General features: G+C 65.6%; 51 protein-coding genes and 1 tRNA gene (2 of these 52 cut by a window edge). 41 read left to right on the top strand and 11 right to left on the bottom strand.

Annotation, left to right across the window (positions count from 1 at the left end; all coding sequences use genetic code 11):
* The 10 genes from AC07XB_RS10845 to AC07XB_RS10800 form a co-directional block, all read left to right on the top strand.
* Positions 1 to 90: the end of an antibiotic biosynthesis monooxygenase family protein gene (locus AC07XB_RS10845; RefSeq protein WP_174423318.1), read on the top strand. The gene continues 228 nt to the left of window position 1, outside the view; the window shows 90 of its 318 coding nt (coding positions 229–318); its start codon lies beyond the left edge, outside the window; it ends in the stop codon at positions 88 to 90.
* Positions 87 to 701, top strand: a complete 615-nt coding sequence (gene recR, locus AC07XB_RS10840) for a recombination mediator RecR (RefSeq protein WP_492372447.1) — start codon at positions 87 to 89, stop codon at positions 699 to 701. The genes AC07XB_RS10845 and recR overlap by 4 nt, the downstream gene beginning before the upstream one ends.
* Before the next feature lie 52 nt (positions 702 to 753).
* Positions 754 to 1,659, top strand: a complete 906-nt coding sequence (locus AC07XB_RS10835) for a LysR family transcriptional regulator (protein ID WP_492372446.1) — start codon at positions 754 to 756, stop codon at positions 1,657 to 1,659.
* Positions 1,660 to 1,864: 205 nt separating this feature from the next.
* On the top strand, positions 1,865 to 3,061 hold the full coding sequence (locus tag AC07XB_RS10830) for a CaiB/BaiF CoA transferase family protein (protein WP_492809164.1): 1,197 nt from the start codon (positions 1,865 to 1,867) through the stop codon (positions 3,059 to 3,061).
* Positions 3,058 to 4,026, top strand: coding sequence for a hydroxymethylglutaryl-CoA lyase (locus AC07XB_RS10825; protein WP_492372444.1), 969 nt, complete (start codon positions 3,058 to 3,060; stop codon positions 4,024 to 4,026). Before AC07XB_RS10830 ends, AC07XB_RS10825 begins: the two co-directional genes overlap by 4 nt.
* A gap of 146 nt (positions 4,027 to 4,172) precedes the next feature.
* A complete protein-coding gene (locus AC07XB_RS10820; protein WP_492832968.1) occupies positions 4,173 to 5,210 on the top strand; it encodes a Bug family tripartite tricarboxylate transporter substrate binding protein in 1,038 nt (345 codons plus the stop codon).
* A 232-nt stretch (positions 5,211 to 5,442) separates the two neighbouring features.
* A complete protein-coding gene (locus tag AC07XB_RS10815) occupies positions 5,443 to 6,489 on the top strand; it encodes an ABC transporter substrate-binding protein (RefSeq protein WP_150993111.1) in 1,047 nt (348 codons plus the stop codon).
* Between the two features lie 198 nt (positions 6,490 to 6,687).
* Complete coding sequence (locus tag AC07XB_RS10810; protein WP_492372443.1) at positions 6,688 to 7,500, top strand: ABC transporter ATP-binding protein; 813 nt, start codon at positions 6,688 to 6,690, stop codon at positions 7,498 to 7,500.
* 63 nt (positions 7,501 to 7,563) lie between these two features.
* Positions 7,564 to 8,355: an ABC transporter permease gene (locus tag AC07XB_RS10805; protein WP_492372442.1), complete on the top strand. Its 792-nt coding sequence runs from the start codon at positions 7,564 to 7,566 to the stop codon at positions 8,353 to 8,355.
* 208 nt (positions 8,356 to 8,563) lie between these two features.
* On the top strand, positions 8,564 to 9,268 hold the full coding sequence (locus tag AC07XB_RS10800; protein WP_492372441.1) for a hypothetical protein: 705 nt from the start codon (positions 8,564 to 8,566) through the stop codon (positions 9,266 to 9,268).
* A gap of 112 nt (positions 9,269 to 9,380) precedes the next feature.
* Here AC07XB_RS10800 and AC07XB_RS10795 read toward each other — a convergent pair whose 3' ends face one another.
* Together AC07XB_RS10795 and AC07XB_RS10790 are read right to left on the bottom strand one after the other, a co-directional pair.
* Positions 9,381 to 10,820 carry a sensor histidine kinase gene (locus AC07XB_RS10795; protein WP_492372440.1) on the bottom strand — a complete coding sequence of 480 codons (1,440 nt, stop codon included), beginning with the start codon at positions 10,818 to 10,820 and terminating at the stop codon, positions 9,381 to 9,383.
* Positions 10,817 to 11,515 carry a response regulator gene (locus AC07XB_RS10790; protein ID WP_492809167.1) on the bottom strand — a complete coding sequence of 233 codons (699 nt, stop codon included), beginning with the start codon at positions 11,513 to 11,515 and terminating at the stop codon, positions 10,817 to 10,819. The genes AC07XB_RS10795 and AC07XB_RS10790 overlap by 4 nt, the downstream gene beginning before the upstream one ends.
* 262 nt (positions 11,516 to 11,777) lie before the next feature.
* Here AC07XB_RS10790 and AC07XB_RS10785 point away from each other — a divergent pair, with 262 nt between their 5' ends.
* Positions 11,778 to 12,836, top strand: a complete 1,059-nt coding sequence (locus AC07XB_RS10785) for a porin (protein WP_492832965.1) — start codon at positions 11,778 to 11,780, stop codon at positions 12,834 to 12,836.
* Between the two features lie 108 nt (positions 12,837 to 12,944).
* Here AC07XB_RS10785 and AC07XB_RS10780 read toward each other — a convergent pair whose 3' ends face one another.
* Positions 12,945 to 13,919, bottom strand: coding sequence for an NADPH:quinone oxidoreductase family protein (locus AC07XB_RS10780; protein ID WP_150993125.1), 975 nt, complete (start codon positions 13,917 to 13,919; stop codon positions 12,945 to 12,947).
* A gap of 233 nt (positions 13,920 to 14,152) precedes the next feature.
* Here AC07XB_RS10780 and surE point away from each other — a divergent pair, with 233 nt between their 5' ends.
* Genes surE through AC07XB_RS10755 form a run of 5 tightly spaced genes read left to right on the top strand, consistent with a single transcriptional unit; the run spans position 14,153 to position 18,723 of the window.
* Positions 14,153 to 14,905 (top strand): 5'/3'-nucleotidase SurE, encoded by a 753-nt coding sequence (gene surE, locus AC07XB_RS10775; RefSeq protein WP_492372437.1) that lies wholly within the window; start codon positions 14,153 to 14,155, stop codon positions 14,903 to 14,905.
* A gap of 28 nt (positions 14,906 to 14,933) precedes the next feature.
* Positions 14,934 to 15,830, top strand: coding sequence for a protein-L-isoaspartate(D-aspartate) O-methyltransferase (locus tag AC07XB_RS10770; protein ID WP_043347478.1), 897 nt, complete (start codon positions 14,934 to 14,936; stop codon positions 15,828 to 15,830).
* A gap of 8 nt (positions 15,831 to 15,838) precedes the next feature.
* Positions 15,839 to 16,693, top strand: coding sequence for a peptidoglycan DD-metalloendopeptidase family protein (locus tag AC07XB_RS10765; RefSeq protein WP_492372436.1), 855 nt, complete (start codon positions 15,839 to 15,841; stop codon positions 16,691 to 16,693).
* A 6-nt stretch (positions 16,694 to 16,699) separates the two neighbouring features.
* Positions 16,700 to 17,878 (top strand): RNA polymerase sigma factor RpoS, encoded by a 1,179-nt coding sequence (gene rpoS / locus AC07XB_RS10760; RefSeq protein WP_492372435.1) that lies wholly within the window; start codon positions 16,700 to 16,702, stop codon positions 17,876 to 17,878.
* Entirely contained in the window at positions 17,875 to 18,723 is an 849-nt protein-coding gene (locus tag AC07XB_RS10755) for a 3'-5' exonuclease (RefSeq protein ID WP_174423309.1), read from the top strand. The genes rpoS and AC07XB_RS10755 overlap by 4 nt, the downstream gene beginning before the upstream one ends.
* Positions 18,724 to 18,744: 21 nt before the next feature.
* Here AC07XB_RS10755 and AC07XB_RS10750 read toward each other — a convergent pair whose 3' ends face one another.
* Positions 18,745 to 19,614, bottom strand: a complete 870-nt coding sequence (locus AC07XB_RS10750; protein WP_492832522.1) for an endonuclease/exonuclease/phosphatase family protein — start codon at positions 19,612 to 19,614, stop codon at positions 18,745 to 18,747.
* A gap of 299 nt (positions 19,615 to 19,913) precedes the next feature.
* On the opposite strand from AC07XB_RS10750, the gene rlmD reads away from it, so the two are divergent.
* The gene (gene rlmD, locus AC07XB_RS10745; protein ID WP_492372452.1) at positions 19,914 to 21,248 is read left to right on the top strand and encodes a 23S rRNA (uracil(1939)-C(5))-methyltransferase RlmD; all 1,335 of its coding nucleotides are present in this window, start codon (positions 19,914 to 19,916) and stop codon (positions 21,246 to 21,248) included.
* Between the two features lie 104 nt (positions 21,249 to 21,352).
* Here the strand turns inward: rlmD and AC07XB_RS10740 are convergent, their stop codons facing one another.
* Complete coding sequence (locus AC07XB_RS10740) at positions 21,353 to 22,054, bottom strand: Bax inhibitor-1/YccA family protein (RefSeq protein ID WP_006157746.1); 702 nt, start codon at positions 22,052 to 22,054, stop codon at positions 21,353 to 21,355.
* A 339-nt stretch (positions 22,055 to 22,393) separates the two neighbouring features.
* Between AC07XB_RS10740 and ndk the strand changes: the two genes are divergently transcribed.
* The 16 genes from ndk (at position 22,394) to AC07XB_RS10660 (ending at position 40,145) form a co-directional block, all read left to right on the top strand.
* Positions 22,394 to 22,819, top strand: a complete 426-nt coding sequence (gene ndk, locus AC07XB_RS10735) for a nucleoside-diphosphate kinase (protein WP_492372433.1) — start codon at positions 22,394 to 22,396, stop codon at positions 22,817 to 22,819.
* Between the two features lie 53 nt (positions 22,820 to 22,872).
* Positions 22,873 to 24,027, top strand: a complete 1,155-nt coding sequence (gene rlmN / locus AC07XB_RS10730) for a dual-specificity RNA methyltransferase RlmN (protein ID WP_006157748.1) — start codon at positions 22,873 to 22,875, stop codon at positions 24,025 to 24,027.
* Positions 24,024 to 24,803: a type IV pilus biogenesis/stability protein PilW gene (gene pilW, locus AC07XB_RS10725; RefSeq protein ID WP_492372432.1), complete on the top strand. Its 780-nt coding sequence runs from the start codon at positions 24,024 to 24,026 to the stop codon at positions 24,801 to 24,803. Before rlmN ends, pilW begins: the two co-directional genes overlap by 4 nt.
* Complete coding sequence (locus tag AC07XB_RS10720; RefSeq protein ID WP_492372431.1) at positions 24,796 to 25,800, top strand: RodZ domain-containing protein; 1,005 nt, start codon at positions 24,796 to 24,798, stop codon at positions 25,798 to 25,800. Before pilW ends, AC07XB_RS10720 begins: the two co-directional genes overlap by 8 nt.
* A 50-nt stretch (positions 25,801 to 25,850) precedes the next feature.
* Positions 25,851 to 27,143, top strand: a complete 1,293-nt coding sequence (ispG, locus tag AC07XB_RS10715) for a flavodoxin-dependent (E)-4-hydroxy-3-methylbut-2-enyl-diphosphate synthase (protein ID WP_492372430.1) — start codon at positions 25,851 to 25,853, stop codon at positions 27,141 to 27,143.
* Between the two features lie 147 nt (positions 27,144 to 27,290).
* Positions 27,291 to 28,571, top strand: a complete 1,281-nt coding sequence (gene hisS, locus AC07XB_RS10710) for a histidine--tRNA ligase (protein WP_492372451.1) — start codon at positions 27,291 to 27,293, stop codon at positions 28,569 to 28,571.
* A gap of 85 nt (positions 28,572 to 28,656) precedes the next feature.
* Complete coding sequence (locus AC07XB_RS10705) at positions 28,657 to 29,289, top strand: YfgM family protein (RefSeq protein WP_441640348.1); 633 nt, start codon at positions 28,657 to 28,659, stop codon at positions 29,287 to 29,289.
* A 104-nt stretch (positions 29,290 to 29,393) separates the two neighbouring features.
* Positions 29,394 to 30,581, top strand: coding sequence for an outer membrane protein assembly factor BamB (bamB, locus tag AC07XB_RS10700; protein WP_492372429.1), 1,188 nt, complete (start codon positions 29,394 to 29,396; stop codon positions 30,579 to 30,581).
* Positions 30,582 to 30,806: 225 nt separating this feature from the next.
* The gene (gene der, locus AC07XB_RS10695) at positions 30,807 to 32,150 is read left to right on the top strand and encodes a ribosome biogenesis GTPase Der (protein ID WP_043347450.1); all 1,344 of its coding nucleotides are present in this window, start codon (positions 30,807 to 30,809) and stop codon (positions 32,148 to 32,150) included.
* Between the two features lie 207 nt (positions 32,151 to 32,357).
* Positions 32,358 to 32,597, top strand: coding sequence for an RNA chaperone Hfq (hfq, locus tag AC07XB_RS10690; RefSeq protein ID WP_006157757.1), 240 nt, complete (start codon positions 32,358 to 32,360; stop codon positions 32,595 to 32,597).
* A 297-nt stretch (positions 32,598 to 32,894) separates the two neighbouring features.
* The gene (gene hflX / locus AC07XB_RS10685) at positions 32,895 to 34,142 is read left to right on the top strand and encodes a GTPase HflX (protein WP_492809171.1); all 1,248 of its coding nucleotides are present in this window, start codon (positions 32,895 to 32,897) and stop codon (positions 34,140 to 34,142) included.
* A 104-nt stretch (positions 34,143 to 34,246) separates the two neighbouring features.
* Entirely contained in the window at positions 34,247 to 35,659 is a 1,413-nt protein-coding gene (gene hflK / locus AC07XB_RS10680; RefSeq protein ID WP_492832524.1) for an FtsH protease activity modulator HflK, read from the top strand.
* Between the two features lie 11 nt (positions 35,660 to 35,670).
* Complete coding sequence (gene hflC / locus AC07XB_RS10675; RefSeq protein ID WP_492372426.1) at positions 35,671 to 36,579, top strand: protease modulator HflC; 909 nt, start codon at positions 35,671 to 35,673, stop codon at positions 36,577 to 36,579.
* Between the two features lie 234 nt (positions 36,580 to 36,813).
* Complete coding sequence (locus tag AC07XB_RS10670; RefSeq protein WP_492372425.1) at positions 36,814 to 37,977, top strand: ATP phosphoribosyltransferase regulatory subunit; 1,164 nt, start codon at positions 36,814 to 36,816, stop codon at positions 37,975 to 37,977.
* A 114-nt stretch (positions 37,978 to 38,091) separates the two neighbouring features.
* Positions 38,092 to 39,432 carry an adenylosuccinate synthase gene (locus AC07XB_RS10665; RefSeq protein WP_174423299.1) on the top strand — a complete coding sequence of 447 codons (1,341 nt, stop codon included), beginning with the start codon at positions 38,092 to 38,094 and terminating at the stop codon, positions 39,430 to 39,432.
* A 152-nt stretch (positions 39,433 to 39,584) separates the two neighbouring features.
* The gene (locus AC07XB_RS10660) at positions 39,585 to 40,145 is read left to right on the top strand and encodes a phosphoribosyltransferase (RefSeq protein ID WP_043347431.1); all 561 of its coding nucleotides are present in this window, start codon (positions 39,585 to 39,587) and stop codon (positions 40,143 to 40,145) included.
* Positions 40,146 to 40,395: 250 nt separating this feature from the next.
* Here AC07XB_RS10660 and AC07XB_RS10655 read toward each other — a convergent pair whose 3' ends face one another.
* From AC07XB_RS10655 to AC07XB_RS10645, 3 genes are all read right to left on the bottom strand, one after another.
* The gene (locus AC07XB_RS10655; RefSeq protein ID WP_492832526.1) at positions 40,396 to 41,007 is read right to left on the bottom strand and encodes an NAD(P)-dependent oxidoreductase; all 612 of its coding nucleotides are present in this window, start codon (positions 41,005 to 41,007) and stop codon (positions 40,396 to 40,398) included.
* Between the two features lie 70 nt (positions 41,008 to 41,077).
* Positions 41,078 to 41,512, bottom strand: a complete 435-nt coding sequence (locus tag AC07XB_RS10650; RefSeq protein WP_043347423.1) for an Rrf2 family transcriptional regulator — start codon at positions 41,510 to 41,512, stop codon at positions 41,078 to 41,080.
* A gap of 466 nt (positions 41,513 to 41,978) precedes the next feature.
* Positions 41,979 to 42,065, bottom strand: a tRNA-Leu gene (locus AC07XB_RS10645).
* A 69-nt stretch (positions 42,066 to 42,134) separates the two neighbouring features.
* On the opposite strand from AC07XB_RS10645, the gene rnr reads away from it, so the two are divergent.
* The 3 genes from rnr to AC07XB_RS10630 all read left to right on the top strand — a co-directional run bounded on the left by rnr (position 42,135) and on the right by AC07XB_RS10630 (position 46,334).
* On the top strand, positions 42,135 to 44,726 hold the full coding sequence (rnr, locus tag AC07XB_RS10640) for a ribonuclease R (RefSeq protein WP_174423294.1): 2,592 nt from the start codon (positions 42,135 to 42,137) through the stop codon (positions 44,724 to 44,726).
* A gap of 88 nt (positions 44,727 to 44,814) precedes the next feature.
* The gene (rlmB, locus tag AC07XB_RS10635; RefSeq protein ID WP_492832528.1) at positions 44,815 to 45,558 is read left to right on the top strand and encodes a 23S rRNA (guanosine(2251)-2'-O)-methyltransferase RlmB; all 744 of its coding nucleotides are present in this window, start codon (positions 44,815 to 44,817) and stop codon (positions 45,556 to 45,558) included.
* 20 nt (positions 45,559 to 45,578) lie between these two features.
* Complete coding sequence (locus AC07XB_RS10630) at positions 45,579 to 46,334, top strand: SIR2 family NAD-dependent protein deacylase (RefSeq protein WP_492832530.1); 756 nt, start codon at positions 45,579 to 45,581, stop codon at positions 46,332 to 46,334.
* 61 nt (positions 46,335 to 46,395) lie between these two features.
* Here the strand turns inward: AC07XB_RS10630 and tal are convergent, their stop codons facing one another.
* Complete coding sequence (gene tal / locus AC07XB_RS10625) at positions 46,396 to 47,334, bottom strand: transaldolase (RefSeq protein WP_492372422.1); 939 nt, start codon at positions 47,332 to 47,334, stop codon at positions 46,396 to 46,398.
* Positions 47,335 to 47,508: 174 nt separating this feature from the next.
* On the opposite strand from tal, the gene rpiA reads away from it, so the two are divergent.
* Positions 47,509 to 48,195: a ribose-5-phosphate isomerase RpiA gene (rpiA, locus tag AC07XB_RS10620; RefSeq protein ID WP_492372421.1), complete on the top strand. Its 687-nt coding sequence runs from the start codon at positions 47,509 to 47,511 to the stop codon at positions 48,193 to 48,195.
* 100 nt (positions 48,196 to 48,295) lie between these two features.
* On the opposite strand, the gene AC07XB_RS10615 is transcribed toward rpiA, so the two are convergent.
* Entirely contained in the window at positions 48,296 to 48,571 is a 276-nt protein-coding gene (locus tag AC07XB_RS10615) for an oxidative damage protection protein (RefSeq protein WP_006157784.1), read from the bottom strand.
* A gap of 109 nt (positions 48,572 to 48,680) precedes the next feature.
* Positions 48,681 to 50,117, bottom strand: coding sequence for an amino-acid N-acetyltransferase (argA, locus tag AC07XB_RS10610; RefSeq protein ID WP_492832532.1), 1,437 nt, complete (start codon positions 50,115 to 50,117; stop codon positions 48,681 to 48,683).
* Positions 50,118 to 50,140: 23 nt separating this feature from the next.
* On the opposite strand from argA, the gene hrpA reads away from it, so the two are divergent.
* From hrpA to AC07XB_RS10590, 4 genes are all read left to right on the top strand, one after another.
* Entirely contained in the window at positions 50,141 to 54,253 is a 4,113-nt protein-coding gene (gene hrpA / locus AC07XB_RS10605) for an ATP-dependent RNA helicase HrpA (protein ID WP_493688065.1), read from the top strand.
* A 197-nt stretch (positions 54,254 to 54,450) separates the two neighbouring features.
* The gene (locus tag AC07XB_RS10600) at positions 54,451 to 55,377 is read left to right on the top strand and encodes a YVTN family beta-propeller repeat protein (RefSeq protein WP_492372450.1); all 927 of its coding nucleotides are present in this window, start codon (positions 54,451 to 54,453) and stop codon (positions 55,375 to 55,377) included.
* Positions 55,378 to 55,475: 98 nt separating this feature from the next.
* A complete protein-coding gene (locus tag AC07XB_RS10595) occupies positions 55,476 to 56,357 on the top strand; it encodes a polysaccharide deacetylase family protein (RefSeq protein ID WP_492831406.1) in 882 nt (293 codons plus the stop codon).
* Positions 56,357 to 56,841, top strand: the 5' portion of a protein-coding gene (locus tag AC07XB_RS10590; protein ID WP_492372417.1) for a sterol desaturase family protein. Its footprint extends 490 nt past the window's final position; 485 of the gene's 975 nt are visible here — the first part of the coding sequence; the start codon lies at positions 56,357 to 56,359; its stop codon lies beyond the right edge, outside the window. The genes AC07XB_RS10595 and AC07XB_RS10590 overlap by 1 nt, the downstream gene beginning before the upstream one ends.

Below are 56,841 nucleotides of genomic sequence, written 5' to 3'. Positions count from 1 at the left end.
GCCTTGCTGCATCATTTCTATGAGCCGTTTCCCACCGTGCTGCATCACTTGCCGGTGGTGAGCATGGCGGCGTCCGGGGGGGCGGCATGAAGGGCGCCCCCCCGACGTCGCTGCAGGCGCTGATCGAGGCGTTGCGGGTCTTGCCGGGCGTGGGGCCGAAGTCGGCCCAGCGCATGGCTTACCACCTGCTGCAGCACGACCGCGAAGGTGCCCGCAAGCTGGGCGACGCCTTGCGCGGCGCGGCCGACGGCATCAAGCATTGCTCGCGCTGCAATACCTTCACCGAGCAGGAAATCTGCGCGACCTGCCTGGACCAGCGGCGCGACGCCTCGCTGCTGTGCGTGGTGGAGACGCCGTCCGACCAGATCATGATCGAGCAGACGCTGACCTATCGCGGCCAGTATTTTGTGCTGATGGGCCGGCTCTCTCCGCTCGACGGCATCGGCCCGCGCGAAATCCACCTGGACCGGTTGCTGGCGCGCGCCACCGACCCCGCCATGGGCGGCCCGGTGACGGAGGTGATCGTCGCCACCAATTTCACGAGCGAAGGCGAGGCCACGGCGCACTATGTTGGGGAGATGCTGAAGGCGCGCGGCCTCAAGGTGTCGCGCCTGGCGCGCGGCGTGCCGGTGGGCGGCGAACTCGAATACGTCGATGCCGGCACCATTGCCCGCGCGGTGATGGACCGGCGCGCGGTGTAGCCGTGCCCGGTCGTATTGCCATGCCTGGGACCGTGCGCGGGGCCACAACCGCATGAATCTCGCCCGTTTCGACCTTGTCACGCTTGGCCTGTTCGTGGCCGTGGCCCGCCAGGGCAGCATTTCCGCCGGCGCGCGCCAGTCTCACTTGGCGGTGGCGGCGGCCAGCAAGCGCATTTCCGACCTGGAGGCCGCCGTTGGCGCGCCGCTGTTCTTTCGCCACGCGGCCGGGGTGCAGCTGACCGAGGCCGGGCAGGCCTGCTTCCACCATGCGCTGACCATCCTGCAGGACGTGGAGCGCATGGCCGGCGTGATGTCGGACTACGCCAGCGGCGTGCGTGGCCAGGTGCGCGTGTGCGCCAATACCTCGGCCATCACGCAGTTCCTGCCCGACGACCTGGCGACCTTCATGGCGCTGCATCCCACCATCCGCATCGAGCTCGAAGAGCAGAACAGCAGCGAGATCGTGGCCGCGCTGGTGGAAAACCGCGCGGACGTGGGCATCTTTGCCGACCGCACGCCCAGCGCGGGCCTGGTCACGGTGGAGTACCGGCAGGACGAACTGGTGCTGGTCACGCCGCCGGGCCATCCGCTGTCGGAGCGCGGGCCCGTGCGCTATGCGGACACGCTGGAATACGACTTCGTCAGTTTGCCGCAGGTCACCTCGCTGGCGGCTCGCCTGCTGGAGGAAAGCAGCCGGCTGGACCGGCCTTTCCGCCTGCGCATCCAGGTGCGCAGCTTCGACGCCATGTGCCGCATGGTGATGGCGGGGCTGGGCGTGGGCGTGCTGCCGCGCATCGCGGCCGAGCCGCACGTGCAGTCGATGGGGTTGTCGCTGGTGGGGCTGCAGGATGCGTGGGCACGCCGCACGCTGCTGATCGGCATGCGTGACCCTGCGGCGCTGACGGTGTCGGCGCGGCTGCTCATTACCCATCTCTGCGGCGACCGCGCGCCGTTCTGACGCCCTTGGGCTTCAACGTGGCTCGTTCGGGGCTTTCGCGTTCCGAGAAGGCCCGCTTCTCCGAATGCCGATTCCGCCAGCCGCCCGGCTGGGGCACACTGCGTCGAAACAAGGCGTGCTGCCAGCCGCACCGGCCGCACTAGCCGCGGCGCTTCCCATCGGCACACGCCCGCTGTAACCCACACCGCACGGAGACACCCCCACCATGGCGCGACAGATCCTTGAAGGCATTCGGGTCCTCGAACTCGGGCAACTGATTGCCGGCCCCTTCGCCGCCAAGACCCTCGCCGATTTCGGCGCTCACGTGGTCAAGGTGGAGCCGCCCGGACAGGGCGACCCGCTGCGCAAATGGCGCATGCTTTACGAGGACACCTCTGTCTGGTGGGAAGCGCAATCGCGCAACAAGCAATCCATCTGCATTGACCTGCGCATTCCGGAAGGGCAGGCCGTGGTGCGCAAGCTGGCCGCCGAGGCCGACGTGCTGATCGAGAACTTCCGCCCGGGCACCATGGAAAAATGGGGCCTGGGCTATGAAGCGCTGCGCGCGGAAAACCCCGGCCTGATCATGGTGCGCGTGTCCGGCTACGGCCAGACCGGCCCGAAGAAGGACGAGCCGGGCTTTGCCGCGGTGGCCGAGGCCATGGGCGGCCTGCGCTACCTCACGGGCGAGCCGGGCCGTGCGCCGGTGCGCGCCGGTCTGTCGCTAGGCGACACCATTGCCGGGCTGCATGGCGCGCTCGGCGTGCTGCTGGCGCTGTACGAACGCGATGCGCGCGGCGGTGAAGGGCAGGTGATCGACGTGGCGCTGTACGAGTCGCTGTTCAACCTGAGCGAAAGCCTGCTGCCGGAGTATTCGGCGTTTGGTGCCGTGCGCCAGCCGGCTGGCGGCGCCTTGCCCGGCATCGCGCCGTCCAACGCCTATCCCTGCGCCAGTGGCGAGTACGTGCTGGTGGCCGCCAACGGAGACGCCATTTTCAAGCGCCTGATGCACGCGATCGGCCGCGCCGACCTGGGCGACGACCCGGCGCTCGCGCGCAACGACGGGCGCGTGAAACGCGTCGACGAGATCGATGCCGCCATCACGGCGTGGACCCGCACGCAAAGCGTGGAAGACGCGCTGGTGGTGCTCAAGCAGGCCGAAGTGCCATCCGGGCGCATCTACACCGTCAAGGACATCTCGGAAGACCCGCACTACCGTGCGCGCGGCGTGATCGAGAGCGTGACCGCGGCCAGCGGCCTGACCGTCGAAGTGCCGGGCATCATGCCCAAGCTTTCGGCCAGCCCGGGCGCCATCCACGACCGTGCGCCCACGTTGGGCGAACACACCGACAGCGTGCTGGAGGCGGCCGGCTTCGACGCTGCCACCATCGCTGACATGCGCGCACGCGGGGTGGTGGCATGAGCGCGTCATCCATGCTGCGCGGCCCGGCCCGCATCGAGATCAACGAAGTCGCACCGCGCGACGGCCTGCAGATCGAGCCGGCCGTGGTGCCCACCGATGCCAAGGTCGCCTTCCTCGACGCCTTGTCCGCCTGTGGCTTTGCCCGCATCGAAGCCACGTCATTTACCTCGGCCAAGGCCATCCCCGCTTTGGCCGATGCCGAGGCGGTCATGCACCGCATGCAGCGCGGCGCGGACGTGCGCTACACCGCGCTGGTGCCGAACCTGCGCGGCCTGGAGCGCGCGTTGTCGTGCCGGCCCGATGAGCTCAACCTGGTGATGTCGGCCAGCGAGACGCATAACCGCGCCAACCTGCGCATGACGCGCGCCCAGTCGCAAGCGCAGTTGCTGGCAATGATCGAGGCGGCTAACGCGGCGGTTGTGCCGGTCAATGTTTCGCTGTCCACCGTGTTCGGCTGCCCCTTCGAGGGCGAGGTCGATGCCGATGCCGTGATGGCGCTGGCCGAGTCCTTCGCCCATGCCGGCGCGGCAGGTATCACGCTGTGCGACACCACCGGCATGGCGTATCCCACGCAGGTGGCCGCGCTGTGCGAGCGTTTCCAGCGAAGCCTGCCGCAGGCGGGCCTCACCATTCACCTGCATAACACCCGCGGGATGGGCCTGGCCAACGCGCTGGCCGCCTGGCAGACGGGCGTGACCCGCTTCGACGCCGCTGCCGGCGGTCTCGGTGGTTGCCCCTTTGCGCCCGGCGCCAGCGGCAACGTCAGCACCGAAGAGCTGGTGCATATGTTCGATGCCATGGGCGTGGACACCGGCGTGGACCTGGCGCGCCTGCTCGACGTGGTGGCTGGCTTGCCCGCGCTGGTCCAGCGTGACACCGCCAGCCAGTTGCTGCGCGCGGGCACGCGCCTGCGCACGCACCAGCCGCCGGCCTGGCTGGCCGAGCATTTCGCCGGGCAGGGCTGATGCTAGGGCTGACACCAGGGCTGATGCTAGGGCTGACAGCGGGCCCGCCGCAAGAATCCCGAAGGACGGGTGCGCACCGCACGGCGAGGGCCGGCGGGCGCTGAACAGAAAACCAAGATCAACAAGCACCAAGCAGGAGACACTTCATGCCTCGCAATCCGGCATCTGCCATCGCACGTCCCCAATCTTCCCTGTGCGCATCCGGCGCGCGCCGCAAGACGCTCGCCGCCGCCGTGGCGCTGGCTGCCGCCGGCCTGGCCGGCACGGCCGCATGGGCGCAGGACGGCGCCTACCCGACGCGCCCGGTCACGCTGGTGGTGTCCGCCGCTGCCGGCGGCACGACCGACCTGGCCGCGCGCATGATCTCCGAGCCCCTGTCCAAGGCCCTGGGCCAGCCGGTGGTCGTGGACAACCGCCCCGGTGGCTCGGGCGGCATTGCCGCGCAGACGGTGGCGCGCGCCAAGCCGGATGGCTACACCCTGATGGTGCAGTACTCGGGCTACCAGGTCATCTCGCCGCTGCTGATGAAGAACGCGTGGGACCCTGTGAAGGATTTCTCCCCGGTCGCCAACATCCTCTCGGCCCCGCAAGTACTGGTGGTGCGCCCGAGTTTGCCGGTGAAGACGCTCAAGGAGCTGGTGGCCTATGCCAAGGCCAACCCCAACAAGCTCAACTACGCCTCGTCGGGCAACGGCTCCCTGCAGCATGTTTCCACCGAGCTGCTGAACCAGATGGCCGGCATCCAGATCACCCATGTCCCGTACAAAGGCACCGGCCCGGCCATGACCGACCTGCTGGGCGGCTCGGTGGATCTCACCATCACCACGCCGCCGCCCCTGATGGGGCATATCGCGGGCGGCAAGCTGCGAGCGCTGGTGGTCACCAGCAAGCAGCGCCTGCCCAGCCTGAAGGATGTGCCCTCCGCGCCGGAAGCCGGCTACCCCGATCTCGATGTGTCGTCCTGGTTCGCCATGTACGCGCCGGCCGGCACACCCAAGCCGATTATCGACAAGCTCGCCGGCGAGATCGAGCGCATCATGCAGACCGAGGCCTTCCGTAAGAAGGCGGAAGAGCTCGGCGCCGAGGCGAAGTTCATGGGCCCGCAGCAACTCGCGACCTATCAGCGCAACGAGCTGGTCCGCTGGGCCAAGGTCATCAAGGCGGCCGATATCCACGCGGAATGATGCCTGTGCCCTGGGGCCGGTAGTAAGCCGGCCGAAAGGCGCACCCTGTATCTTCGATGCCCACACGCTGGTGCGGATGCCGGCGTGGCATAGGTGTTGATCCCGATGCGGCCCTTTGCGGCATCGGCTAGCATCGCAACTTGCCGCTACGCGGCACGACGCAAGCCGTAGCACAAGCGGCATGCATCAGCGCGAGAGCTGCAGTTGACGGGTAATCAGGTAGGAGAGAGAAATGTATAACAAGAAATTCTGGAAGCAGGCGCTGCTCGCGCTGGCGCTGTTCCTTGCGGGCTGGTTCACCTTTGGCGGCTACGCCCAGGCACAGGGCAAGCCCGAGAAGACCAAGGTCACCATCGCCGTGGGCGGCAAGAACCTGTTCTACTACCTGCCGCTGACCATTGCCGAGCGCCTCGGCTACTTCAAGGATGAAGGGCTCGACGTCGAGATCGTCGACTTCGCCGGCGGTGCCAAGGCGCTGCAGGCCGTGGTGGGCGGCAGCGCCGATGTGGTTTCCGGCGCCTACGAGCACACTATCAACCTGCAGGCCAAGGGCCAGCAGTACCAGGAATTCGTGCTGCAGGGCCGCGCCCCGCAGATCGTGCTGGTGGTCTCCAACAAGACCATGCCCAACTTCAAGTCGGTGGCCGACCTCAAGGGCAAGAAGATCGGCGTGACCGCGCCGGGATCCTCCACCAACATGATGGCCAACTTCGTGCTGGCAAAGGCGGGCCTGAAGGCATCGGACGTCTCCTTCATCGGTGTCGGCGCCAGCGCTGGCGCGGTGGCGGCCATGCGCTCCGGCCAGATCGACGCGATGGCCAACCTCGATCCGGTGGTGTCGATGCTGACCCAGAAGAATGAAGTGCACATCGCCTCTGACACCCGCACGCTCAAGGACACCCAGGCTGTCTTCGGCGGCAATATGCCGTCGGGTTGCCTGTACGCGTCCACCGCCTTTATCCAGCAGAACCCGAACACCACGCAGGCCATGACCAACGCCATGGTGCGCGCGCTCAAGTGGCTGCAGAAGGCTGGCCCGTCGGACATCGTCAAGACCGTGCCGGAAAGCTACCTGCTGGGCGACCGCGCGCTGTACCTGTCCGCCTGGGAAAAGGTCAAGGAAGCCATCTCGCCGGACGGCACCATGCCGGCCGACGGTCCCAAGACCGCGCTCAACACGCTGCAACAGTTCGACCCGGACCTGAAGGGCAAGACCATCAAGCTGGAAAACACCTTCACCAACACCTTCGTGCAGAAGGCGAACGCCAAGTACAAGTAAGGCATCGCCTGCGCCCTGGGTGCCGGCGGCCCGCTGCGTGCAGCGGGCCTTTGCATTGGCGCTTGCCGATGTCATCCATGGCGTCCGGTGCGCCGTCCTGAACCTGCTTTCCACGTCATTACTATCGCGCGGAGCCGCGGTGCCTGCATCGATCGCACCCGTTGCGTCATTCAGCACCGTATCCGCCAAGAGCCTGCCATGAGCACTCCCGCACTTTCCCTCGACAACGTCACCTGCACCTTCGTCTCCCGCGACGATCGCAGCCAGCGCTATACCGCCGTCAAGGAGACCACCCTGGACATCCAGCCCGGCGAGTTCGTCTCCGTGGTGGGGCCGACCGGCTGCGGCAAGTCCACCTTGCTGAATGTGGGGGCCGGCTTGCTGCAGCCCTCGATCGGCGAGGTACGGGTGTTCGGCGAGCCGCTGCGCGGCATCAACACCCGCGCTGGCTACATGTTCCAGGCCGAAGCCCTGATGCCGTGGCGCAGCGCGCTCGACAACGTCATTGCCGGGCTTGAGTTCCGCGGCATGGCGCGTGCCGAAGCGCAGCAGGAGGGCGAGGCCTGGCTGCGCCGCGTCGGCCTGGGCGGGTTTGGCGACCGCTATCCGCACCAGCTCTCCGGCGGCATGCGCAAGCGCGTGAGCCTGGCCCAGACGCTGATACTGGATCCGGACATCATCCTGATGGACGAGCCGTTCTCCGCGCTCGACATCCAGACCCGCCAGCTGATGGAAAACGAGGTGCTGGATTTGTGGGCGGCCAAGCGCAAGGCAGTGCTGTTCATCACCCACGATCTTGACGAGGCCATCGCCATGAGCGATCGCGTGGTGGTGCTGTCGGCAGGTCCCGGCACGCACCCGATCGGCGAGTTCGCCATCGACCTGCCGCGCCCGCGCGACGTGGCCGAGATCCGCAACCATCCTCGCTTCATCGAGCTGCACGCGGCCATCTGGGACGTGCTGCGCGAGGAAGTCCTCAAGGGCTATGCGCAGCAGCGCAAGGTGGCCTGAGATGGCCCGGCGCGCTTCGTTCCCATTCAATCCGGTCTGATTTCAATTCGAGTTTCGATTCCCATGGCTTTCCGTCCCGACTCCAAGGGCATGCTGCGATTCTGGCAGTTGCTCGTCCTCGTTGTGATCCTCGGCGCCTGGCATGCCGCCACGCGCTCGCAGCAGGTTGCCTTCTTCTTCGGTGAGCCGCTGATGGTGGCCCAGCGCATCTGGAACTGGTTCGTCGTCGAGCGCGACATCTACGTCCACCTCGGCGTGACCCTGATCGAAACGCTGCTGGCCTTCGGCATCGGCACGGCCGCGGGCCTCGGCGTTGGCCTGTGGCTGGCGCTCAGCCCGCTCACCTCGGCCATCCTCGATCCCTATATCAAGGCGATGAACTCGATGCCGCGCGTGATCCTGGCGCCGATCTTCGCCGTCTGGTTTGGCCTGGGCATCTGGTCAAAGGTGGCGCTGGCGGTGACGCTGGTGTTCTTCATCGTGTTCTTCAACGTCTACCAGGGCGTCAAGGAAGTCAGCCCCGTGGTGCTGTCCAATGTGCGCATGCTGGGCGCGAACCGCAAGCAGCTGCTGCGCCATGTCTACCTGCCGAGCGCGACCAGCTGGGTATTTTCCTCGTTGCATACGTCAGTTGGCCTGGCCTTCGTGGGCGCGGTGGTGGGCGAGTACCTGGGCTCGGCGCGCGGCGTTGGCTACCTGATCCTGCAGGCCGAGGGCACCTTCGACATCAACACCGTGTTTGCGGGCATCGTGGTGCTGACCGCGGCGGCGCTGATGCTGGATACGCTGGTCGGCAGCGTGGAGAAGCGGCTGATGAAGTGGCAGCCCAAGAGCGGAGAGACCGAGCGGCTGTAAGCCAGCCGTGGGGCTGGCGCCCGGGCGATAGCGAGAGTGAGCCGGGACGTGGTGGAAGTTGGCTTTAATTTATTGTTTTACAATAAAAATTGTTTGTAAAACAATCATTTCCGCATAGAATCACGACTTGCTCACCGTCACCGGAGTCGCTATGCATCCTCCTGTTTCCTCACGCATCGTCCGTGTCAGCTGGTGCTAAGCCAGCGTGATGCCCAATGCTGACCGCGGCGCGAACGCCATGCGCCGCCGCCAGTGGCCGATCGTGGTGGCGCTGGTGCTGGTGGCGCATGGGCTCGTGCTGGGTCCGGTGCCCTGGCCGGCACGGCAGGCCTCGCTCTCGTTGCCTTGGCCGGGCGAGCGGGACCCGCGGGCCATGCAGTGGGTGGCAGTGTTGCCGTTCACCGGGTTGCCAACGCCGGCCGCTACCGTCAAGCCCGTTGCATCCTCTCCCAAGCCGCAGACCTTGCCTGCGCCTCGGCCTGAGCGCGCGTGCGCAGGGCAGCCCGGCCGGGAGCCAGTCGCAACGATGGCTTTGCCGCCCGGGGCGGGCGTACCTTTCAACAGTTCGAGCGCGGCCAGCGTGCCCATGCTGCCGCTGGCACCAATGCGCTCCGCAGATCCGGCATCTGCCACTGGCGTTGCGCGGGACAATATCGCCCGCAGTCGTCAGCGGGGCGAGGCCGTCTTCGAGCGCGCCGCCTCTGACGCGGTGGCCTCGCCTGCGCAGCGGCTTGCCGCGGGCATGGCAGGGGCCGCGCAGGGCGAAGCCCTTGTCGAGTCGCAGGTGGGCACGAGTCGTACCGCGCGCGTGCGCGGCGCTGCAGGGACTTACTGCTTGCGCATGAAGGATCCAAGCCTGAAGGTCGATCCGTTTCGGCAGGAGCTGGCGCTGCCGTCCAATTGCCCGCCTTAGAGGCCATTTCCAAAAGGATGCTGGCGTCGTTGCACGGCTTTGGCCGATCCACTTGACTGTCTGCGGCCGCCCGCCTAGCCAGAACCGCTTCGCTTCATTTTGAAACCGCCGCTTAGTGGTCCCGCCAGCTTTGGCGCGACGCGAGCCCGGCCCCGGCGCCTGCCACCGCGGTCACCGCGAAGCGCACGCTGACGGTCAGGCCGCCGCCCGGGGTTTCCTCAAGCGCCACCGTGGCGCCATGGGCGCGCGCGATCTGGCGCACGATCGGCAGGCCCAGGCCGCTGCCATCCTGCCCCGGGGTGGATTCGCCGCGATAGAAGCGCTGGAATACCTTGTCGCGCTCGTCGGCAGCAACGCCCGGGCCGTTATCCACCACTTGCAACAACGGCTGGTTCTCCGGACCCGCCACGCGGACCGTCACCTGCGCGCCGGGGCCGGCATAGCGGATCGCGTTGTCCACGAGGTTGCCGGCCAACTCCTGCAGCAGTTCCGCTTGCCCCAAGACTTGCACCGGCGCATCGGCTTCGAAGCCCAGGTCGACCTGGCCGGCCCGCGACACCGGTGCCCATTCGAGGGCGACGTCCCTGGCCAGCGTATCGAGGCGCAAGGGCAGCAACGCCGGCGCGTAGCCACTGTCCGGTTCCAGGCGCGATAGCGAAAGCAGTTGCTGCACGCCCTTGGCGGCGTGGCGCACGGTATCGTGCAGCGGCCGCAGATGGCGAAGGATGCGTTCGCCATCGCGCTCGCGCAGCGCCAGTTCTGACTGCGCCTGCATGATGGCCAGCGGGGTCTTCAACTGGTGGGCGGCATCGGCAAAGAAGCGCTTGCGCGCCAGCAACATGCGGTGCAGGCGCGCGACGTACTGGTTGATCGCCTCGACCAGGGGCTTCATTTCTGCGGGCAGGTCTTTTTGCTCCAGCGGCGCCAGGTCGTCGGCGCCACGTTCGGCCACCGTGGCGCTGAGCCGGTGCAGCGGCCGCAGGCCGCGCCGCACGCCGAACCACACGATGCCCAGCGCCAGCGTGACCAGTACCATTTCCTGTTGCAGCGAGCCGGCCAGGATCTCGTGCGCCAGCGACTGGCGCGGCTCGATGGTCTCGCCGACCAGCACCCAGACCAGCCGCGCTTGCCCCGACGGCATGTCGCGCACCGGCAGCGGCTGCGCCGCCATGCGCACCGGCTCGCCGCGGAAAACGGCGTCGTAGAAGACGGTCTTGTAGAGCGGCTGCTTTGGCGTGGCCGGCATCGGCAGGTCGTCGTAGCCGGTCAGCGTGGCGCCGTGCTCGTCGCGAATCACGTAGTAGATCCGGCTGCCGGCCTCGGACTCGAAGATCTCCAGCGCCAGGTAAGGCACGTCGATGGCGAAGCGGCCCTCATGCAGGCGGATGCCTTCGCGCATCGATTTGAGCGAGGCTTCCAGCGTGCGGTCGAACGCCACGTGGGCGGCGTCCATCGCACGGTGATAGGTCATCCATGCGTCCATTGCCAGCAGGGCCAGCAACGGCAGCAGCAGCCAGAGTGACAGTTGCAGGCGCAGGCTCGGGACTCTCATCGGGCAGCCGGCGTGGCCATGTTCGCTTGTGCGCAGGCATCGAGCAGGTAGCCCAGCCCGCGCAGGGTCACGATGGCCACGCCGCTGCCTTCGAGCTTCTTGCGCAGGCGGTGCACGTAGATTTCGATGGCGTCCGGGTTGACCGATTCGTCGATGCCGAAAATCTTCTCCGACATGGCTTCCTTGTTGACGGCGCGTCCGTCGCGCAGCATCAGCACCTCGAGCACGGCGCGCTCTCGCCGGGTCAGCGCCAGGGGCTCGCCGCCCAGCACGAAGGCTCGGCTGATGCCGTCATAGCACAGCGGGCCGCATTGCAGTTGCGTGCTCTCGTGACCAAAGCTGCGGCGTATCAGCGCGCGCGCGCGCGCCTCCAGCTCCGACAGGTCGAACGGCTTGGACAGGTAGTCGTCCGCACCAAGATTGAGCCCCTTCACACGGTCCTCGACTGAGCCGTGCGCGGTCAGGATCAGCACGGGCATGGCATTGCGCCGTTGCCGCAGGCGCCGCAGCACCTCCAGGCCATCGAGCTTGGGCAAGCCCAGGTCGAGGATGACCAGCGCGTAGTCCTGAGTCGAGAGCAGGTGATCTGCCGCGCGGCCATCGTGCATGCAGTCCACGGCGAAGCCCGCCTGGCTGAGCGCCTCGACCAGGGCATTCGCCAGCATCACATTGTCTTCAACGAGCAGGATTCGCATTCTCTTGGCGGGCAGGGCGCCCGGGTGAAATCGGTAAAAGCGGGGGAGGGCCGCGAAGGCGGGCCGCGCTGAGAAATACAGGTATCCGGCCCGACTTTGAAGCTAGGGAAACTCCCAACCCCGAACGCCGGCGCGGCGATGAAATCCGTCGAATTTCGAAAGCGAACTGAAAGTGCGCCTGCCATACCATGCGTGCCATCCCGGGGGCCTGCCCGGACATCACCACAACAATCGCAAGTCACAAATCACAAGAGGAGACAGCATGAAGCTGAAATCGATCGCGCTGGCAGCAGTCGGCATGAGCCTGGCCGGTGGCGCAGCGGCGCAATCCAGCGTGACCCTGTACGGCATCATGGATGCCGGCATCGAATACGCCAGCCATGCCGGCCCGAATGGTTCGGTGGTCAAGATGACTTCGGGTGGCAAGAACACGTCGCGCTGGGGCATGCGCGGCAGCGAGGACCTTGGCGGTGGGCTCAAGGCACTGTTCCAGCTGGAGAGCGGCATCGCCATCGATACAGGCCGGCTGGATTCCGATGGCACGCTGTTCGATCGGCGCGCCATTGTTGGCTTGTCCAGCAAGTACGGCCAAGTGGTGCTGGGCCGCACATTCACCACCACCTATGATTTCATGCTGCCGTTCGACCCGATGGGCTACGCGCCGAATTATTCGTGGGCGACCTCGGCGACCGCTACCGGCGAGCGCAAGGATGGCTTGTTCTCGCGCGCGTCCAACGCGATCCGCTACGACGGCACTTTTGGTGGCGTGAAGCTGGGCGCCACGGTGGCACTGGGCGAAGTGGCCGGCAGCTTCAAGAGCTCGTCCAAGTACGATCTCGGCGTGGGCTACAGTGCGGGCGGCTTTGCCGCGGCCGCCACCTGGGACCGCCAGAACGGCGCAGGCACCAGCACCACGCCGGCCGATGTCACGGACTACATTCAGGGCATCCACGCTGGCGCCAGCTATGACTTCGGCGACCTGAAGCTTTACGCGGGCTACCGCAACTACAAGCGGACCTTCACCACGGCAGCCGCGTCTCATCGCAGCGATATGTATTGGGGCGGCGCGTCGTATGACTTCACGCCGGCGTTCACGTTGTATGGCGCGGTCTACAAGCAGAATATCAAGGGCGGCAGCGATGCCGATCCGATCCTGTTCTCGGTGCGCGCCCAGTACGCGCTGTCCAAGCGCACCACGGCTTACCTGTCGGGCGGCTATGCCAAGGCGCGCAACGGGCAGAATGTGAGCTTGTCCAAGGACTTCATCGGCTATGCAAACAACCAGGTGGGGGTGACCGCCGGCTTGCAGCATCGCTTCTGATGCGCGCAGTGATGGCTGCGTGAAACGCCGCCGAGCAAGAAAAAAGTGCCTGGTGCTACGGCACCAGGCGCTTTTTTTGCTCTTGCACGGCGCCAGAGGCGCGCAACGTCAGGGCACGATGACGATCTTGCCGGTGACCTTGCGGGCTTCCATGTCTTTCAGGGCTTGCGGCGCCTGCTCCAGCGCATAGCGCGCGGAGATATGCGGGCGGATCTTGCCTTCCTTCATCCAGCCCAGCATCTGCGCCATGTTGGCTTGATTGGCCTTGGGCTCGCGCCGCGCAAAGTCACCCCAGAACACGCCCACCAGCGAGGCGCCCTTGAGCAGCGCCAGGTTCAGCGGGAGCTTGGGGATTTCGCCATTGGCGAAGCCCACCACCAGGTAGCGGCCGCGCCAGCCGATCGAGCGGAACGCCGGCTCGGCGTAGATGCCGCCCACCGGGTCATAGATCACGTCGGGGCCGCGGCCATCGGTCAGCGCCTTCACGCGTTCGCGCAGGTCTTCGGTGCTGTAGTTGATCAGCGCATCGGCGCCATGGTCCTTGCAGACCGCGAGCTTTTCGTCGGTGGAGGCGGCCGCGATCACGCGCGCGCCGATGGCCTTGCCGATTTCGATGGCGGCCAGGCCCACGCCGCCGGCAGCGCCGAGCACCAGCATGGTCTGGCCCGCTTTCAGCTCACCGCGGTCGATCACCGCGTGGTGCGAGGTGCCGTAGGTGAGGGTGAATGCCGCGGCGGTCTCGAAGTCGATGCCCGGCGGCATCGGCACCACGGCGGCGGCGGGGGCCTTGGCCTGCGAGGCAAAGGCGCCGTTGCCCAGGTAGGCGATGACATTGTCGCCGGGTTTGACGTGCGTCACGCCTTCGCCCACCGCGTTGACCACGCCGGCCAGTTCCGAGCCGGGCGAAAAGGGCAGTTGCGGCTTGGCCTGGTATTTGTTCTGGATGATGAGGACGTCGGGAAAATTCACGCCTGCCGCCTTCACATCGATGACGACTTCGCCCGCGCCGGGCACCAGGTCAGGCAGGGTTTCGAGCACCAGCGAATCAGGCGGGCCCCAGGCTTTGCAAAGTACGGCTTTCATCATGTCTCCGGTGATATGTTCGATGCCCGGCAGAAGATGGCGCAAAAGGGTGCATGCGCGGTGCACGCGTGGTCCATGCCAGTTGCGCCAGGCAGGCCCGGGCAAGTGTAGCGCAAAAATAGCACGGTCGTTCTGTTACAAGCTGGCGAGCCGCCGCCGGGTACTGGTTTTGCAGCAGGATTTGCGGTGCGGACAGGCCGCTTGCAGCAGCCTTGTCAGGTACAATCCCGGCCATGCATATCCTCCTCGCAAACGATGACGGTTACCTGGCGCCGGGGCTAGCCGCGCTACATGCCGCGCTGGCGCCGCTGGCGCGCATCACGGTGATTGCACCTGAGCAAAACCACAGCGGTGCATCCAACTCGCTGACCTTGCAGCGGCCACTGTCCATCTATGAAGCCCGGGAGGGCGTGCAGAAAGGGTTCCGCTTCGTCAACGGCACGCCGACCGATTGCGTGCATATCGCGCTGACCGGCTTGCTCGACGAGAAACCCGACCTGGTGGTGTCCGGCATCAACCAGGGCCAGAACATGGGCGAGGACGTGCTGTATTCCGGCACCGTCGCCGCCGCTATCGAGGGCTTCCTGCTTGGCATTCCCTCGATCGCTTTTTCGCAGGTGGACAAGGGCTGGACCCATCTTGACGCCGCCGCGCGCGTGGCACGCGACATTGTCGAGCGCTATATCGCCAGGCCCTCGGCCGAGCCGTTCCTGCTCAACGTCAATATTCCCAGCCTGCCGTTCGAACACATCAACGGCTACCGTGCCACCCGGCTCGGCAAGCGCCATCCGTCCCAGCCGGTGATCAAGCAGGTCAACCCGCGCGGCGATACCAACTATTGGATCGGGCCCGCCGGCGACGCGCGCGATGCGAGCGAGGGCACGGATTTCCATGCCACGGGCGAAGGCTTCGTGTCGCTGACCCCTTTGCAGCTGGACCTGACTCACCGCGGGCAGCTCGAGCAGGTCAACCAGTGGCTGGCATAAGCCCTTGCCCGCGCAGTAGCCGGCCGTCATGAGTTCCGTCCCGCGTCGCCCAAAATTTCCCCTGTCGCTGGACGCGGTGGTCGAGCGCAAGCCCGCGCCGGCGCGTACCGCTGGCATGCCTGCCGTGGGCGGCGCGCGCGGCGCGGCGATGGCTGCCAAATCGCGCGCGGCCAAGGCGCCCGCTGCGCCCACCCCGGCAGCGAGCGCCGTGCAGGCGCGCGCCAGTGCCGCCACGGCGGGCGGCGGCGGCATGGCCTCGGAACGCGCGCGTGGCGCGCTGGCGGCGCGGCTGCGCGCGGCCGGCATCCGCGACGACCGCGTGCTCGACGCGATTGCCACCATCCCGCGCCACCTGTTTGTCGAGCCCGGCCTGTCGTCGCAAGCGTATGAAGATGCGGCGTTGCCGATCGGCCACCAGCAGACCATCTCCAAGCCGTCGGTGGTGGCTCGCATGATCGAGTTGTTGCGCGATGGCCTCGGCGCGGATGAGCCGCTGGAGCGCGTGCTGGAAATCGGCACCGGCTGCGGCTATCAGGCGGCCGTGCTGAGCCTGGTGGCGCGCGAAGTGTTCTCTATCGAGCGGATTCGTCCGCTGCACGAACAAGCCAAGGCGAACTTGCGGCCGCTGCGGGTGCCAAACCTGCGCCTGCATTATGGCGATGGCATGCTGGGTTTACCCCAGGCGGCGCCGTTTTCGTCGATTATCCTGGCGGCGGCCGGCATGGAGGTGCCTCAGGCGTTGCTGGAGCAGCTTGCCATTGGCGGGCGGCTGATCGCGCCCGTGGCGGTACCTCCCTCCGCCGGCGGCCCAGGGCAGACCGTCACACAGCAATTATTGTTGATCGAGCGGCGTAACCGGCATCGATTTCACCGGACCGCGCTTGAAGCCGTTTTCTTTGTGCCATTAAAATCGGGCACTATCTGAGTCGAACTATGCACAATATCGTGAACACGGAACGTTTCGCCCGCGCCGGGCAGCTCGCTACCGCCTCCCTGCTGCTGGCCTTGCTGGCCGCCTGCGCCTCCTCGCCCATGCCGGCGCCCGTGGTGGACCGCACCTCCGGAGCCGGCGTCGCCGGTGTCGTCCCGCTGGAGCCCGCGCCGCCTGGGTACTATCGCGTCAAGCGAGGCGATACGCTTTATCGAATCGCGCTCGAGAACGGCCAGTCCTATCGCGATGTCGCGGCCTGGAATTCGCTGGCCAATGCCAACCAGATCGAAGTGGGTCAATTGTTGCGCGTGGCGCCTCCTGGCGCCGACGTCAACGCGGGCACCGGCGTCGCCACCATGCCGGTGGCGCCAGGCGGCGTGCAGGGCCAGCCGATCGACCAGGCGCGTCCTGTGCCCACGCCGGTTCCGTCGACAGCCACTGCTGGCGGGGCTTCCGCGCCCGTGGCGGCGGGCTCCGCGCCAGCCGCCGATGGCTCGGTCAAGCTGGCATGGCCGGTCACCGGCCAACTGATCGGGCGTTTCGACGAAAAAGGCAACAAGGGCATTGATATTGCCGGCAAAAAGGGCGATCCGGTGCAAGCAGCCGACGATGGCCGCGTGATTCACGTTGGCCCCTTGCGCGGCTACGGGAATCTTGTCATCATCAAACACAACGATACATATCTCACTGCGTACGGCCACAACGACAAGGTGCTGGTGACGGAGCAGGCAACGGTCCGCAAGGGACAAAAGATTGCAGAGATGGGCAACAGTGACACCGATCGTGTGAAGCTGCATTTCGAGGTACGCAAGAACGGGAAACCAGTCGATCCGATGCGGTATTTGCCGCCACAGTGAGGGTTCATGCCACGCCAGAAAACTGTCTCCACCGGAAGCACCAGCCGCGCTCGGCGTCCCAAGCAGCCGGAGTTGCAGCAGTCCACTGGCGTGGCGCAAGCCGATGCCGATGCAGATTCCGAGTCCTACGGCCAGGACCCGGCCGCCGACTTGGTGCCGCTTACCGATGAGCCCATCACCACGGGTACGGCGGTAGGCCTGCGCGAGGCCGACCTGATGGTCGAGGAAGTCGAGCGCCAGGCCCGCGACGAGGACGAAGAAGAGTCCGAGGACGAAGAAGAAGGCGAGGCCGCAGCCGAGCCGGCTGCGCCCGATCATGACGACTTCCGCACCGTGCTGCACACCGAACTGGCAGCCGACACCGTCCAGCATTACCTGAATCGCATCAGCATCAAGCCGCTGCTGTCTGCGCCGGAGGAGCTGCATTTTTCTACCCTGGCCAAGGGCGGCGATTTCTCGGCGCGGCAGGTCATGATCGAGCGCAACCTGCGGCTGGTGGTCAGCATCGCCAAGGGCTACCTCAATCGCGGCGTGCCGCTGCTGGACCTGATCGAGGAAGGTAATCTCGGCCTGATGCACGCCATCGAGAAATTCGACCCCTCCCGCGGATTCCGTTTCTCGACCTACGCCACATGGTGGATCCGCCAGAGCATCGAGCGCGCCATCATGAACCAGGCGCGCACCGTACGCCTGCCGGTCCACGTCATCCGCGAACTCAACCAGGTGCTGCGCGCCAAGCGTCATCTGGAGAAGGGCGGCACCGACGGCCGCGATGCCAGCCTGGAAGATATTGCCCACCTGCTGGGCAAGACCCCTGACGAAATACAAGACGTGCTCGCGCTCAACGAGCACACCACCTCGCTCGACACGCCATTCGATCTCGATCCCGGATCCAGCCTGCTTGATTTCCTCTCGGACGAGCACAACGCCGCGCCCGACCAGGAAGTCGCCCACCGCGAGCTGGAAAACCTGATGAAACAATGGTTGGCGCGTTTGTCCGAAAAGCACCGCTATGTTGTCGAGCGCCGCTTCGGGCTTAATCACATCGAGCCGGCCACACTGGAAGAACTTGCCGAGGAAATGGGGCTGACGCGCGAGCGTGTGCGCCAGATCCAGCAAGAGGCGCTGGTCAAGCTCAAACGCCATTTTGCTTCGCAAGGCGTGCGCAAGGACGCTGTTCTATGACACCTGTGCTGGTATTCGACATCGAGACGATTCCCGATGTCGATGGTTTGCGTCGTCTGCACGACCATCCCGATTCCATGACCGATGCCGAGGTCGCCGAACATGCTTTCGCGGCCCGCCGCGAGAAAAACGGCACCGATTTCCTGCCACACTACCTGCAGCGCATCGCGGCCATTTCCTGCGTGCTGCGCCGTAATCAGCGCGACGGCACACCGGTTTTCCATGTGGGCTCGCTTGGCACGCTGGAAGACGGCGAGGCGGTGCTGATCCAGAAGTTCTATGACCTGGTGGCGCGCTACTCGCCCCAGATGGTGTCGTGGAACGGTGGCGGCTTCGACCTGCCCGTGCTGCATTACCGCGGGCTGGTGCATGGCATCGTGGCGCCGCGCTACTGGGAAATGGGCGAAGGCAGCGAGTCCGACAGCCGCGAATTCAAGTGGAACAACTACATCAGTCGTTACCACATGCGGCACCTGGACCTGATGGACTTGCTGGCGATGTACCAGCCGCGCGCTAGCGCACCGCTGGACGATCTCGCCAAGCTGTGCGGGTTTCCCGGCAAGATGGGCATGGACGGCAGCAAGGTCTGGCAGGCCTACCAGGACGGCCAGTTGCCCGCGATCCGCGATTACTGCGAAACCGATGTCGTCAATACCTACCTGGTGTACTGCCGTTTCCAGTTGATGCGCGGCGGCCTGACGCCGAAGCAGTTCGATACCGAAATCGAATTCGTGCAGGAGTCGCTCGCCGAGTTGCCGGGTTCGCAGTGGATCCAGTACCTCCAGTCTTTCCGCATCAAGCCGGTATATGCCGGCGGCGATGACGACGAAGAACCGGAAATCTAAGCGCCGCTCCGTTACAGGCCCCTATTCGTCCGCCAGCGACAGGTAGATCGGCTGGTGGTCGGATGCCCGTGTTTCGCCATCCACCTCGCAGCACAGCACACGCGACAGCAGGTCCTCTGTCAGGAATGCGAAGTCACAGGCAAACGGCGCCTGCGGCCATTGCTCCTTGTCATACAGGGCGCAAGTTGGCGCATGGGGCTTGCCGGGGTGGGTATGCGTCCAGGCGTCGTGCCAGCCGATGATGCCGGTTTCGTGGCAACCGTCGTATGGCGCCAACATGCGCAGGTAAGCGATATCGTCCGGCGCGCCGTTGAAATCGCCGCACAGCACGGCGGAAGCGGGCCGCGCTTCGGGCGTGAACGGGCCGGGCCCAGTCTCGCGCAGGCCGGGTTGGCTGGCGTGCTCGCAGGCCTCGCGGTGCCAGGCGCGCAGCGCGTCGGTCTGGGCCGCGCGCTGATGTGTCGAGTAATACTCCAGGTGGGTGCAGATTACGCGCAGGCGACGCTCTCCCGCCATTACCGTCGCTTCCAGCGCCACGCGCGGCATCGACGGGACGGTTGGATCGGTGGGCCAGGGCAGGGCATGGCGAAACACTTCGAGCAAGGGCAGGCGGGTGGCGATGAGGTTGCCGAACTGGCGTGGCGCGCCGTTCGCGGTGAAACGGTCCACCGCAGGCGCGTAGAGGATCCGGTAGCCGGGCAGCAGCGCTACCAGCTCGGCCACCTGGTCGGGCCCAGGCTCGCCTGCGAGGTCGGAATAGCCGCGCGTCACCTCCTGCAGGCAGATTACATCGGCGTCGGCGATCGCGTGCAGCGTCCTGACGGTGCGGGCCAGGTCGACGCGCCCGTCGGCGCCACGACCCCACTGGATGTTCCAGGAAATCAGTTCCATGTCGCCCCCTGCTCGGTTGCCACGGCGCGCGGTGCCGGTGTTCTGTGCCGGGAGTGCCTCGCGCGTGCTGCACCCATGTTGCGCCTATCTCGCGCGCTTGTCCCGGTCTTCATGCCGCCGGGCTTGCCGCAGGGCCGCCCGGCTGTGCGTCTGGACTACAATCGCGCTTTCACAAAACAATACGTCAGGTTCCCCAGGTGTCTCAAGCCGTGACTCTTACGCAAGCCCATTCTGCGCCAGAAGGTGGCGCCTTCGCCTCCCCGGCCGTACCCGCACCGGTCAAGCCTGCGCCCGTGCAACTGCCCGTCGTGCAGATCCACAGCCTCGACATGGAGGCGCGCGGCGTTGGCCGGCTGGTCAATGAGGATGGCAGCCCGGGCAAGGTGATTTTTGTCGAGGGCGCGCTGCCGGGCGAAACCGTCAGCTACAGCAGCTTCAAGCGCAAGGCCAGCTTCGAGCAGGCCAACCTGGGCATGATCAAGAAGGCCTCGTCGATGCGCGTGAAGCCGGGCTGCGAGTATTTTGGCGTTTGCGGCGGTTGTTCGATGCAGCACCTGGACGCACGCGCGCAGGTGGCCATCAAGCAACGCGTGCTGGAAGACGATCTCTGGCACTTGTCGAAGCTGCGCCCGGACGTGGTGTTCCGCCCGATCGCCGGCCCGGACTGGGGCTACCGCTACCGGGCGCGCCTGACGGTGCGCTACGTGGCAAAGAAAGGCGTGGCGCTGGTCGGCTTCCATGAGCGCAAGAGCAGCTATGTGGCCGATATGGCGAGCTGCAAAGTTCTGCCGCCGCACGTATCGGACCTGCTGGTGCCGCTGCGGGAACTGATCACGGGTTTGTCGATCCGAGACCGCCTGCCGCAGGTCGAGCTGGCAGTGGGGCAGGATGTGACGGTGCTGGTGCTGCGCATCCTGATGCCGCTGACCGAGGCCGACGAGGCACTGCTGCGCGCCTTCGCCGACCAGCACGGCGTGCAGTTCTGGCTTCAGCCCAAGGGCCCGGACACCGTGGTGCCGTTCTACCCGCTGGACCGCGAACTGGCCTACACGCTGCCGGAATTCAGTATCCGCATGCCGTTCAAGCCGACCGACTTTACCCAGGTCAACCACCAGATCAACCGCGCGCTGATTGGCCGGGCGCTGCGCTTGCTGGATGCCCAGCCGGATGACCGGCTGCTCGACCTGTTCTGCGGCATTGGCAATTTCACGCTGCCGCTGGCCACGCGCGGCCGCTCGGTGATGGGCATCGAAGGCAGCGAGGTCCTGACCACCCGGGCACTGGCCAATGCGGTCATCAACGGGTTGGACCACAAAACCGAGTTTGCCTGCAGGAACCTCTTCGAGGTGGGTGCGGAAGACATCGCCGCACTGGGCCGTTTCGACCGCTGGCTGATCGACCCGCCGCGCGAAGGTGCGCTGGCGGTCAGCAAGGCACTGGGTGAACTGGCCCAGGCTGGCAGCGACGTGCTGCCCAAGCGCATCGTCTACGTCTCGTGCAACCCGGCCACGCTGGCGCGCGACGCCGGCCTGCTGGTGCACGAGGCCGGCTACCGGCTTTCCGGTGCTGGCGTGGTCAACATGTTCCCGCACACCTCGCACGTGGAATCGATTGCGGTGTTCGACCGCGCCTGAGCGGCTGAGGAAGGCGGGCGCGGCCTTGCGGCCGCGGCAAAGAAAAAGGCCAGCGCGGATGCGCTGGCCTTTTTAGTCCGGGGCAGGGCGGCCGGGCCGCCGCCTTAGTCGCGGTTGCCGCCGAAAATGCCCAGCAGCGCCAGCAGGTTGGCGAAGACGTTGTACACGTCCAGGTAGATCGCCAGCGTTGCCGTGATGTAGTTGGTCTCGCCACCGTTCAGCACGCGCTGCACGTCAAAGAGGATGTAGGCGGAGAAGATGCCGATGGCGATCACCGAAACCGTGATCATCAGCGACGGCAGTTGCAGCCAGATGTTGGCGACGCTGGCCAGGATCAGCAGGATCACGCCGACGAACAGGAATTTGCTCAGCCCGGAGAAATCGCGCTTGCTGACAGTCGCGATGGTGGCCATGGCGCCGAACACCGCCGCTGTGCCGCCAAAGGCATACATGATCAGTGCAGGACCATTGGAGAACTGCAGCACCGACCCGATCAGGCGCGACAGCATCAGCCCCATGAAAAAGGTGAAGGCCAGCAGCAGGACCACGCCCATGCTGCTGTTCTTGGTCTTCTCGATGGCATAGAAGAAGCCGAACGCGATGCCCAGGAACAGGATCATCGACAGGCCGGGGCTGCCTTTCATCAGGCTGAAGCCCGTGGTGACGCCGATCCACGCACCGATGACGGTGGGGATCATCGAAATGGCAAGCAACCAGTAGGTGTTGCGCATGACCCGATTGCGCACCACGACGTCGCTCGTCGCGGTGCCGCTGCCGAAACTGTATGTGTTCAGCTTGTTATCCATGGTGACTCCTGTCTCAAAACGGTGAGGCGCCGGGGTAACCCAGGCGGGCACAACGCCAATGTGGCATCGCAGTAATGGAATTGCAAGGGTTGAGGGAACGTATCAGCCACATTTTCGCAAAATCCGCGCTGCCAGTGGTGATTTGATCGCAACTGGCCTCTCGCGTTCCCTGCGCGTGGCACGTCATTAAAAGTGCATTCTTGGTAACTTTATGGTGTGTGCCGTGCCTTGGTTGGCTCCCGGGAACCTGCGGCCATGGGCCTTCTCGAAACCATAACCGTCTCGTGCTAGAATTGCACGTTTACTTGACTTGTAACCCCTTCATTTTTTGGAGTTTTTATGGCGATCGAACGCACCCTGTCGATTATCAAGCCGGATGCCGTGGCAAAGAATGTCATCGGCCAGATTTACGCTCGTTTCGAGGCCGCAGGCCTGAAGATCGTGGCTGCCAAGATGGTTCACCTGTCGCGCGGTGAAGCCGAGCAATTCTACGCAGTGCACGCTGCGCGCCCGTTCTTCAAGGACCTGGTGGACTTCATGGTTTCCGGCCCGGTCATCATCCAGGCCCTGGAAGGCGAAAACGCCATCACCAAGCATCGCGACCTGATGGGCGCAACCGACCCGAAGAAGGCTGAAGCCGGCACGATCCGCGCTGACTTCGCTGACAGCATCGACGCCAACGCCGTTCACGGCTCGGACGCAGCAGAAACCGCTGCCGTCGAGATCGCTTTCTTCTTCCCCGGCATGAACGTTTACAGCCGCTGATTGTCTGGTCTATTCCACAAGACTAGACTGCCTTAGAAGTTGATACTGCCGTCATGAACACTCTCGTCAACCTGCTCGATCTGGATGCGGACGCGCTTACCGCCTATTGCGGAGAGCTCGGCGAGAAGCCGTTTCGTGCGCGGCAGTTGCAGCGCTGGATTCACCAGTTCGGCGCCAGCCGTTTCGATGCCATGTCCGATCTCGCCAAGTCGCTGCGCGAAAAGCTCGCCACGCGCGCCGAGATCCGCTCGCCTGCCGTCATCACCGACAACCTGTCGGCCGACGGCACGCGCAAGTGGCTGCTGGACGTTGGCGCCGGCGATGCGGTGGAGACGGTGTACATCCCTGAGGAGACGCGCGGCACGCTGTGCGTGTCTTCGCAGGCGGGGTGCGCCGTCAATTGCCGGTTCTGCTCGACCGGCAAGCAAGGCTTCTCGCGCAACCTGTCTACTGGCGAGATCATCGGCCAGCTGTGGATGGCCGAGTTTGCCATGCGTGCCCAACTGGGCCGTGGCGCCAAGGACGACCGCGTCATCTCCAACGTGGTGATGATGGGCATGGGCGAGCCGCTGCTCAACTATGACCAGGTTGTGCCCGCCATGCGCCTGATGCTGGACGACCATGCCTACGGGCTGTCGCGCCGGCGCGTGACGCTGTCCACCTCCGGCGTGGTGCCGATGATGGACCGGCTGGCCAAGGATTTGCCCGTGGCGCTGGCGGTATCGCTGCACGCGTCCAATGATCCGCTGCGCGACATGCTGGTGCCGCTCAACAAGAAGTACCCGCTGGCCGAGCTGATGGCGGCTTGCCGCCGCTACCTGGAATTCGCCCCGCGCGATTTCATCACTTTCGAATACTGCATGCTGGATGGCGTCAATGACGGCGTCGAGCATGCCCGGGAACTGCTGAAGCTTGTGGCCGATGTGCCCTGCAAGTTCAACCTGATCCCGTTCAACCCCTTCCCGGAGTCGGGCCTCAAGCGCTCAAACAACGAGCAGATCCGCCGCTTCGCCCAGGTCCTGATGGACGCCGGCATCGTCACCACCATCCGCAAGACGCGCGGCGACGATATCGATGCCGCTTGCGGCCAGCTCGCGGGCGAGGTCAAGGACCGTACCCGCCTGGCCCAGCGTGGCAAGTTCGGCAAGATCACGCCGATTGTGGCGGCGCCCGCGGCCGGCCAGCCGCAAGAGGCCCGGCCTGCATGACCCGTCTGATAGTTGCGGCGCTGATGGGGCTGGTGCTGCTGTCCGCGTGCCAGTTGCCGCCGCCGGTCAAGCCCGAGTTGCAGACCGCATCCGACCAGACCGAGCTGAGCCGGCGTGCCACCATCCGTCTCCAGTTGGCTACCAGCTACCTTGAGGCAGGGCAGTACACCGTCGCGCTGGACGAGGCCAAGCAGGCCATTGCCATCGACCCGACGCTGGTCGACGCGTACCATATCCGCGCGTTGGTCTACATGAACATGAACGAGCGCGTGCTGGCGGAAGAGAGCTTCCGTAGCGCGCTGGCCATGCGTGCCGATGACGGCGACGTGCTGAACAACTACGGCTGGTTCTTGTGCGTGAACGGACGCTATGCCGAGGCCGTGCCTTACCTGGAGCGCGCGGTCAACGCGCCCTCGGCAAGCGGGCCTGGCAAGGCACTGACCAGCCTCGGCGCCTGCCAGCTACGCAATGGCAGCAGCGAGGCAGCCGAGAAGAGCTTGTTTGGCGCCTTGCGCTACGATCGCAACAACCCGGTAGCCAACAACAATCTGGCGCTGCTGTATTACCAGCGCGGGGACTACCAGCGTGCCCAGCAGTATGTCGGCCGCATCAACAGCAGCAATTTCGTCAGCGCGCAATCCCTCTGGCTGGGTGCGCGCATTGCCCGCCGTCAGGGTGATGTAGCGGCGCAGAATGCCCTGGTGGCACAGTTGCGCAGCCGTTTCCCCGATTCGCGTGAGTTGACCGCATACGAACAAGGAGCATGGGATGAGTGAGCACGAGCGCGCCGAAGGCCAGACTGCAGCGACGGGTCATGCGGGGGGGACCCCTGCGGATGCCGGGCGCGAGGCGGTGGCGCGCGAGATTGGCGAACGCCTGGCGCAAGCGCGCAAGGACCAGCGTTTCTCGCTGGAGGATGTCAGTGCGCGGCTGAAGGTCGCCTCGCACAAGCTGGCCGCCATCGAGCAGGGCGACGTCGCGGCGCTGCCCGACGTGACCTTTGCCAAGGGTGTGATGCGCGCCTACGCGCGCATGCTCCAGATCGACATCGACGCCTTGCTGGCGCGTTTCCACGCGCAGGCTGTGCCGGTGGTGGAAATCGGCATGCGCCGCGAAGGTGGCCTGAACGAGAGCTTCGACGACCGTAACCGCTTTGGCTCCGGCGGCTCCGGCGGCCGGTGGATCTGGCTGGCCCTGGTGGTCGCCGTGATCGGTGGCGGGGTGCTGTTCGGGCTGGACCACTTCAAGCAATGGATCGAGGCGCGCAAGGAAACCCTCACGGCGGCCCCGGCGGCGCAAGCCACGGTGCAAGGCAGCGAGCCCGGTACCGTCACGGCCGCACTGCCGCCGGTGATGGCCGCGTCCGATGCCCCCGCGCCGTCCGAGTCACTGCCCGCCAGCGGCCCGGTGGCGGTGGCGCCAGCGCTTTCGGCAGCACCCGCACCTTCGGCAGCGCCGTCTCCGGCCGCCGTGGCCGCCGTCTCTGCGGTAGCTGCTTCAGCGGCAGTGCCTGCCCCCGCAGCGGCAGACGGTGCTGCCGAGCTGCGCATCCGTTTCGCATCGGATACCTGGTACGAGATCCGCGACCGCAGCGGCAAGGTTGTGCTCGGCGGTACTGCGCGTGCGGGCCAGGATCTCAGCGGCGGCGGTACGCCACCGTACAAAATCGTGATCGGCAACGTCAAGGGCGTCGAGTCGCTGACGCGCAACGGCACGCCGGTCGACCTGCAGGCGGCCAACCGCAATAACGTGGCGCGCTTGACGCTGCCCTGAACATCGTTTCTCCAGCCATGCGCAACGCCGCATTGCAAGGTGGTAATGCTATGAACCAAAAGGCTTGTATGCCGGTGCTGCCCGGCCCGCTGCCCCGCCGCAAAACGCGCCAGGCGCGCGTGGTGTGGGGCGACAATGTGGTCACGATCGGTGGCGACGCTCCCGTGCGCGTGCAGTCGATGACGAACACCGACACGGTGGACGCCATCGGCACCGCGATCCAGGTCAAGGAGCTGGCGCGTGCCGGTTCCGAAATTGTGCGCATCACGGTCAATACGCCGGAAGCCGCGGCTGCGGTGCCCGCCCTGCGCGAGCAGCTGGACCGCATGGGCGTGAACGTGCCGCTGGTGGGCGACTTCCACTACAACGGCCACACGCTGCTGCGCGATTATCCCGACTGCGCCCAGGCGTTGTCGAAGTACCGCATCAACCCCGGCAACGTGGGGCAGGGTGCCAAGCGCGACACGCAATTCGCGCAGATGATCGAAATGGCCTGCCGCTACGACAAGCCGGTGCGCATCGGCGTGAACTGGGGCAGCCTGGACCAGTCGCTGCTGGCGCGCATCATGGACGAGAACGCCCTGCGCGCCGAGCCGTGGCCGGCGCAGAACGTGATGGTCGAGGCGTTGATCACCTCCGCGATCGAGTCGGCGAAGAAGGCCGAGGAAATCGGGCTTTCGGGTGATCAGATCATCCTGTCGTGCAAGGTCTCGCAGGTGCAGGAACTGATCGCTGTGTACCGCGAGCTGACCAAGCGCTGCGACTACGCATTGCACCTCGGGCTGACCGAGGCGGGCATGGGCAGCAAGGGGATCGTGGCCTCCACCGCCGCGCTGTCGGTGCTGCTGCAGGAAGGCATTGGCGACACCATCCGCATTTCGCTGACGCCGGAACCCGGCGCTGCGCGCGAGAAGGAAGTCTACGTGGGGCAGGAGATCCTGCAGACCATGGGCCTGCGCAACTTCACCCCGATGGTGATTGCCTGCCCGGGCTGCGGCCGTACCACCAGCACCACCTTCCAGGAACTGGCGTCCAGCATCCAGAGCTACCTGCGCGAGCAGATGCCGACCTGGAAGACCGCCTACCCTGGCGTGGAAGAAATGGATGTGGCCGTGATGGGCTGCATCGTGAACGGGCCGGGCGAAAGCAAGCATGCCAATATCGGCATCTCGCTGCCGGGCTCAGGCGAATCGCCGGCGGCGCCGGTGTTTGTCGACGGCGTGAAGGTCAAAACGCTGCGCGGCGATCGCATCGCCGAGGAATTCCAGGCGATCGTGGACGATTATGTGCGCACCCACTACGGCAACAAGGCCGGGAGCGCCGGCAATGAGGTGGCAGCCTGAGCCGTTGCGGCTAGGCGCTACAGGGAAAGACAAGACACAATGAACCAACCCGTGAATCCGGCGGCCGCCAGCGATGGCGCCAAGGCTGCCGACAGCAAGGCAGAGAGCAAGAGCAAGGCAGTGAAAGCCCTGCAGGGCGTCAAGGGCATGAACGACATGCTGCCCGCCGACGCACCGCTGTGGGAGCATTTCGAGAACGCCTCGCGCGCGATGCTGCGTGCCTACGGCTACCAGCAGGTCCGCACGCCCATCGTTGAGCACACGCAGCTGTTCGTGCGCGGCATCGGCGAAGTCACCGACATCGTCGAGAAGGAAATGTATTCCTTCACCGATGCGCTCAACGGCGAGCAACTGACGCTGCGCCCCGAGGGCACGGCGGCCGCGGTGCGGGCCACCATCGAGCACAACCTGCTGTACGACGGCCCCAAGCGCCTGTGGTACACCGGCCCGATGTTCCGCCACGAGCGTCCCCAGCGCGGGCGCTATCGCCAGTTCCACCAGCTCGGCGCCGAGGCCCTCGGCTTTGCCGGCCCGGACGTGGACGCCGAGATCATCATGATGTGCCAGCGCCTGTGGGATGACCTGGGCCTGGTCGGCGTGCGCCTCGAGCTCAATTCGCTGGGCCAGGCCGAGGAGCGCGCCGCGCACCGCGAAGAACTGATCAAGTACCTGGAAGGCTTCCAGGACATTCTTGACGAAGACAGCAAGCGCCGCCTGTACACCAACCCGCTGCGCGTGCTGGATACCAAGAATCCCGCGCTGCAGGAAATGGCAAGCAACGCGCCCAAGCTGATCGATTTCCTGGGCGAGGAGTCGCTTGCCCACTTCGACGGCGTGCAGCGCCTGCTCAAGGCCAACAACATCCCGTTCAAGATCAATCCGCGCCTGGTGCGCGGGCTGGACTACTACAACCTGACGGTGTTCGAGTGGATCACCGACAAGCTCGGCGCGCAGGGCACCATCGCCGGCGGCGGCCGCTACGATCCGCTGATCGCGCGGATGGGCGGCAAGGCGGCACCAGCTTGTGGCTGGGCGATGGGCATCGAGCGCATCATCGAACTGCTGCGAGAGGAAAAGCTCGTGCCGCAGGCGGAAGGTGCCGATGTGTACCTCGTCCACCAGGGCGAAGCGGCTGGCCAGCAGGCCATGATCATCGCCGAGCGCCTGCGCGATGCCGGCCTCGACGTGCTGCTGCATGCCACGCCCGACGGCAAGAGCGGCAGCTTCAAGTCGCAGATGAAGCGCGCCGACGGTAGCGGTGCGGCCTATGCCGTTATCATTGGCGAGGATGAGGTGGTGGCGGGCACGGCACAGGTCAAGGACCTGCGGCAGGGCGCCCAGGCCGAAGGCGGCGGCGCGCAGGTGACGGTGGAGGCTGAAAAACTGGTTGACCACATCATCGACGCCATGGTTGGCGCCAGCGAGTAAGCCTGCTGGTCAGCAGGCAGTATCGGAACCAGGGACCGCAAGAGCGCGGTCCTTCATACAAACAAACGCGGGTGGATCCCTCGACATGGCTTACGATCTAGAAGAACAGGAACAGCTTGAGAGCCTCAAGGCCTGGTGGCGCCAGTACGGCAACACCGTGACCTGGGCCTTGATCGCCGGCTTGCTGGCCTTCGCTGCCTGGAGCGGCTGGAACTACTGGCAACGCAAGCAGGCTGGAGAAGCGGCGCTGCTGTACGAGCAGGTGGTCAAGGCGGCCGAGAGCCGCGATGTCGAGCGGATCAAGCGCGCCGCCGGCGACCTCGAGGAAAAGTTCGGCAAGACCGCCTATGGCCCCATGACCGCGCTGGTATCGGCCAAGGTGCTGTACGATGCAGGCGACCTGGCAGGTACGAAGGCCCAGTTGCAATGGGCGATCGACCATGGCGATGGCGAGTACGCTCACCTCGCGCGCGTGCGCCTGGCTGGCGTGCTGCTTGACGAGAAGGCCTACGACCAGGGCCTGGCATTGCTCAAGGACGAGCCGCCGGCACCGTTCGTGGCGCTGTATGCGGACCGCCGGGGCGATCTGCTGGCTGCCCAGGACAAGCGCCCGGAAGCCCGCTCGGCCTACCAGAAGGCGCTAGACAAGCTGAGCGCCAACGATGCCGCCATGCGCCAGATCATTCAGTTCAAGCTTGACGCGCTGGGCACCGCCTGAAGGCGGTTGGCCCGGCTCGCCGGCAGGCCCGCGGGATTCGCATGCCATGCATGCCCCGCTTGCCCGCACCCTTGCGCCTCAACTTAAATCAGGATCGGAACCTCATGAAGTCATTGTTTTCCGGCACGGCCCAGAACCAGCAACACGGCAAATCTGTCCGCGGCCTGGTGGTGGCCGCCGCTTGTGCGGCCAGCGTCGCCAGCCTGGGCGGCTGCTCGCTGTTCAGCAAGGCTGACAAGCGCACGCCGGTCGAACTCAAGCCGATCACACAGACGTTGTCGGTGCGCCAGGCCTGGAAGGCCAGCGTCGGCAAGAGCGGCCCGTACTCGCTGCAACCCTCTGTCTCCGGTGGCACCGTCTATGCATCTTCCAATGGCGGCAAGGTGCTGGCGCTCGATGGCGTCACGGGACGCACCTTGTGGGAGGCCAAGACCGACATCGACCTGACCTCCGGCCCCGGCAGCGACGGCACCGTCACGGCGGTGGCGGGCGAGAAGGGCGCGGTCTTTGCCTTTGACGCCAGCGGCAAGCAGATCTGGAAGAAGCAGGTCAATGGGGAGGTTCTCTCGGCGCCGCTGGTCGGCAACGGCCTGGTGGTCGTGCGCACGACCGATACCCGGGTGCTTGGCCTGGATGCGCAGACCGGCGAGCGCCGCTGGATCTACCAGCGCTCGCAGACCGCGCTCAACCTGCGCGCCTCGATGGGCATGGTGTTCGCCGGCGACGGCATCGTGATGGGCTTCCCCGGCGGCAAGCTGGGTGTGCTGGCTCCGGGCAACGGCGTGCTGCGCTGGGAGAGCACGGTTTCCTATCCGAAGGGCGTGTCCGAGATCGAACGGCTTAATGACGTGACGGGCCAGCCCATGGTCAATGGCCGCCAGGTCTGCGCGACCACGTTCCAGGGCCGGATCGCCTGCCTTGAGCTGACCAATGGCCAGCCGCAGTGGGGCAAGGATTTTTCTTCGCCGACCGGCCCCGCGCAGGATGACACTTCGCTGTACGCCGGGGACGAGCGCTCCGTGGTCCATGCATTTGACCGCCAGAACGGCACTGAACGCTGGAAGAACGATCAACTGCTGTATCGCCGTCTCGGCACGCCGCTGGCGGTGGGACGTTCGGTGGTGGCGGGCGATTACGAAGGCTATGTACACTTCTTGTCGCGCGAGGACGGCCAGTTCGTGGCACGCCTGAAGACCGATGGCAGCGAGATTACCGCTGCGCCGGTGGTGGCGGGCCCGTCGCTGGTGGTACAGACACGCGACGGCAACCTCTACGGCTTCGTGCCGGACTGAGGCGGTCGACATTCATGGCGACTGTCCGTGCACCTGTCGGCACGGGCGGCGCCAATCCGGTAGCACGGCCCTTCTGGCCGTGCAGGTGAACGAGGTCGGGTTGCAATGCAAGCCTGATCACCCGACAGGAAAAGTGGCCAGGCGCGCGACGCCCGGCCGTCGGACCCATATCACTCCGGAGTTCCTGGGGGGCGGCATCTGCCGGCCCCCATTTCCGTTTATTGCATGAAACCAGTTATCGCTCTGGTCGGCCGTCCCAATGTGGGCAAGTCGACGCTATTCAACCGCATGACCCGTTCGCGCGACGCGCTTGTCGCCGATCTGCCCGGGCTCACGCGCGATCGCCACTATGGCGAAGGCCGCATCGGTGAACGTCCGTTCATCGCCATCGACACCGGCGGCTTCGAGCCGGTGGCCAAGGAAGGCATCGTTGCCGAAATGGCCAAGCAGACCCGCCAGGCGGTGGTCGAGGCCGACGTGGTGATCTTCCTCGTCGACGGCCGCCTCGGGCTGGCGCCCCAGGACCGCGTGATCGCCGATTACCTGCGCAAGACCGGGCGCCGCGTCATGCTGGCCGTGAACAAGGCCGAGGGCATGAAATACACCACCGTGGTGTCGGAGTTTTACGAGCTTGGCATGGGCGATCCCTATGCCATTTCGTCGACCCACGGCGATGGCGTGCGCGAGCTGGTCGACGAGGCGCTGGAACTGGCGGTGAAAGAGCGCCCGGAACTCGCCGAGGAAGACGAGGGCGCCCAGCGCGGCGTCAAGATCGCTATCGTGGGCCGGCCGAACGTGGGCAAGTCCACGCTGGTCAACACCCTGATCGGCGAAGAACGCGTGATCGCGTTCGACATGCCCGGCACCACGCGGGATGCCATCTATGTGGAGTTCGAGCGCGGCGGCAAGCCCTATACGCTGATCGACACGGCCGGCCTGCGCAAGCGCGGCAAGGTGTTCGAGGCCATCGAGAAGTTTTCGGTGGTCAAGACGCTGCAATCGATTGCTGATGCGAACGTCGTGGTGCTGCTGCTCGACGCGCAGCAGGACGTGTCGGAGCAGGATGCGCACATCGCCGGCTTTATCGTGGAATCCGGGCGCGCGCTGGTGGTTGGCGTCAACAAGTGGGACGGCCTCGACGGCCATAGCCGCGACCGTATCAAGCACGATCTGGAGCGCAAGCTGCAGTTCCTGGACTTCGCCAACTTCCACTTTGTGTCCGCGCAGCAGCGCACGGGCATCAGCGCGCTGCTGCGCTCGGTGGACGACGCGTATGCCGCGGCCATGGTCAAGCTGCCCACGCCGCAGCTCACGCGGATCCTGCAGGAAGCGGTCGAGTTCCAGCAGCCGCGGCGTGTCGGCGCGACGCGGCCCAAGCTGCGCTACGCGCACCAGGGTGGGTCCAATCCGCCCATCATCATCGTGCACGGCAATTCGCTTTCCGGCATCGCCGACACATATCGGCGCTATCTCGAAAACCGTTTCCGCTCGGCTTTCAAACTGAAGGGCACACCGCTTCGCATCGAATTTAGAACGAACAAAAACCCATATGCCGACTCGAAGGATTGAGTCAGTCGACGGGAGCCCGGGCGGGCAAGTTTCGTTTGCGTTCGTTTGGAACTGAGGCTAAATTCACGGTAGCAGGGGGTTCCCTGCGAGGCGATGCTAGCTTGGTACCGTTTTGATCTTTTTTTGGCGCGGCTTGCGCCGTTTGACTTGAATCGGGGATTACCGTCCCCATCATCTATCACTAAATCTATAAATTTGGAGTGTGCCATGAGCAACAAAGGGCAATTGCTACAAGACCCGTTCCTGAACGCGCTGCGCAAAGAGCACGTACCGGTTTCCATCTACCTCGTCAATGGCATCAAGCTGCAAGGCAATATCGAGTCGTTCGACCAGTACGTCGTCCTGTTGCGCAACACCGTGACGCAGATGGTCTACAAGCATGCGATTTCCACCGTCGTACCGGCCCGCGCCGTGAATTTCCGCGTGGACGAAACGGCTGAAGGCTGATCATTCGCGGATAGCACCGCAGTTTTCCGGCAGGCCAGTCGTACCACGGCACGGCCGCCAGTTGCCGGTGTCGCGCAGGGGCCAGATGCTCCGGCGCGACACCAAAAGACGCCAGCCCATCCTGGCTGCAGAGTGGCCACGGGCACGGACATGCTTCACCCTGGTGCATTCCGCCACGGACAGAGTCCCCGCTTCAAGCGTCTTCCCCAGGCCAGGGCTTCTGCCTAACGGCGCCAGCCGCTGCCTCCCAGTAGCCTCCAACCCGTTTTCCTTTCTCGCGTTTCGCGATCCTCCCGTTTGCAATCTAGAGCCACTTCCAATTCCGAGTCCTCCCGCGCCATCCTCGTTGGTGTCGATTTCGGCAAGCATGATTTCCAGGAAAGCCTGAGCGAGCTGGCGTTGCTGACGTCGACCGCGGGGTCCACGCCGGTGCACACGTTGACCGGACGCAGGTCCCGTCCCGACCCGGCGCTGTTCATCGGCTCCGGCAAGGCGGAGGAACTGAAGGAGGCCGCCGATGCACTCGATGCCGACGTGGTGGTGTTCAACCACTCGCTCAGCCCTGCCCAGCAACGCAATCTAGAGCGCTTCCTGCAGCGCCATGTCATCGACCGAACGGGGCTGATCCTGGACATCTTCGGCCAGCGGGCGCAGAGCCACGTCGGCAAGGTGCAGGTCGAGCTCGCCCAGGTCCAGTACCAGGCCTCGCGGCTGGTCCGCGCCTGGAGCCACCTGGAGCGGCAGAAGGGGGGCATTGGCATGCGTGGCGGCCCGGGCGAGCGCCAGCTCGAGCTCGACCGCCGCCTGCTGGATGAGCGCGCCAAGCGGCTGAAGGCTGACCTGACGCGACTGCAGCGCCAGCACAGCACCCAGCGGCGCGCGCGCGCGCGCAACGACACCCTGAGCATCTCGCTGGTCGGCTATACCAACGCCGGCAAGTCGACACTGTTCAACGCCCTCACCAAGGCCCGGGCCTACGCCGCTGACCAGCTGTTCGCCACGCTGGATACCACTTCGCGCCGGCTGTACCTGGAAGGCGTGGGCAACGTGGTGCTGTCGGATACCGTGGGCTTCATCCGCGACCTGCCGACCCAGCTGGTGGCCGCGTTCCGCGCCACGCTGGAGGAGACCGTGCACGCGGACCTGCTGCTGCATGTGGTTGATGCTTCCAGCCCGGTGCGCCATGAGCAGGTCGAGCAGGTCAACCGTGTGCTGGCCGAAATCAATGCCGACGACATCCCGCAGATCGTGGTGATGAACAAGATCGACGCGTCGCCGGAACTGCTCGAGCAGGGCCCCCGCGTGGAGCGCAACGAGGAGGGTGTGCCGACCCGCGTGTTCGTCAGCGCGCGCGACGGCATTGGCCTGGATGCCTTGCGCGAGGCGCTGGTGGAGGTGGCGCGCTGGCTGGCCGAGCGCCCGCCAGAGCGCCCCCCGCTGGATCCGCGCCTTGCCGATGCGCAGCCTTACCCGGACGACGATCTCGACAGCGGTTTTGACGGCGATGACACCCGGGTGGATCCGGAAGAACCCGACACGCAGTGAGCCAGTTCGACGGAAATCGCAGCCAGATTGCCCCAAATGGGTAAAAGTGGCGTCGATGACTGTTAGAATCCCCTTGTTCCAACTATCCCGGACCCGTGCACTTCATGCCCCTGTTTCCCCGGAATTCTGAATCGAGCCATGCCTTTGGCAGCCGCGCAGGTGGCCGCAACGGCGGCCATGCACCGTCGCGAACGGCCTGGCAGCGTTTGCGCGCGATCCTGTCTTTGAACGATCCCCGTTGGGGTAGGGGCGGCCCGGATGACGAAGACAAAGACAAAGACAAGGACAAGGATAGTCGCGACAACAATCGCCAGCAAAACCAGCGTCCGCCCCAGGATGGCCCGCCCGACCTCGACGAGCTCTGGCGCGATTTCAACCGTCGCCTGAACGGCCTGCTTGGCCGCAAGGACAACGGTGGTGGCGGCAACCAGGGCTTTGGCGGCGGTGCGCGCACGCCGGGCAAGGGCTCGGGGATCGGCGCCGGCGTGGTGGTGATCGCAGCGGTTGGCATCTGGCTGGCCAGCGGTTTCTTCATGGTGCAGGAAGGCCAGACGGCCGTTATCCTCCAGTTCGGCAAGTTCAAGTACACCACGGGCCCGGGTATCAACTGGCGCCTGCCGTACCCGATCCAGTCCGCCGAAATCGTCAACCTGTCGGGCGTGCGCTCGGTTGAAGTGGGCCGTTCCACCTCGATCAAGGACAGCAACCTGAAGGACGCGTCGATGCTGACGCAGGACGAGAACATCATCGACGTCCGCTTCACGGTGCAGTACGACATCCAGGACGCGAGCGAATTCCTGTTCTACAACAAGACCGACCGAGGTGGCGACGAAGAACTGGTGACCCAGGCTGCCGAGACCTCGGTGCGCGAAATCGTCGGGCGCAACAAGATGGACGCGGTGCTTTACGAGAACCGTGAACAGATTGCCCAGAACCTGGCCAAGTCGATCCAGTCGATCCTGACCGCGTACAAGACCGGCATCCGCGTGATTTCCGTCAACGTGCAGAGCGTGCAGCCGCCCGAGCAGGTCCAGGCGGCCTTTGACGATGTCAACAAGGCCAGCCAGGACCGCGAACGCGCCATCAGCGAAGGCCAGGCCTACGCCAATGACGTGATTCCGCGTGCCAAGGGTACCGCCGCGCGCCTGAACGAAGAATCTGAAGCCTACAAGGCGCGAGTGATCGCCCAGGCCGAAGGCGATGCCTCGCGTTTCCGCCAGGTCCAGGCCGAGTATGCCAAGGCCCCGCAGGTGACGCGTGATCGCATCTATATCGAGACCATGCAGCAGATCTATACCAATTCGACCAAGGTGCTGGTGGATTCACGCCAGGGTAACAATCTCCTCTACCTGCCGCTGGACAAGCTGATGTCGCAATCGGCGGTGGATGCGCGCGCGCCGGCTTCCGGCACCGCGCAGGCCCCTGCCGCGGGCAGCGGCACGTCTCCCGCGCCCGATGCCAGCGGCGATAACCGGTCGCGCGAGCTGTTGCGCAACCGTGACCGCGATTCGCGCTGAGGAGACCCGACATGAACCGACTGATTTCCGTAGTAATCGGCCTCTTCATCGTGCTGGCGATTGGCTCCTCGATGGTGTTCGTGGTGGACCAGCGTCAGTACGCCGTGGTGTTTGCCTTTGGCCAGATCAAGCAGGTGGTGAACGAGCCGGGCCTGCACTTCAAGTTGCCGCCGCCGCTGCAGAACGTGATTTTCATGGATCGCCGCCTGCTGACGATCGACGTGGCCGCTTCGGAGCGCTTCCTGACGGCCGAGAAGAAGAGCATGGTGGTGGACTGGTTCGTCAAGTGGCGCATCACCGATCCGCGCAAGTTCTACGTGGCCTTCAATGGCAACATCCGCGGGGCGCAGGACCGCATGACCCAGCGTATCGACTCCGTCGCCCGCGAGGAATTCGGCAAGCGCACGGTGGCGGAGCTGGTGGCCGGCGAGCGCGAGAAGGTGATGCAGAATATCCGCTCCGCGATGGCCGACTATGCGCAGTCCGTGGGCGTCGAGATCATCGACGTGCGCCTCAAGCGTGTCGACCTGCTGCCCGCGATCAGCGAATCGGTGTATCGCCGCATGGAAGCCGAGCGCAAGCGTGTGGCCAACGAGCTGCGCTCCACCGGCGCGGCCGAGGGCGAGAAGATCCGCGCCGATGCCGATCGCCAGCGTGAAGTCGTGCTGGCCGAGGCCTACCGCGATGCGCAGAAGATCAAGGGCGAGGGCGATGCCCGCGCCTCGCAGATCTACGCCGAATCGTTTGGCCGAGATCCCCAGTTCGCGCAGTTCTGGCGCAGCATGGAGGCTTACCGCAATACGTTCCGCGACAAGCGCGACGTGCTGGTGCTGGAGCCCAATTCCGAGTTCTTCCGCTATATGCGGTCGTCGGGCGGCGCAGCGGCGCCGGCGGCGGCGCCTCCGGCGAGCCGTCGCTAAGCTAGGCGGTTCCGTCCGCCAGGCGCTTCGACAAAACCCCGGCTTGCCGGGGTTTTGTCCGGCTGGAGGGGCGGCAAGAGAAGCTCCTGAGGGGCGTCGCTGCCGTCTCATCCGCCATGCCAGGTGACTGGCTCCCCGCTTGCGGCTGGCGCTCCCGGCACAGCGCGTGGCGGGATCGAATTTCAACGGGTGGCTCAAGGCCCCCGGCAACTGTGTGAAGTGAAGAGATTTACCATGTCCAATCACTGGCTCCTGCCTGAAAACATCGCCGACGTGCTGCCGTCGGAGGCCCGCAAGATCGAGGAACTGCGCCGCCGCATGCTGGACTTGTTCCGCACCTACGGCTACGAGCTGGTCATGCCGCCGATGCTGGAATACCTGGAATCGCTGCTCACCGGGACCGGGCATGACCTCGACCTGCGCACGCTCAAGCTGGTCGACCAGCTCTCCGGCCGCACCATGGGCCTGCGCGCCGACATCACGCCGCAAGTCGCCCGCATCGATGCCCACTTGCTGAACCGCTCCGGCGTGACCCGGCTGTGCTACGCCGGCAATGTGCTGCACGCTCGCCCGGCCGGCTTTCGCGCAACCCGCGAGCCGATCCAGGTTGGCGCGGAGATCTACGGCCATGCCGGCCTGGAAGCGGATGTGGAAATCCAGGCCCTGATGCTGGCCGCGCTGCAGGTTGCCGGCCTGACCGAGATCCGCCTCGACCTTTGCCACGCGGGCATCCTGGAAGCCTTGCTGGACGGCCTGCCGTCCAGCCGCAGGATCGAGGACGTGCTGTTTGCGGCCCTGGAGACCAAGGATGTGTCAGCGCTGCGCGAGTTGACCGAAGGCATGCCGCAGGCCGAGCGCGACGCGCTGCTGGCGCTGCCGACGCTGTACGGCGGCGTGGAGGTAATCGAGCGCGCCCGCGCGACCCTGCCGGCGAGCCCGGCGATTGGCCGTGCGCTGGACGAACTGGCTGCACTGGCCGCGGAAGTGAGCGGGGCGAGCGTCAATATCGATTTGTCCGACCTGCGCGGCTACCATTATCACAGTGGCGTGATGTTCACTGCCTACGTGGCTGGCCTGCCCAACTACGTGGCGCGCGGTGGCCGCTACGACAAGGTCGGCGAGGCCTTTGGCCGCGCGCGGCCGGCAACCGGCTTTTCGCTGGATTTGCGCGAAGTTGCCTCGCTTTCTCCGCTGGAAGTGCGTGCTTTTGCCATTTTCGCGCCGTGGGATGCGGATCCTGCCTTGCGTGCCGCGATTACCGCGCTGCGCGCCGCCGGCGAGATCGTCATCCAGTCGCTGCCGGGGCACACGCACCAGCTCGACGAGTTCAACTGCGATCGCCAACTGGTCCGCCAGGATGGCGGCTGGACGGTGATTCCACGCAGCGCCGGGGCCTGAGCGCAAGCGCCAGGCCGCGGAATTCCCCCGCGTTGCAGGCCGATCTCCCCAAAATCGGGGAGTTGACCTGCAACGAGAGTAAAATACGTTTTTAACCCACTGACCAAAATCAACATGTCCGCTTCTGCAGTAAGCCAGGGACGCAATGTCGTCGTGATCGGCACCCAATGGGGTGACGAAGGCAAGGGAAAAATCGTCGATTGGCTTACCGATCATGCAAAGGGCGTGGTGCGGTTCCAGGGCGGCCACAATGCCGGCCATACGCTCATCATCGGCGGCAAGAAGACCATCCTGCGCCTGATCCCCTCGGGCATCATGCGTGAAGGCACGATCTGCTACATCGGCAACGGCGTCGTGCTGTCGCCGGAGGCGCTGTTCCGTGAGATCGAGGAACTGGAAACCGCCGGCCTGCAGGTGCAGAACCGCCTGCGCATTTCCGAAGCGACCACGCTGATCCTGCCGTACCACGTGGCCATCGACAAGGCCCGTGAAGTGCGCCGTGGCGCCGACAAGATCGGCACCACCGGCCGCGGCATCGGCCCGGCCTACGAAGATAAGGTGGCCCGCCGCGCGCTGCGCGTGCAGGACCTGTTCGATCCCAAGTGCTTCGCCGAGAAGCTGCGCGAGAACCTCGACCTGCATAACTTCATGCTGACCCAGTACCTGGGCGCGGAAGCAGTCGACTTCCAGCAGACTTTGGACGAAATGCTGGCCTACGCGCCGCGCTTGGCCCCGATGGTGGCCGATGTGTCGGCGGAGCTTTACGCGGTCAACGCTGCCGGCGGCAACCTGATGTTCGAAGGCGCGCAAGGCACGCTGCTCGACGTCGACCACGGCACCTATCCGTTCGTCACCTCCAGCAACTGCGTGGCCGGTGCGGCCGCCGCCGGTGCTGGCGTTGGCCCGGGCCGCCTGAATTACATCCTGGGCATCACCAAGGCGTACTGCACCCGCGTGGGCGCAGGCCCGTTCCCCAGCGAGCTGTACGACAACGACAACCCCAAGCGCCAGGACCCGGTGGGTGTGCGCCTGGCCAACGTCGGCAAGGAATTCGGCTCGGTGACCGGGCGACCCCGCCGTACCGGCTGGCTCGATGCCGCCGCGCTCAAGCGTTCAGTGCAGATCAACGGCGTGTCGGGTCTTTGCATGACCAAGCTCGACGTGCTGGATGGCCTTGAAACCCTCAAGCTGTGCGTGGGCTATGAGCTGGACGGCAAGACCGTCGACATCCTGCCGCGTGGTTCGGATGCCGTGGCGCGCTGCGTGCCGGTGTACGAGGAATTCCCGGGCTGGAACGAATCCACCTTCGGCGTGAAGGCCTGGGATGCGCTGCCGGAACAGGCTCGCACCTACCTGAAGCGCGTCGAGGAAGTGGTCGGCATCCCGATCGACATGATCTCGACCGGCCCTGACCGTGACGAAACCATCCTGCTGCGTCACCCCTACGTAGCCTGATGCTGTCTTGCCCGTAAGGGCGCCGCGCGGCTGAACGAAGCCGCGCAGGCAAAAAGACGGCAGATGCACAAGAGCAAATCGGCCCGCGCAAGCGGGCCGAAACTTTATCGGTCGACAGACCTTATGCCTAAAGCCGAAGAGCTAAAACAATCATGACCCTGCCATCGAACGACGAAGAGAACCTGTGGATCTCGTGGGACGACTACCACAGCCTGATCGCGCGCCTGGCGCTGAACGTCCACGAGTCGGGCTGGAAGTTCGACAAGATCCTGTGCCTGGCCCGCGGTGGCCTGCGCGTCGGCGACCAGATGTCCCGTATCTTCGACGTGCCTCTCGCCATCCTGGCCACCAGCAGCTACCGCGAGGCAGCGGGCACACAGCAGGGCGACCTCGATATCGCGCAGTACATCACCATGACCAAGGGCGACCTCTCCGGCAAGATCCTGCTGGTCGATGACCTGGTGGATTCCGGCGTCACGCTGGAGCGCGTGGGCCGCCATTTGCAGGAGCGCTATCCCGCCGTGACGGAAGTGCGTTCGTCCGTGCTGTGGTACAAGGCCTGCTCCAAGGTCAAGCCGGACTACCACGTGACCTTCCTGCCGACGAATCCCTGGATTCACCAGCCGTTCGAAGAGTACGACACGCTGCGTCCGCATAACCTGGCGGCCTGGCTCAAGCGCGGCAAGCACGCCGCCGGCAGCTCGCAGGCCTGATTCCCGGGCGGCCCGATATCGAAGATGGCCGCCGAGGTGAGCGGGCTCGCCCCATCCTTGTGCCCCCATCGTGCAGGCAGTGCGCAATGCACCGCCGCGGCGCAGGCGCTTCGGCTAACCTGCGCTTTCACGGCTCGCCGCAAATGGCCGCCAGCAGGGCGGCCATTATTCTTTATGCCCTCCGTCGTGCTTGCCGCGATGGCCACGCGCCATGGCACGCATGTTTCGGAGGCACCTGCCTGTTTCCTGCTTAGTATGCGACCGTGTAGCGCTGGCGCGAGTGCGCCGGTTTTTCCACTTCGTCGATCATGGCGATGGCATAGTCCTCCATCGAGATCCAGCTCTTGCCGCTGGCGTCGGAGAGCAGCGTCTCCTCGCCCACGCGGAACTTGCCCGTGCGCGTGCCCGGCTCGAACAGGGCGGCGGGGGACAGGAAGGTCCAGTCGATCGCTGTCTCGTTGCGCAGGGCGTTGAGGAAGTCGCGTCCAGCGAGGGCCTCCGCCTTATAGGCTTGCGGGAACTGCGGCGTATCGACCAGTTGCGCGCCTGGTGCTACGAAGAGGCTGCCCGCGCCGCCCACCACCAGCAGGCGAGGCACGCCGGCGGCCTTGACCGCGGAGGTGATCTGTTCGGCCGTGGTCTGCAGGAAACGTACTGTGCTGATTGCCACGTCGTGGCCGGCGAGGGCGGCCGCCAGGGCCTTGGTGTCCGCGACATCTGCATTGATCGTGGCGAGGCCCGGCCGCGTGGCCAGCTTGTCGGCCTGGCGCGCGATGGCGGTGACCGTGTGGCCGCGGCTCAGGGCTTCGTCGATGAGGCGGGTGCCGACACGGCCGGTGGCGCCGATGATTGCGATCTTCATGTTGACTCCTTTGTTGCGCTGTTGAATATCGATATGAAACTAATTTAGTTACATATCGGGATAAAAATTTTTACGGCTTGCGTTGCCGGGCCGCGCGCTCCACATCGGCGAGCATGCCGGCAATCGTGATCTCGGCCAGCGCACCATCCATCGCGGCCTGGGCGCGGTCCGCGGCGTGCTTCAGCGCACCGGTAATTTCCCGTCCCACCATGCACGCCGGATTGGGCACGCTGTGGTGCGGCGCGATCAGCGTGGCCGACTCCACCGCACGGAACACATCGAGCAACGTGATCGATGCCGCCGCGCGCGCCAGCGAGGCGCCGCCGTTGCTGCCCATCACCGTGCTCACCAGCCCCGCCTCGGCCAACTGGCTGACCAGGCGGCGGATCAGGACCGGGTTCGTGCCCACGCTGCCCGCGATCAATGACGACGGCAAGGGCTCCGCGGCGCTGGCCAGCAAGGTGAGGATGTGGACGGCGACGGCGAATCGGCTGCTGGTGGTCATGGTGGGTGAGGCGATGTGAAACTATATTAGTTACAGATGGCCGTCGCTGTCAAGCGACTGGCGGGCCACGCAGGCATGCCGGTGTGGCATACGCCTGCAGCAATAGGGTGGTTTGCGCCTGAATACGTCGGAAAACGCGACATTCCAGCGTGTGAATGGCGGAAGAATGCCGGGAGCGCCACTGAAACTGATACACTCACCCGCAGCGCAGCAGTCGGCTGCTGCTCCGGTCGCGCCCTGGCAGTTCGTGTGAGCGCCAGGCTGTGTGGATGCCTCTGCCTCAACAGGCAAGAGCGGACTCCACGCCCCGGAGCGGTCGTTGCTGCGACTGGTATTTAGTCAATAGTTAATAGTTAAGTCGCGCAGTCGCGCCAATATCGAATCGGGAGTGCCAAGTTGCAAGATCAGACGCCGGAAAACAAAAAACCCGCAGGGCTCGAAAGCGCTGCGGGTTTTCCGTTTGATCTGGTGCCCAGGAGAGGACTCGAACCTCCACAGTGTTGCCACCGCTAGGACCTGAACCTAGTGCGTCTACCAATTTCGCCACCTGGGCGGGCGTCGAAACAACCGAAGCGCTCATTATAGCGACCGCAAATCGTTTGTCAAATAATTCTAGAAAAAATTGAATCAGAATAACTATCCGATCCCTAGTCGGGAAGAAATCCTTGGCGTCCTGCGGACGTCGGGGTCGCCCTTGTCGGGCGGCGATATCGCCAAGGCGCTCGCTGTCACGCGCAAAGAACACGACGGCTTCCAGAAACGCCTCGCCGCCATGGAGCGCGATGGCCAGATCGAACTCAACCGCAAGGGTCGCTACGAGCTGGCCAACCAGCCTAACTTTGTGGTCGGCCGTGTGCAGGGCCACCGCGATGGCTTCGGCTTCCTGATCCGCGACGATGGCGATGACGACATCTTCCTGCCGGAGCGCGAGCTGCAGAAGGCCATGCACAACGACCGTGCCCAGGTGCGCGTGATCGGCTACGACCGGCGCGGCCGGCCCGAAGGCCAGATCGTCGAGATCCTTGAGCGCGCCAACCGCTACGTGATCGGCCGCCTGCTGAGCGAAGGCGGCGTGCTCGTGGTGGCGCCCGAAGACAAGCGCATCAGCCAGGACATCCTGATCCCGCCGAAGTCGCAAGGCAAGGCGCAAGTCGGCCAGGTGGTCAGCGTCGAGATCATCGACTACCCCGATCGCTACGTGCAGCCCGTGGGCCGAGTGGTGGAAGTGCTGGGGGACTTCGACGACCCCGGCATGGAAATCGAAATCGCCGTGCGCAAGTACGGCGTGCCGCATGAATTCTCGGATGCCTGCGCCAAAGAAGCCGCCGGCCTGCCCGACGAGGTGCGCGAGTCCGACCTGGAGCACCGCATCGACCTGCGCGACGTGCCGCTGGTGACGATCGACGGCGAAGACGCGCGCGACTTCGACGACGCCGTCTACTGCGAACCCGTCAAGATCGGCCGCTCGAAGGGCTGGCGCCTGGTGGTGGCGATTGCCGATGTGTCGCACTACGTGCGCCCTGGCACGGCGCTCGACGCCGATGCGCTGGATCGCGCCACCTCGGTGTACTTCCCGCGCCGCGTCATCCCGATGCTGCCGGAAAAGCTCTCCAACGGCCTGTGCTCGCTGAACCCGCAAGTCGACCGCCTGTGCATGGTGTGCGATGCGGTGATCACCGCCAAGGGCGAGCTCAAGGGCTATCAGTTCTATCCCGCCGTGATGCATTCGGCGGCGCGCCTGACCTATAACGAGGTCTGGTCGGTGCTGTCCAACACCAAGGGCCCGGAGGCGCACAAGCGTGCCGACCTGGTGCCGCACCTGCAGAACCTGTACGAGTTGTTCCAGGTCCTGCTCAAGGCGCGGCGCGAGCGTGGCGCGATCGACTTCGATACCACCGAGACCTATATCGTCTGCAATGCGCAGGGCAAGATCGAGCAGATCCTGCCGCGCACCCGCAACGACGCCCACCGCCTGATCGAGGAATGCATGCTGGCCGCCAACGTGTGCGCCGCCGACTTTCTCGAACGCTTCAAGCATCCCACGCTGTACCGGATCCACGCCGGCCCGAGCGAGGAAAAGCTGAAGAACCTGCGTGAGTTCCTGCGCACCGTCGGGCTTTCGCTGGCCGGTGGCGACAAGCCGCAAGCGGGCGACTACGCCGACGTGATGGACAAGATCAAGAGCCGTCCCGACGCGCCGATGTTGCAGACCATGCTGCTGCGCTCGATGCAGCAGGCGGTCTACAGCCCGGACAACATCGGCCACTTCGGCTTGTCGTATGAGGCTTACGCCCACTTCACCAGCCCGATCCGCCGCTATCCGGACTTGCTCACGCACCGCGCCATCAAGGCCGTGCTGGCCCATACCAAGTACCGGCCGGCATTTGCGCCGGGCACCGCGCTGAACACCGCGATCGCGCCCAAGGCACGCCGCATGCAGGCCAAGGACGCCGCCGAGAAGGCAGAGCGAAGCGCCGCGCGCGCCCAGCGCAACGAAGCCATCTGGGACGAGCTCGGCTTGCACTGCTCGGCCAACGAGCGCCGCGCCGATGAAGCCTCGCGCGATGTGGAGGCCTGGCTCAAGTGCTACTTCATGCGCGACAAGCTTGGCAGCGAGTATTCGGGCACCATCAGCTCGGTCACCTCGTTCGGCATCTTCGTGCAGCTCGACGAGCTCTATGTCGAAGGCCTGGTCCATGTCACCGAGCTGGGCAGCGATTACTTCCAGTACGACGAGGCGCGCAATGAACTGCGCGGCGAGCGTACCGGCATCCGCTACCGCCTCACCGACCGCGTTCGCGTGCAGGTTTCGCGCGTGGACCTCGATGCGCGCAAGATCGACTTCCGCCTGGTGCAGGAGCCCTCAGCCAAGAACCTGCGTGGCCGCGCCCCGACCGTCGATGCCGCGCCGCGCGTGCCCGCCGCGCACGCCGTGCCCGCGCGCAAGAAGGGCCGTCAGCTGGCCGCGCTGCTGGGTGGCAGCTCCAAGCCGGAAGAGTCGTTCGACGAAACGCTGGACCGCGTGATCGAAGAGCAGCCGGTGTTCGAAGCTGTCATGACGCCGGTCAAGCCGCACGTGGGGCAGGGCGCCAAGGCCGGCGGCAAGCCGGCCAAGCGCGCCGCCAAGCCCAAGCCGCAGCATCTGGGCTCGACGCACAAGGGCGGCGCCAAGCCGGCCGGCAAGAGCAGCCGCGCTTCGCGCAAGCGCACCTGACGGCCATGGCGCCGGCGCCGGCTTGCCCGGTTCCGGCGCCATGGCTGCGGACACGGGGCAAGCTCCGGCGGGAATGTACAATCTCGCCATGGCTAAACAAAAACTCCTGATCGGCTTTCACGCCGTCACCGCGCGCCTGCGCCAGGACGCCGCTGGCGTCACCGATGTCTACGTAGAATCCGCGCGGCGTGACCGCCGCATGCAGGACTTCATCCGCCTTGCCGAAAGCCTCAAAGTGCGCCTGCATCCGGTGGATGCCGAGCGCCTGCGCGGCATGGCCGGCACCGACCGCCACCAAGGCGTGGTCGCCCGCGCCGAAGATGTGGCGCTGGCCCTCAATCTTGACGAACTGCTCGATGGCATCGAGGGCACACCCTTGCTGCTGGTGCTCGACGGCGTCACCGATCCGCACAACCTGGGCGCTTGCCTGCGCGTGGCCGATGGCGCCGGCGCGCACGCCGTGATCGCTCCGAAGGACCGCAGCGTGGGTTTGAACACCACGGTGGCCAAGGTGGCCAGCGGCGCGGCGGAAACCGTCCCCTACATCACTGTCACCAACCTGGCGCGCACGCTGCGCGAGCTGCAGGAACGCGGCATCTGGGTGATCGGCACGGACGACGGCACGGAAAAGACGCTCTATGACGTGGACTTCAAGGGACCGGTTGCACTGGTGATGGGCGCCGAAGGCGAGGGCATGCGCCGCCTCACCCGCGAAACCTGTGACGAGCTCGTGAGCATCCCGATGGCCGGCGGCGTGGAAAGCCTGAACGTTTCCGTGGCCAGCGGCGTGTGCCTGTATGAGGCGGTGCGCCAGCGCCGCATTAAGCGCTGAACGTTGGGGAGGAATCCGTGATGGCGGATATCGACGCGCAGGCGCTCGCGGCATCGCGCCGCCTGATCGGCGAAGCCACCAATGTCATGGTGCTCACCGGCGCGGGCGTATCCGCCGAGTCCGGCGTGCCCACGTTCCGCGATGCCATGACCGGCTTGTGGTCGCGCTTCAATCCCGAGGAGCTGGCCCAGGAAGACGCCTACCGGCGCCAGCCCGCACTGGTCTGGGAGTGGTACCTGCACCGGCGCGAGCTGGTGGCGGCCACCGATCCCAACCCGGCGCATATCGCCCTGGCGGCGCTCGCCGCGCAGAAGGCCGTGACCCTGGTCACGCAAAACGTGGATGGCCTGCATCAGCGCGCCGGCAGCCGCGATGTGATCGAGCTGCACGGCAACCTGTTCGCCAACAAGTGGCTTGACGGCTGCGGCCGTTGCGACCCGGCGACCGCCGTGCCGGGCATGCCGCCGCGCTGCTCCCTTTGCAATGCCATGATGCGCCCCGGCGTGGTGTGGTTCGGCGAGGAACTGCCGCGCGTGGCCCGCTATCGCGCCGAGCACGCGGCCGAGCAGTGCGATCTGTGCATCGTGGTGGGCACCTCCGGGCTGGTCTATCCGGCAGCCGGCTTGCCCGGCGCTGCCAAGGACCAGGGCGCGCATGTCATCGTGGTCAATCCCGAGCCTTCGGCGCTGGACCAGACTGCTGACATCGTGCTGCGCGGCCCGGCGGGCGTGGTCTTGCCCTTGCTGTGGGACGGCGTAAGCGCGACGCCAGCCTGAACCGGCTCGCCGCCTGGATTCCCCGGGCGGCTTCTGTTTTCTCCCTCTCAATTCCCCCCTCTCAAGCCGTAATCAACGCCTCCAGCTTGACCGCATCCGCCGCAAAAGCGCGGATCCCCTCAGCCAGCTTTTCCGTCGCCATCGCGTCTTCATTGAGCTGCCAGCGGAAAGCCGCCTCACCGCACTCGATGCGGGCGATATTGCCGGCCTGCGCCTGGTCGACCGACAGCTTGCGCTCCACGGTGCCTTCGCTGGCGGCCAGCTTCTCCAGCAGGTCCGGGCTGATGGTGAGCAGATCGCAGCCGGCCAGCGCCAGGATCTGCTCGGTGCTGCGGAAGCTGGCACCCATCACTTCGGTGGGGTGGCCGAACTTCTTGTAGTAGTCGTAGATCTGGCGCACGGAACGCACGCCGGGATCGTTGTCGGCCGCGTTGGCGGCAGTGTCCCATTTGTCGCCGGCTTGCTTCTTGTGCCAGTCCAGGATGCGGCCAACGAAGGGCGAGATCAGTTGCGCGCCGGCCTCGGCGCAGGCAACGGCCTGGGCCAGCGAGAACAGCAGCGTCATGTTGCAGTTGATGCCTTCTCGCTGCAGCACTTCAGCTGCGCGGATACCTTCCCAGGTGGAGGCGATCTTGATCAGCACGCGCTCGCGGGCCACGCCGCGCTGCTCATACAGCGAGATCAGGTGGCGGGCCTTGGCCAGTGTGGCTTCAGTGTTGAAGGACAGGCGGGCGTCGACCTCGGTTGACACACGGCCCGGCACGATGGCCAGGATCTCGCAGCCAAAGGCGATCAGCAGGGCGTCCATCACGGCGTCGGTGCCTTCATTGCCGCGCACGGCCTTTTCCAGCAGGGGACGGTACTCGGCCTTCTGGACGGCCTTCAGAATCAGGGAAGGATTGGTGGTGGCGTCCTGCGGCGTGTACTGCTTCATCACCTGGAAATCGCCGGTGTCCGCCACCACGGTGGTGAACTGCTTGAGCTGATCGAGCTGGTTCATGGTCAGTGAGTTGCTTTTAAGGGTTGGTGATGGCGCAGGACCAAAACGGCAGGCCCCGGGCGCCGCGCTGATGCATGCCTCGGGTCATTGTACCGTCGGCTCGCGCCTACGCCGGGGATGTCACGGCATTCCGGTACACTATGCGGTTTCCCCCAAAGCAGATGGGCTGTTGTCATGACACAGGATGAACTCAAGGCGCTGGTGGCGCAAGCCGCGGCCGACTATGTCAAAGAGGTAGTGCCGGCGGGCGCGGTGCTGGGCGTGGGTACGGGCTCCACGGCCAACCTCTTTATCGATGCGGTGGCGGCGTTCAAGGAACGCTTTTCCGGCGCGGTCTCCAGCTCGGAGGCGTCCACGCGCCGCCTGCAGCAGCACGGCTTCCAGGTCTTGGACCTGAATGAGGTCGACGAGATCCCCGTGTATGTCGACGGCGCGGACGAGATCGATGCCAGCGGCGCCATGATCAAGGGCGGCGGCGGCGCGCTGACGCGCGAGAAGATCGTGGCCTCGGTGGCCAAGCGCTTTGTCTGCATCGCCGACGGCAGCAAGCTGGTGGATGTGATGGGCGCGTTTCCCCTGCCGGTGGAAGTGATTCCGATGGCACGCGCCGCGGTCGCACGCCAACTGGCCGCATTTGGCGGCCAGCCGCGCCTGCGCATGACCAAGGAAGGCGGTATCTTCAAGACCGACAACGGCAATGTGATCCTGGATGTGGCAGGCCTGAAGATCAACAATCCGAAGTCGATGGAAGAAGCCATCAATCACATGCCGGGCGTGGTCACGGTGGGGCTGTTTGCCCTGCGCGGCGCGGACGTACTGTTGCTGGGCACGCCAGAGGGCGTGAAGCGCAGCGATTATTGAGTTTGCCGGTCCCGTTGGAGGATCGTTACATGAAAAAGGGTGCCGTAACAGGCACCCTTTTTGTTTTCCACCGCGCGGCGCCAAGCCGCGCTCAGCCAGATCAGGCAGCCGGCGGCGGCACGTAGCCCTGTGCCTGGTCCGCGCCTTCGCCGAAGAAGTACTTCTCGGTCTGCTTGAGCAGGTACTGGCGAGCGCGGGTGTCGGCCATGTTCAGGCGGTTTTCGTTGATCAGCATGGTCTGGTGCTTGAGCCAGCCGGCCCAGGCTTCCTTCGACACGCTTTGCCAGATCTTCTTGCCAAGTTCGCCCGGCAGCGGCGGCAGGTCTAGCCCTTCGGCTTCTTTGTTGAGCTTGACGCATTGAACCATGCGGGCCATGGGAACTCCTTGTTGTCGTGTGATGTAGCCGGCGCGGCGAGGGGCCGACCGTTGCGGTGCCGCTATTGTAACGAAGCGGGGGCCGGCCTTCAGGCTACCCCCACCGCCGTCACAGTTTCTTCATCAGCACCATCGACTTGCGCTGCCAGTTGTAGAGCTTGCGCTTGTCTTCCGGCAGGTCGTCCACGGTGGCGTGGACAAAGCCGCGCTTGAGGAACCAGTGCTCCGTGCGGGTAGTGAGCACGAACAGGCGGTCAAGGCCGAGGCTGCGGGCGCGGCGCTCGATGCGCTTGAGCAGGCGCTCGCCGTCGCCGGTGCCCTGGGCTTCGGATGACACAGTCAGGCAGGCCATCTCGGCCATGCCTTCGCGCGGGTAGGGGTAGAGCGCGGCGCAGCCGAACAGCACGCCATCGTGCTCGATCACCGAGAAGTTGGCGATGTCGCGCTCGATCAGGTGGCGCCCGCGTGGCACCAGCGTGCCGTCCTGCTCCAGCGGGGCGATCAGCTGCAGGATGCCGCCGACGTCGTCCAGCGTGGCTTCGCGCAGGCTTTCCAGGTCGGTGTCGGAGATCATGGTGCCGACGCCGTCGTGCAGGAACAGCTCCAGCAGCACCGAGCCGTCCAGCTGGAAGGGGATCAGGTGGGCGCGCGGCACGCCGCCCTTGAGCGCCTTGACCAGGTGTTCCAGGTAGTAGGAGACATCGGGCGGCAGGTGGTTGTTCTGCAGCCGCTCGATGGCGGTGCGCAGCGACATTTCCGGCATCAGCTTGCCAACGGGGTCCTGCACGCCTGGCACTTCGGTGATGAATACCAGCTTGTCGGCCTTCAGGGCGATGGCGGTAGCGCTGGCCACGTCTTCCATCGACAGGTTGAAGGCCTGGCCTGTGGGCGAGAAGCCAAGCGGCGAGAGCAGCACGATCTTGCCGTGCGACAGCGACATGCGAACCGACTCGCCGTCGATCTTGCGCACCAGCCCGGTGTGCTGGTAATCCACGCCGTCGACGATGCCGAGCGGGCGGGCGGTGACGAAGTTGCCGGAGATCACCGACAGCTGGGCGCCAGCCATGGGCGTGTTAGGCAAGCCTTGGCTGAAGGCGGCCTCGATATCCAGGCGCAGTTCGCCGGCGGCTTCCTTGGCGCACTCCAGCGCCGCGTTGTCGGTCACGCGCACGCCGTCGGCGAATTGCGACTCGACATGGCGCAGAGCCAGCTGCTCTTCCACCTGCGGGCGCGAGCCGTGCACCAGCACGATCTGCATGCCCATGGCGTGCAGCAGGGCCACGTCATTGACCAGGGCGTTAAGGATGTTGGCCTTGACCAGCTCACCGCCGAAGGCGATCACGAAGGTCTTGCCGCGGAAGGCGTGGATATAGGGCGCAACCGCTCGCAGCCAGTCGACGAACTGCTGGTGGTCGGGGGCGCCACGCTCGACGGGGTCGGCGCCGATAGCGTGCGCGGGCAGCGTGGAAGGGGCGGTGACGGGCAGGGGCTCGTCCATTTCGGACGGCGCGGGCGCGTCGGCTGGCGTGTCGGTTCTTGCATTCATGCCGCGGATTATAATCCCGGCCAATGTCAGCACAACGCCCCGCCAAACCTTTGTCGCCGGATCGGAAAACCGATGCCGGCCGCCCCGCGCCCAAGGCCGCCCCCTCGCCAGCCCAGCCTGCTGTCCAGCCTGTCGCCAGGCCGGCGCGCGCGCCGGCCGTGTCCACCACGCCGGCCGCCGGCCCGCCGGCCGAACGCCAACCTCGGCAGCCGGGCCAGGCCCGGCAAGCCAGGCCGCAGCCGGCAAACGGCACGCCCCGGCCTCCCCGGCCGCCTCGCCCGGAGCGCACCGAGCGCACCGAACGCCCGCCCCGCGAGGCACGCCGCCCGGTGCGCCAGGCCAACCTGCTCCCGCCCATCACCTTCCCCGAGGCGCTGCCGGTATCCGGCCGCCGCGAGGAGATCGCACAGGCGCTGCTGGCCAACCAGGTGGTGATCGTCTCCGGCGAGACCGGCTCCGGCAAAACCACCCAGTTGCCCAAGATCTGCCTGTCGATCGGGCGCGGCCCGGGTGCCGACGGCACCGGCGGCCTGATCGGCCACACGCAGCCACGCCGGATTGCCGCCACCTCCACGGCCAAGCGCATCGCGCAGGAGATCGGCACGCCGCTCGGCGAGCACGTGGGCTACCAGGTGCGTTTCAACGACACCATGTCGGCGGGCGCGTCGGTCAAGCTGATGACCGACGGCATCTTGCTGGCCGAGACGCAGAACGATCCGTTGCTGCGCGCCTACGACACCATCATCATCGACGAGGCGCACGAACGCAGCCTCAATATCGATTTCCTGATCGGCTACCTGAAGGAGATCCTGCCAAAGCGGCCAGACCTCAAGCTGGTCATCACCTCGGCCACCATCGACGCCAATCGCTTTGCCGAGCACTTTGCGCAGGGCGGCAAGCCCGCGCCGGTGATCGAGGTCAGCGGGCGCCTGTATCCGGTGGAGATCCGCTACCGGCCGATCGAGAAGGACAAGCCGGCGCCCGGCGAGGGCGCGCCCAAGTCCGCGCAATCGAAAGATCGCGACCTGTTCGACGGCATCGTCGAGGCGGTGGACGAACTGTGCCGCCTCGGCCCGGGCGATGTGCTGGTGTTCCTGCCCGGCGAGCGCGAAATTCGCGAGGCTGCCGAGGCGCTGCGCAAGCACCATCCGCCGCATACCGAGATCCTGCCGCTGTTCGCGCGCTTGTCGGTGCAGGAGCAGGAACGGGTGTTCCGGCCTTCCAACGCGCGGCGCATCGTGCTGGCCACCAACGTGGCAGAAACCTCGCTGACCGTGCCGGGCATCCGCTATGTGGTGGATACCGGGATGGCGCGGGTCAAGCGCTATTCCTACCGCAACAAGGTCGAGCAGTTGCAGATCGAGGCGATCTCGCAGGCCGCCGCCAACCAGCGTGCCGGGCGTTGCGGCCGGGTGGCCGACGGCGTGTGTATCCGGTTGTACGAGGAGGCCGATTTCGTCAGCCGGGCGCGCTTTACCGATCCGGAGATCCTGCGCTCGTCGCTGGCCGCGGTGATCTTGCGCATGAAGGCGCTGAAGCTGACGGCGATCGAGGAATTCCCCTTTATCGAGCCGCCGCTGGGCCGCGCCATTGCCGACGGCTACCAGCTGTTGCAGGAGCTGGGCGCGGTGGAAAGCGTGGGCGACGACGCCAACGCGCTGACCCAGGTCGGCCGCCAGCTGGCCCGCCTGCCGCTGGACCCCCGCGTGGCTCGCATGACGCTGGCCGCGCGCGAGCACCATTGCCTGCGCGAGGTGCTGATCATTGCCAGCGCGCTGTCGGTGCAGGATCCGCGCGATCGTCCGCAGGAGGCGCAGGAAGCCGCCGACCAGGCCCACCGCAAGTTCATGGACGAACGCTCCGAGTTCCTGGGCTGGGTCAAGATGTGGAAGTGGTTCGAGGACGCGGTGGCGCACAAGAAGACCAACCGCCAGCTGCAGGACCAGTGCCGCGCCAGTTTCCTGTCGCATGTGCGCCTGCGCGAATGGCGCGACGTGCATTCGCAGCTGCTGACTACCGTCACCGAGCAGGGCTGGAAGCTCAACGAGAGCGAGCCCACCTATGAGCAGGTGCATAAGGCGCTGCTCACGGGGTTGCTCGGCAACGTAGGTTGCAAGATTGAAGACGCCGACGGCCGCGGGCGCGAGTACCTGGGCGCGCGCGGCATCAAGTTCCACCTGTGGCCCGGCTCGCTGATCGCGCGCAAGGTCGGCCGCTGGATCATCGGCGCCGAGCTGATCGAAACCAGCCGGCTGTTTGCGCGCACGCTGGCCAAGATCGAGCCGGAATGGCTGGAGCAGGTCGGCCGCCATTTGCTCCGCGTCAGCTGGAGCGATCCGCATTGGGAGAAGAAATCCGGCCAGGTGATGGCAATGGAGCGCGCCACGCTGTATGGGCTGGTGGTCTACCAGCACCGGCGCGTGCACTACGGGCCGATGAACCCGGCCGAGGCGCGCGAGCTGTTTATCCGCCGCGGGCTGGTGGAAGGCGAGTTCGATACCAAGCTGCCGTTCTTCGCCCATAACCAGCGCCTGACGCGCGAGATCGAAAACCTGGAGCACAAGGCGCGCCGCCAGGACGTTCTGGTCGACGATGAGCTGATCTTCGCGTTCTACGATCGCCTGATCCCCGCCGAGATTCACCAGCAGGCCACCTTCGAGCAGTGGTACCAGGCCGAGAGCGCGCGCGAGCGCAAGCTGCTTTACCTGAACCGCGAAGAGCTGATGCGCCACGAGGCGGCCGGCATCACCACGGACCTGTTCCCCAAGCTGATGCCGGTGGCGGGCGTGGATATGTCGCTGACGTACCACTTCGAGCCCGGCAGCCATCGCGACGGCGTGACGCTGACGGTGCCGCTGTATGCGCTCAACCAGGTGCGCCAGGAGCGTGCGGACTGGCTGGTGCCGGGCATGGTCAAGGAGAAGGTGCACCTGCTGCTCAAGTCGCTGCCGCAGAAGCTGCGCCGCCATTGCGTGCCGCTGCCGGATTACGCGGCGGGCTTCGTCGATCGCAATGCCTTTGGCGAGGGCGAGTTGCTGGATGTGCTGATTGCCGACATCCGCGAGCAGACTGGCACCATGGTCAAGCGCGCCGACTTCAAGCTGGAAACCTTGCCCGCCCACCACGCCATGAACTTCAAGGTGGTGGACGAGCACGGCCGGCAACTGGACATGGGCCGCAACCTGGCGCAGTTGCGCGCCGAGTTTGGCGGGCAGGCGCAGCAGTCGTTCCAGAACATCGCCGCGCGCGATGTGCCGGCGGCCGAGGCGGGGCAATACGAAAACCTGACCAGCTGGTCCTTCGGCGAACTGCCCGAGCTGCTGGAGGTCCGCAAGGGCAACCAGACGCTGTACGGCTATCCTGCGCTGGTCGACCACGCCACGCATTGCGACGTGGAGGTGTTCGACGATCCGCAGGAAGCTGCGCGCATCCATCAAGCCGGGCTACGCCGCCTGTTTGCGTTGCAGTTGCGCGAGCAGGTGAAGTTCCTGGAGAAGAACATCCCCGGCATGCAGCAGATGGCGATGCAGTACATGACGCTGGGCACGCAGGAAATGTTGCGCGACCAGATCGTGATGCTGGCGCTGGAGCGGGCCTGCCTGCAGGCGCCGCTGCCGCGCAACGAGGCTGAGTTCGCCGCCCGCAAGGAAGAAGGGCGCTCGCGCCTGAGCCTGCTGGCGCAGGAGATTGCCCGGCTGGTAGGGGCAGTGCTGGCCGAGTACGCGACGCTGCCGCGCAAGCTGATCCAGGCCAAGCCGTTCGCCGCGGCGCACGCCGACATACAGGCGCAGCTGACGCGGCTGATGGGCAAGCACTTTGTGGCCGATACGCCTTACCTGCAACTGGTGCATTTCCCGCGCTACCTGAAGGGCATCGCCATGCGCATCGACAAGATCAAGGGCGATCCCGCGCGCGACACCCAGCGGTTGCAGGAAATCACGCCGCTGCTGCAGCAATGGCAGCGGGCCGAGACGCAGTTGCGGCAGCAGGGGCGGGGCGTGGAAGACGCGCGCCTGGACGAGTTCCGCTGGATGCTGGAAGAACTCCGTGTGGCGCTGTTCGCGCAGGAGTTGCGCACGCCCGTGCCGATGTCGGTCAAGCGTCTGCAAAAGGTGTGGGAAGCGATGCAACGCTGAAGCCAGGGGTGCCGGCCTTTCGCGCGAACGCTACCCCGCGCGGAGATTGTGACCAAATGTTAGTTTGTTGCGCTAGGTCATCGGATCGCAGTCCGAAAACGTTAGAATGGTCGATTAAGTCATTGTTTAACAGTCTTATGCTCGCATTGCGTCGTGTAGTTTCCGGGTTTGCCGCCATCGGCACCCTGGCCCTGGGGATGGTAGCGGCGCCGGCGTTGGCGGAAGTGGTGGTGGTGCTCAATTCGGGTGATGCTACCGTCACCTTGATCGACAAGGACACCCAGAAGGTGCTGGAGACGTTCCCGGTCGGGAAGGAGCCGCACCACTTGATCGCCACGCCCGACGACAAATCGCTGATCGTTGCCAATGCGGTCGGCAACGACCTCGTGTTCCTCGACCCGGTTACCGGCAAGGTCCAGCAGCGCGTGGCCAATATCGACGATCCCTACCAGATCGGCTTCTCGCCCGACCAGAAGTGGTTCCTGACCACGGGCAACCGCCTTGATCGCGTCGACGTGTATCGCTGGGACGGCAAGGCGCTCAAGATCGCCAAGCAACTGCCACTGGCCAAGACGCCGAGCCATATCGCCTTTACCGCCGACAGCCGTGTTGCCTTCGTCACGCTGCAGGACTCCAACGAAGTGGTCGCCATCGACCTGCCCACGCAGACCGTGATGTGGCGCATGAACGCCGGTTCGGCGCCGGCGGGCGTGTGGGTTACGCCGGACCAGAAATACCTGCTGGTGGGCATGACCGGTGCCGACTATGTCGCCGTGATCGACTGGCATACCCGCACCGTGGTCAAGCAGATCCAGACCGGCAAGGGCGCGCACAATTTCCGCGCGGTGGGCGACAAGCGCCATCTGTTCTTGTCCAACCGGGTCTCCGGCACCATCAGCATCATCGACCAGCAGACCCTGACCAAGGTTGGCGACATCACCGGCCTGCCGGCTGGCCCCGATGACATGGAGCTGACCGCCGACGGCAAGACCTTGTGGGTGAGCTTCCGCTGGGCGCGTTCGGTGGGCCTGATCGACGTGGCCAGCCGCAAGCTGGTCAAGACCATCCGCGTGGGCCGCTCGCCGCACGGCATTTATTTCCGTACCCGCGCACCGCTTTATTGAGAGAGGGCGCCCGTCCGGGAACGCCATGGCGGGCGCGGCATCGAACTAGTATGGCCGCCGCCACTCCAATGCAGTCACAGGAAATCAGGACAGGCATCATGAGCAAGCATTCGCAGCCCCGGTTGCCCCGCGCTTTGGTCCGCGCGGTGGCTGCCGGGCTTGCAGCCACCGGACTGGCGCTGGCCGCCGGGCCGGCCAGTTCGGCGGGCCCGGTGCCTGCCGGCGCGCCCCAGGCCTGCCGCGCCGGCACGCTCTACCTGACCTTCGACACCGGCAGCATGAGCCAGGCGGCGCTGATCGCCGATACGCTGCGCCGGCACCATATCAAGGCCACGTTCTTCCTCGCCAACGAACCCACCATCAACAAGGACAGCTCGCTCGATCCGGGCTGGGCGGCGTACTGGAAGACGCTGGCCGCCGATGGCCATGTTTTTGGCAGCCACACGTTCGATCATGTCTACCTGCGCGGCGTACGCGACGGCAAGGTCACCATGCGGCCGCAGTTCGGCGCGCATGCGGGGCAGGACGTGGTGATGGACCAGCAAAGCTTTTGCAGCGAGCTGAACCGCAGCGCGCAGGCGCTGAAGCACCTCAGCGGCGCGACCATGTCGCCGCTGTGGCGGGCGCCGGGCGGCCATACCGCGCCGCAGACGCTGCAATGGGCCGAGCAATGCGGGTTCAAGCACGTGGCCTGGGCGCCAGCCGGCTTCCTGGGTGACGAGCTTTCGTCCGAGCGTTTCCCGAACAAGGCGCTGCTGGAGCGCGCATTGAGCGGCCTGCGCGATGGCGACATCGCCATGGCGCACCTCGGGATCTGGTCGCGCAAGGACCCCTGGGCGCCCGGCGTGCTCGAGCCGCTGATCAGCGGCCTGGAGCGCAAGGGTTTCTGCTTTGCCACGTTGCGCGAGCATCCCGCCTATCGCGACTGGCTGCGCGGGCAGTCCGCCACGGTGGCCGGACAACCAGCCGGGAGCCGCTGATGCTCGACCTGCTCAACGGCTGGATCGGCCAGATTGAAGCCACGCTGTTCCAGGACGTGATCCTGCCGGTGGTCTACCAGCTTGGGCTGGGCGGCTATGCCGAGGACGCCTTCACCGGCACCGAATGGCTGCTGGTCGGGCTGGTGCAGATCGTGGTGATGGTGCTGATCCTCGGGCCGCTGGAAAAGCTGCGCCCGGTCGAAGCCGTGACCGACCGCGCCGCCATTCGCACCGACATCCTCTACACCGTCGTGCATCGCCTCGGCCTGTTCCGGCTGGCCATGTTCTTCCTGCTCGGTCCGCTGATGGACGGTGTGGAAGGGCATCTGCGCCTGCTCGGCTGGCAGCGGGTCAATGTGGAAGACTGGTGGCCGGCGGTGACGTCGATCCCGCTGGTCAGCTTCTTTATCTACCTGCTGCTGTTCGACCTGCTCGACTACTGGTACCACCGCCTCTCGCATACCTACCGCTGGTGGTGGAGCCT

Source organism: Cupriavidus sp. GW821-FHT02F09 (genome assembly GCF_059421605.1).
Note: the sequence above shows the minus strand (reverse complement) of the source record. Positions and strands in the feature narration are given on the sequence as shown.

Coding starts and splice junctions, on each gene's coding strand:
- der (WP_043347450.1), top strand. CDS start 30,807: ATGAAACCAGTTATCGCTCTGGTCGGCCGTCCCAATGTGGGCAAGTCG.
- AC07XB_RS10660 (WP_043347431.1), top strand. CDS start 39,585: ATGACCCTGCCATCGAACGACGAAGAGAACCTGTGGATCTCGTGGGAC.
- AC07XB_RS10740 (WP_006157746.1), bottom strand. CDS start 22,054: ATGGATAACAAGCTGAACACATACAGTTTCGGCAGCGGCACCGCGACG.
- pilW (WP_492372432.1), top strand. CDS start 24,024: ATGACCCGTCTGATAGTTGCGGCGCTGATGGGGCTGGTGCTGCTGTCC.
- AC07XB_RS10630 (WP_492832530.1), top strand. CDS start 45,579: ATGGCGGATATCGACGCGCAGGCGCTCGCGGCATCGCGCCGCCTGATC.
- hrpA (WP_493688065.1), top strand. CDS start 50,141: ATGTCAGCACAACGCCCCGCCAAACCTTTGTCGCCGGATCGGAAAACC.
- AC07XB_RS10830 (WP_492809164.1), top strand. CDS start 1,865: ATGGCGCGACAGATCCTTGAAGGCATTCGGGTCCTCGAACTCGGGCAA.
- hisS (WP_492372451.1), top strand. CDS start 27,291: ATGAACGACATGCTGCCCGCCGACGCACCGCTGTGGGAGCATTTCGAG.
- AC07XB_RS10785 (WP_492832965.1), top strand. CDS start 11,778: ATGAAGCTGAAATCGATCGCGCTGGCAGCAGTCGGCATGAGCCTGGCC.
- AC07XB_RS10810 (WP_492372443.1), top strand. CDS start 6,688: ATGAGCACTCCCGCACTTTCCCTCGACAACGTCACCTGCACCTTCGTC.
- AC07XB_RS10805 (WP_492372442.1), top strand. CDS start 7,564: ATGGCTTTCCGTCCCGACTCCAAGGGCATGCTGCGATTCTGGCAGTTG.
- ndk (WP_492372433.1), top strand. CDS start 22,394: ATGGCGATCGAACGCACCCTGTCGATTATCAAGCCGGATGCCGTGGCA.
- AC07XB_RS10825 (WP_492372444.1), top strand. CDS start 3,058: ATGAGCGCGTCATCCATGCTGCGCGGCCCGGCCCGCATCGAGATCAAC.
- AC07XB_RS10670 (WP_492372425.1), top strand. CDS start 36,814: ATGTCCAATCACTGGCTCCTGCCTGAAAACATCGCCGACGTGCTGCCG.
- ispG (WP_492372430.1), top strand. CDS start 25,851: ATGAACCAAAAGGCTTGTATGCCGGTGCTGCCCGGCCCGCTGCCCCGC.
- AC07XB_RS10770 (WP_043347478.1), top strand. CDS start 14,934: ATGAGTTCCGTCCCGCGTCGCCCAAAATTTCCCCTGTCGCTGGACGCG.
- AC07XB_RS10705 (WP_441640348.1), top strand. CDS start 28,657: ATGGCTTACGATCTAGAAGAACAGGAACAGCTTGAGAGCCTCAAGGCC.
- AC07XB_RS10720 (WP_492372431.1), top strand. CDS start 24,796: ATGAGTGAGCACGAGCGCGCCGAAGGCCAGACTGCAGCGACGGGTCAT.
- rlmN (WP_006157748.1), top strand. CDS start 22,873: ATGAACACTCTCGTCAACCTGCTCGATCTGGATGCGGACGCGCTTACC.
- tal (WP_492372422.1), bottom strand. CDS start 47,334: ATGAACCAGCTCGATCAGCTCAAGCAGTTCACCACCGTGGTGGCGGAC.
- AC07XB_RS10820 (WP_492832968.1), top strand. CDS start 4,173: ATGCCTCGCAATCCGGCATCTGCCATCGCACGTCCCCAATCTTCCCTG.
- AC07XB_RS10600 (WP_492372450.1), top strand. CDS start 54,451: ATGGTAGCGGCGCCGGCGTTGGCGGAAGTGGTGGTGGTGCTCAATTCG.
- AC07XB_RS10800 (WP_492372441.1), top strand. CDS start 8,564: ATGCCCAATGCTGACCGCGGCGCGAACGCCATGCGCCGCCGCCAGTGG.
- AC07XB_RS10650 (WP_043347423.1), bottom strand. CDS start 41,512: ATGACCACCAGCAGCCGATTCGCCGTCGCCGTCCACATCCTCACCTTG.
- hfq (WP_006157757.1), top strand. CDS start 32,358: ATGAGCAACAAAGGGCAATTGCTACAAGACCCGTTCCTGAACGCGCTG.
- rpoS (WP_492372435.1), top strand. CDS start 16,700: ATGCCACGCCAGAAAACTGTCTCCACCGGAAGCACCAGCCGCGCTCGG.
- AC07XB_RS10750 (WP_492832522.1), bottom strand. CDS start 19,614: ATGGAACTGATTTCCTGGAACATCCAGTGGGGTCGTGGCGCCGACGGG.
- hflC (WP_492372426.1), top strand. CDS start 35,671: ATGAACCGACTGATTTCCGTAGTAATCGGCCTCTTCATCGTGCTGGCG.
- recR (WP_492372447.1), top strand. CDS start 87: ATGAAGGGCGCCCCCCCGACGTCGCTGCAGGCGCTGATCGAGGCGTTG.
- AC07XB_RS10665 (WP_174423299.1), top strand. CDS start 38,092: ATGTCCGCTTCTGCAGTAAGCCAGGGACGCAATGTCGTCGTGATCGGC.
- AC07XB_RS10615 (WP_006157784.1), bottom strand. CDS start 48,571: ATGGCCCGCATGGTTCAATGCGTCAAGCTCAACAAAGAAGCCGAAGGG.
- AC07XB_RS10655 (WP_492832526.1), bottom strand. CDS start 41,007: ATGAAGATCGCAATCATCGGCGCCACCGGCCGTGTCGGCACCCGCCTC.
- AC07XB_RS10595 (WP_492831406.1), top strand. CDS start 55,476: ATGAGCAAGCATTCGCAGCCCCGGTTGCCCCGCGCTTTGGTCCGCGCG.
- rpiA (WP_492372421.1), top strand. CDS start 47,509: ATGACACAGGATGAACTCAAGGCGCTGGTGGCGCAAGCCGCGGCCGAC.
- AC07XB_RS10815 (WP_150993111.1), top strand. CDS start 5,443: ATGTATAACAAGAAATTCTGGAAGCAGGCGCTGCTCGCGCTGGCGCTG.
- bamB (WP_492372429.1), top strand. CDS start 29,394: ATGAAGTCATTGTTTTCCGGCACGGCCCAGAACCAGCAACACGGCAAA.
- argA (WP_492832532.1), bottom strand. CDS start 50,117: ATGAATGCAAGAACCGACACGCCAGCCGACGCGCCCGCGCCGTCCGAA.
- AC07XB_RS10835 (WP_492372446.1), top strand. CDS start 754: ATGAATCTCGCCCGTTTCGACCTTGTCACGCTTGGCCTGTTCGTGGCC.
- AC07XB_RS10780 (WP_150993125.1), bottom strand. CDS start 13,919: ATGAAAGCCGTACTTTGCAAAGCCTGGGGCCCGCCTGATTCGCTGGTG.
- surE (WP_492372437.1), top strand. CDS start 14,153: ATGCATATCCTCCTCGCAAACGATGACGGTTACCTGGCGCCGGGGCTA.
- rlmB (WP_492832528.1), top strand. CDS start 44,815: ATGGCTAAACAAAAACTCCTGATCGGCTTTCACGCCGTCACCGCGCGC.
- hflK (WP_492832524.1), top strand. CDS start 34,247: ATGCCCCTGTTTCCCCGGAATTCTGAATCGAGCCATGCCTTTGGCAGC.
- AC07XB_RS10795 (WP_492372440.1), bottom strand. CDS start 10,820: ATGAGAGTCCCGAGCCTGCGCCTGCAACTGTCACTCTGGCTGCTGCTG.
- AC07XB_RS10755 (WP_174423309.1), top strand. CDS start 17,875: ATGACACCTGTGCTGGTATTCGACATCGAGACGATTCCCGATGTCGAT.
- AC07XB_RS10790 (WP_492809167.1), bottom strand. CDS start 11,515: ATGCGAATCCTGCTCGTTGAAGACAATGTGATGCTGGCGAATGCCCTG.
- AC07XB_RS10765 (WP_492372436.1), top strand. CDS start 15,839: ATGCACAATATCGTGAACACGGAACGTTTCGCCCGCGCCGGGCAGCTC.